Consider the following 54,204-nt stretch of genomic DNA (forward strand, 5'->3'; position numbering starts at 1 on the left):
GGCCTCGCGGGCGCCACCGGCGGCGCGGCCGGAGCGAGGAAGATGCAGGGGCTGCTCGACACCACGAAGCCCGTGGCCTCGGAAGCCGAGGCGGGCCTCGTGATCCGCGCCATGGTGATGGCGGCCAAGGCCGACGGCGAGATCGACGCGAACGAGCGCGAGGCGCTGTTCGAGGTGCTGGACGAGACCGACCCTTCCGACCGCGCCTTCCTGGAGCAGGCCATGGCCGCGCCCGTGGACGTGGAGGCGCTGGCCCGCGACGTGCCCGGCGGCATGGAGGTCGAGATCTACGCCGCCGCCCTGATGGCGATCGACCCCGACAACCGCGCGGAGGCCGAGTTCCTGGACCGCCTCGCCCAGCGGCTGAACGTGTCCCGCGCCCATGTGAACGACATCCACGAGGCCCAGGGCAAGCCGCCGCTCTACACGCTGTAGGGCGGAACGGGTACCGTCCGGCAGATCGGCGTTGCATCCGGCTGCGCGGTCGGGTCTGAGTGTCTCCGGCAGGGAACAGACAGGACTTGCCGACGGAAGCCGCGACCGCAAAGGACCGGACAGGATGACCGATTACCGCGTCTACGACGTGTTCACCTCCGAAGCCTTCGGCGGCAACCCGCTCGCGGTCATCACCGACGCGCGGGGGCTGGCGGAGGATCAGCTTCAGAGGATCGCGCGGGAGTTCAATTTCTCCGAGACGACCTTCGTCTTTCCGCCGGAAGACCCCGCGCACACCGCGCGGGTTCGGATCTTCACCCCGACCACGGAGATCCCCTTTGCCGGCCATCCCCTGATCGGCACCGCAACCGCGCTGCACGACCTCGGGCGCGGAAGCGAGCTGGTGCTGGAGGTCGGCGTCGGGCCGATCCCCTGCGCGATCGAGGAGGGCGAGGCGCGCTTCACCACCAGCCGCCCCCTGGTGGTCGATGCCCACCCGGACCTCGCGGATGTCGCGGCCTGCGGCGGGCTTCTCGCCGGGCAGATCCGCACCGACCGCCACCTGCCGGTGCAGGCCGGGCTTGGCCTGCCCTTCGTGCTGGCGGAACTGACAGATGCCGATGCCCTGGCCGCCATCTCCCCCGATGCCGAGGCGTTCCGGAGGGGCGCCGCGGCCTATCCGGCGGAACTGCATTTCGCCGTGCTCTACTACGTCCGCGACGGCGCGGCGGTGAAGGCGCGGATGTTCGCGCCGCTCGACAACATCATCGAGGATCCCGCCACCGGCAGCGCCGCCGCCGCCCTTGGCGCCTACCTGACGCAGCTCGAGGGGCAGAGCCTGACCCTGCTGATCGACCAGGGGGTCGAGATGGGCCGGCCCAGCCGGATCCGCGTCGACACCGAGGTGGTGGACGGGCTTTGCCGCTCTGTCCGCATCTCGGGGCGGGCGGTGAAGGTGATGGAGGGGCGGCTGACGCTCTGACGGCGGAGCGCGGCGGATGGCCGGGCAGATTTGGGTGGAGCGGGCGCGCCGTATCCGCTAGACCCTTCGGACACGGAACCTCCGCCGGAACGCGCCATGGGCGACACCATCATAGACCGCTGCGAGGGCAAGGGCCTGCGCATGACGGAACAGCGGCGCACCATCGCGTCGGTGCTGGAGGATTCGGCCGACCACCCCGATGTCGAAGTCCTCTACGCCCGCGCGTCCGAGCGGGATCCGCGCATCTCGCTCGCCACGGTCTACCGCACGGTGAAGCTGTTCGAGGAGGCGGGCATCCTCGAGAAGCTGGAGTTCGGCGACGGGCGCGCCCGCTACGAGGATGCCGAGCGCGACCACCACGACCACCTGATCGACCTGACCACCGGCGCGGTGATCGAGTTCGTCGATCCCGAGATCGAGGCCCTGCAGGAGAAGATCGCGGCGAAGCTCGGCTATGACCTCAAGGGCCACCGGATGGAGCTGTTCGGCGTGCCGAAGAAGCGCGGCTAGCCGCCGTTCGCCTGCCAGCCCGCGGGCCCGAGCCGGAAGGCCGCGGCGCGCTGCGGGACATAGTCGCGCCCTTCCGCATCGGCGACGAAGCGTTCGACCCGCACCATGCCGGATTTCAGCGTCAGCAGGTTGAAATCGTTCTCCTCGCCCCTGACCCGCGTCGACAGGCCGGTGCCCGCCTGCACCTGGAGCATCGAGTGGCGGTCCGTCACCTCGGCATAGGGCGCGGCGGACCAGCTGTGCAGGTGGCCCGAGAGCACGATGTCGGTGCCGCAGGAGGCCAGCGCCTCCAGCGCCTCGGCCGAGCCCTTCATCAGCTGCTTGCTTTCCCCGGGCAGGTGTTCCAGCGGATGGTGCACGACGAGGATGCGGATGCGGCTCTTGTCGCCCTCGAAACTGGCGCGCACCCTCCGGATGTCGCTCTTGGTGAACCAGCCCCGCTGCCAGTTGAAGCGGTTCACCGTGTTGATGCCGATGATCATCACCTCGTCGTCGACATGCGCGGGCTCCAGCTCCTGCGCGATCCAGCGGCGATAGCGGCGCCAGGGCGCGACGAGGCGCATGTAGAGGTTGTCGAGCGGCACGTCGTGATTGCCCGGCACCGACAGCACCGGCGGCGCCAGCATGTCGATGAAGGCGCGTGCCGCCTCGAACTGGCTGTTCCGCGCCCGCTGGGTCAGATCGCCCGAGATCGCCACCATGTCGGGGGCGAGGTCGTTGATCCGGTGCGCGAGGGCCTTCACCAGCTCGGGACGGTCGCGCCCGAAGTGGAGGTCGGACAGGTGGACGAGTCGCTTCATCGGATCTCCAGGTCGAGTTCGGGCGGAACCATCACCTGCAACGCGTCGAGATGCGCCTCGATCTTCAGCGGCGAGTCGAGCCGCAGCCGCTCGCCGTCGAGCGCGACCTTCTGGCTGCGGCGGCGGCAGCGGATCTCGAAGGATGTCGCGGTCAGCAGGATGAAATCGCGCTTCTCCTCGGCCATGCCCATGGCGATGGCCAGCGCCTGGCGGATCAGTCCCCAGCGTCCGGCATCGGGCGAGAGGTACATGGCGAGCTTCCCCTCCTTCAGCGCCTCGACACCCTTCAGCCCCTGCTGCTCCATCTGGAAGGCGTTGTTCAGCACGAAGACGAGCGGCGTGCGGAGGGTCGTCCTCTCGCCGTCGGCGTCGATCGTCAGCGACAGCGGGCGGCGCAGGGTCAGCAGCACCTTCAGCACCGACCAGTAGGCGGCGATGCGCGAGCGGCCCCACTTCTTGTAGACGCCCTCGCGCGTCTCCAGGATCTCGGGATAGCGGCCGATGGAGGTGTTGTTCAGGAACAGCCGCCCGTTGATCGTCCCGGTGCGCACCTTCGACGCCCGGCCGTTGACGATCACCTCGACCGCCTGCTCCAGCTCTTCCGGGATATCCAGCGACCGGGCGAAGTAGTTGAAGGTGCCAAGCGGCAGCACGCCCATGGGCACGCCGGTGTCCGCCAGCCCCTCGGCCACGCCGCAGATGGTGCCGTCGCCGCCGCCCGCCACCACGATGGCGGCGCCGTCCTCGACCGCGCTGCGGACCCGGCCCGGAAGGTCGTCGCCCTTGCGCAGCGTGCGGATGTCGGCCTCGACGCCCCGGTCGCGGAACAGCCCGGCGAGTTCCTCGGAGATCGCGCCGCCTCTCTCCTTGCCGGAATTGGGGTTGAGGAGGACCACGATCTTGCCCTCTGCCATGGTCTGTCCTGCCCTCGTTCCTGTCGATCCAAGTCGCCGCCATAACGCCGCAGGCGGGGCAGAAGTTGCATCGCGCCGCGCCGCCATGCCGGTTCCTTCCCGTCGGCCGCCCTGCTATAGAGGCGCCGACGCCCAAACAGCGCTGGAGCAAGACATGAGCACCATTATCGACATCATCGGCCGCGAGATCCTCGACAGCCGGGGCAATCCCACGGTCGAGGTCGACGTGATCCTCGAGGATGGCACCATGGGCCGCGCCGCCGTGCCCTCGGGCGCATCCACCGGCGCCCACGAGGCGGTCGAGCGGCGGGATGGCGACAAGGGCCGCTACATGGGCAAGGGCGTGCTGGGCGCCGTCGCCGCCGTGAACGGCGAGCTGGCCGAAGGCCTCATCGGCATGGACGCGACCGAGCAGGAAGCGATCGACGCCACGATGATCGAGATCGACGGGTCGGACAACAAGGGCCGCCTCGGCGCCAACGCGATCCTCGGCGTCTCGCTCGCCTGCGCCAAGGCGGCGGCCGATTTCACCTCGCAGCCCCTGTTCCGCTACGTCGGCGGCACCGCGGCCCGCACCCTGCCGGTGCCGATGATGAACATCATCAACGGCGGCGAACACGCCGACAACCCGATCGACATCCAGGAATTCATGATCATGCCGGTCGCGGCCGAGGACATCCGCGAGGCGGTGCGCATGGGCTCGGAAGTGTTCCACACCCTGAAGAAGGAGCTGTCGGCGGCGGGCATGTCCACCGGCCTCGGCGACGAGGGCGGCTTCGCGCCGGAACTCCAGAGCACCCGCGACGCGCTCGACTTCATCCTGAAGTCCATCGAGAAGGCGGGCTACACCCCGGGCCAGGACATCTACCTCGCCATGGATTGCGCGGCGACCGAGTACTACCGTGATGGAAAGTACGAGATGAAGGGCGAAGGCGCCTCGCTCTCCTCGGAAGAGAACGTCGCCTATCTCGCGAAGCTCGTCGCGGACTATCCGATCATCAGCATCGAGGACGGCATGTCCGAGGACGACTGGGACGGCTGGAGGATGCTGACCGACGAACTGGGCGCGAAGGTGCAGCTGGTGGGCGACGACCTGTTCGTGACCAACCCGAAGCGGCTGGCCGAGGGGATCAGGGCGGGCTGCGCGAACTCGATGCTGGTGAAGGTCAACCAGATCGGCACGCTGTCGGAGACGCTCAAGGCCGTCGATATGGCGCACCGCGCGCGCTATACCAACGTGATGTCCCACCGCTCGGGCGAGACGGAGGATGCGACCATCGCCGACCTCGCCGTGGCGACGAACTGCGGCCAGATCAAGACCGGCTCGCTGGCCCGCTCCGACCGGCTGGCGAAGTACAACCAGCTGATCCGGATCGAGGAGATGCTGGGCGAGACCGCCGTCTTCGCCGGCACCTCGATCCTGCGTGGCTGAGGACCTCGGGCCGACCCTCGGGCGCCGGGCCGCGACGTAGGATGGGTGATATCACCCATCCTACCCGGCCCTGGCCCAGGATCGTTCGCACGAACCGACATTGAGGATGCAGTGCGGACACGCGCGGACGGCGACGACGGAAGCGACGAGGGAGGAGGATGTGCCGCCTGCCATGCCGTGCCGCCGCTCTGGCGACGCTCCTGCTCCTGGCGGGTTGCGCGGTCGTTACCCTGCCCGTGAAGGTCGTGACGACGGCGACGGGCGCGGCGGTCGGCGCGGTGACGCAGGACGCGTTCCGTCCACGCTGAGGAGTATCCGCGAGAATGCGCAGGGTCGTTTGACTGCCCCAAGAGCGTTTCCGGACGTAGGATGGGTGATATCACCCATCCTACCGGCGGCGGCAACCGTCAGTCTTCCCACATCGTGTCGTCGACCTTCGGCAGCGCCTTCAGCTGGTCCTCGGACATCCGGGTGAGGAAATAGAGCGCGTTGCCGACACGGACCGAGCGCACTTCCTGCGCGGGCACCAGAACCACGGTGCGGCCGATCCCGAGGAAACCGCCGACTTCCACCACCAGCCCTTCCAGCTGGCCGTTCGGGTTCAGCGCCAGGTCCTCGATCTCGCCCACGTCCTTCCACTCGGCCGGGACGTCCAGCAGCGGCTCGCCCACGGTCCAGTCGGTGGCGTTGCCGTCGGCGTCCTGCGAGACGTAGACGTTGCCGTCCAGGAGGCTCGTCGCGCGCACGAGGCCGGAGACCATCGGCGTGTCCGCGCCGGGGCTGGCGGGCGCGGTCGAGGTACCGGCGGCCGGTTCCGTGGTCGCCGCCTGCGAGCCGGTGGAGGGCGTCGCGCTGTCGCTGCCGGATGCGGTCGCGGAGGTGTCGCCGGTCGCGTTCTGGTCGGCGGTGCCGGTCGCGGAGGAGGTGTCGCCGGACGCGCTGCCGCTGTCGCCCGCGCTCGGCGGATCGGCCTGGATGGTGGCGGTGGTCTGGTCGTTGACCTGGTCGCCCGTCGAGCTGTCGGTCGTCTGCTGCGCCCCGGCAGGCAGCGCCACGCAGAGGGCCAGGCCGAGGGCGGCGGGGAAGCGGAATGTCATCGCGGTATCCTTTGCAAAGCGTTCGGTTCTTTGACGTCACAAGCCCGTGACGCGCCCCGCGGTTCCCCGCCCCGCCTTGACTTTTGCCGCCGCGAAACTCCCTTCCGCCCTGTAACGTGCCTGTCCGCGATGCCGTTCCCGAAAGGAATTCCGATGCGCGCCCTGCTCTTCGCCCTTGCCCCCGTCTTTGCCGCTTTCGTCGCCGCCCCTGCCCTCGCGGCCAGTCCGGACCGCGATGCGCCATTCGTCTCGATCGACGGCGGCACGCTGTCGCTCGCGCAATGGAGCGGGCAGCCGGTGCTCGTGGTCAACACCGCCTCGCGTTGCGGCTATACCCCGCAGTACGAGGGGCTGCAGACCCTCTACGACACCTACCGCGACAAGGGACTGGTGGTGCTGGCAGTCCCCTCGGACGACTTCAACCAGGAACTCGCCACCGCCGAGGAGGTGAAGGACTTCTGCGCGATCAACTACGACCTCACCCTGCCGATGACCGACATCACCCCGGTGAAGGGGGCCAAGGCGCATCCCTTCTACCAGTGGGTGCGGCAGAACACCGATTTCCAGCCGCGTTGGAACTTCAACAAGGTGCTGGTCGGCCGCGACGGCCGGGTCCTGGCGACCTTCGGGTCCAACACCGAGCCGATGTCGGCCGAGATGACGCGCCAGGTGGAAGCCGCGCTGAAGGGATGACCGCGGACGAGATCATCACCCTCCTCGACCTCGCCCCCCACCCCGAGGGGGGTTGGTACCGCGAGACCTGGAGCGAGGGCGGCACGCCCCGACCTTCCGGAACCTGCATCTACTTCCTGCTGACCGCCGACCAGACCAGCCACTGGCACCGGGTCGACGCCGCCGAGATCTGGCACTTCCACGCGGGCGACCCGCTTGCCCTGCGCATCGCGGCGGACGAGGCGGGGCCGGCGGAGACGCGTCTTCTCGGCCCCGACCTTGCGCGGGGGGAGCGGCCGCAGGTCGTGGTCCCGGCGCACCACTGGCAATCGGCGAGGACCCGGGGCGCCTGGACCCTCGTCGGGTGCACTGTCTCTCCGGGCTTCCGGTTCGAGGGGTTCGAACTGGCGCCCCGGGGCTTCGACATTCCCGGCTGAGCCCGGTCAGTCCTGCCGGATCGCCTCGAACTCCAGCATGATCTCCACCGCGTCGCCGACGAAGACCGGCAGCGCATAGGTGCTGCCGAAATCGCTGCGGTTGATCGTGGTCCTGGCCGAGGCGCCGATGGTCTCCTTGCCGTGGCAGCAGGGATAGTCGGCCAGCTGGTTCAGCGTCACCTCCAGCGTCACCGGCCGGCTGACCCCGCGGATCGTCAGCTCGCCCTCGACCGTGCCGGTGGTGTCCGAGGTCGGCGTGCCGCCGTCGGCGGTGAAGGTGATGTCGGGATTTGCCCCTGCGTCCAGGAAGTCGGCCGAGCGCACATGCTCGTCCCGCGCGGCATTGAAGGTGTCGACGCTGGCCGCGTCGATCTTCACCGACACGTCGGACAGGGTCTTCGTCTCGGGATCGTAGGTGAAGCCGCCCTCGACGTCCGCGAAGCGCCCCAGCACCTTGGCGTAACCCGCGTGCATCACGGTGAAGGCCACCACCATGTGCTCGGGGTCGAGCGCATAGCGGGCGGGTTCGGCGGCGGCGGGCAGCGGCGCGGCCAGCGCGGCGGCAAGGCACAGCGGTGCGGCGAGGTGTCTCTTCATGGCGTCTCTCCCTCTCAAATGGCGTTCAGGGCGGGCACCGGCGGGGGCGACGCCGGGTGGCGGTCTTCGGGAATGTCGAACAGGCCCCTGTCGATCGACCAGCGGCTGAGGCCCGGTGCCGTGGTCAGCACGGCGATCGGGACCGCGAGGAGCAGCGACAGCAGGATCGGCGCGGCAAAGACCATGGCCCAGGGTGCCATGAGGCCGAGCCACAGGGCAAGCGCGGCGCCCGCCAGCGTCTGCGGCCAGAGCACGCGCGCCGCCTCGCCCCATTCCAGCCGGGCGCGGCTTCGCTGCTGGGCGTCCCAGCCGATGCGCCGCCCGAAGGCGAGGCCGACCAGGAAGCGGGTCAGCGCGAAGGCGACGATCGGCGCCATCAGCATCGAGACCAGGATCTCGGCAAGCCCGCCCCGGATCCCCTGCCCGCGCCCGCCATAGGCCGCGGCGCGCGACCGCTCTGCCAGGATCTGCCCGAGGCCCATGAGCTTCGGCATCAGGTTCAGCACCATCAGCGCCGCGAACAGCCCGAGCGCGGCCCAGAGCGGCGTGCCCTCCACCTGTGCCCCGGACGCTGCCAGCCAGGCGCCGAGGCCGATGAACACCATCCAGGCGGGTGCCGCCAGATACATCTGGACGGCGAGATACAGCTGGATCCGGCTGACCGGCTTCAGCCCCGGCATACCCAGAAGCCTCAGGTACTGCATGTTGCCGTTGCACCAGCGCAGCTCGCGGCGGATGAAGTCGGCCAGGCTCGGCGGGTTCTCCTCGTAGCTCTCGCTCTCTTCGGCCAGCCCCCGCACCTCGTAGCCCGCCCGCCGCATCATCGCCGCCTCGAGCTGGTCGTGGCTCAGGATGTCGCCCGAAAGCGGCCCCCGGCCCGGCAGGACCGGCAGCATGCAATGTTCGCGGAAGGGCGCGGTGCGGATCAGGACGTTGTGCCCCCAGTTCGGCCCGCAATCCGCCTGCCACCAGGCAGAGCCGAGCGTATAGGAGCGCATCCCGTGGCGCATCCCGAACTGGAAGGCGCGGGTGAAGAAGGTCTTCGAGGGCATCCCGGCGACGAGGCTTTGCAGCATCCCGAGCTCCGGCGCCGCCTGCATCACCCGCACCAGCCGCAGCACCGTCGCCGCGCCCATGACGCTGTCGGCGTCGAGCGGCAGTAAGAAGTCGTAGTCGTCGCCGCGCCGCTGCAAGAACTCGGCGATGTTGCCGGCCTTGTAGCCGCGGTTGTCGCTGCGGCGTCGATAGACGATGCGGCTCGCCGCCGGGCCCGCACGCAGGGCGGCGACGGCCGCCTCCTCGGCCGCGGCCACGGCGGGGCGGTCGGTGTCGCTCAGGACGTGGAAATCGAAGCACGCGCCCCAGGGCGTCGCCGCCAGCGCCCGCTCCAGCCCGTGAAGGCGACGGAGCGACTCGGCCGGATCCTCGTTCCGCAGCGGCATGACGATGGCGGTGCGCATCACCACCGGCTCGCTCCCCGCGATCCGCCCCAGCACCGGCGCGACATGGACGGCGGCCCGCGGCCCGTACCGGCGGTCGAGCGCGAAGCCGATCACGCTGTTCCAGAGCCCGATGGAAAGCCAGGGCAGCGTCACGGAATAGGCCAGCAGCATCGCCCATTCCGACGCCATGATCCCCTCGAACGAGAGCAGCCCCAGCATCGCCGCGAACAGGACCGCGCAGGTCGCGACGTTCAGCGCCAGGATCAGGCGACGGCGGCGGGCGATTTCGGAGGGGGCGGTGTCGGAGGGGGCGGTCGCGGGCACGAACCGCGCGTCCTGCGCCCCGACCCCGTCGAAATCCGCCATCGTGTCGCGGACTTGTCCTGAACCGTCCGGCATCGTAACCCTCCCCTGAGTCCGCCCACGATGTGTAGTGCGAAGGCGCCCCGGTCCAATGACATTCCCGTTCTTTTTGTTACCATGCGTCAGCTTGCCCACCCCGGCGCGCGGAGGTGCCCAGGAATGAGGCAGAGCGCCACCTTCGCCATCCCGGGGGACATCGACACCCTGACCGGCGGCTACATCTACGAGAAGCAGCTGCTGCTGGCCCTGCGCCGGATCGGCTGGGACGTGACCCACCTGCCCCTGCCCGCAGGCTTCCCCGAACCATCGCCGCAGGATGTCGCCGCGACCGCCGCCGCCCTCGCCGCCGTGCCTGCGGACCGGCCCCTGATCCTCGACGGCTTCCTGCCCGGCGCCAGCCCGCCCGAGGTTCTGGCGGGGGTGCGCGCGCCGATGATCTCCGTCACACACCATCCCCTCGCCTACGAGACCGGGCTGGCCCCCGACCGCGCGGCCTGGCTGAAGCGGACCGAGCAGGCGAACCTCGCCCGCATGTCCCACGTGATCGTGCCGAGCCGGCACACCGCGCAGATGCTGATCGACGATTTCGCCGTGCCCGGGGAGCGGATCACCGTGGCGAGCCCGGGCATCCTGCGCCCCGCGCGCTCGACCGCGCCGAAGCCGCAGCCGCCGCGGATCCTGTCCGTCGGCCAGCTGGTCCCGCGCAAGGGCCACGACATCCTGCTGCGCGCCCTCGCCACGCTGACCGACCTCGACTGGCAGGCCGAGATCGTCGGCGGCGCCACCGATCCCGCCTGCGCCCGCGACCTCGAGCGGCTTTGCGACGACCTCGGCCTCTCGGACCGCGTCGCCTTCACCGGCAGTCTTTCCCCCGAGACGCTCGCCGCGCGCTATGCCGCTGCCACGCTCTTTGCCCTCGCCACCCGCTACGAGGGCTACGGCATGGTCTTCGCCGAGGCGCTGGCGGCGGGCCTGCCCATCGTCACCTGCGCCGCGGGCGCCGTGCCCGACACCGTGCCGGAGGGCACCGGCCTGCTGGTCCCGCCCGACGACGCCGACGCCTTCGCCGAGGCGCTGCGCCGCCTGCTCAGCGATCGCGAAAGCCGCACCGCCTTCGCCGCCGCGGCCGACGCCGCAGGCCACGCCCTGCCGACATGGGAGGACACCGCCCGCCTCGTCGCGCGCCAGCTCGCCCGCCTCGCCTAGCGGCGCAGCTGCTCGGGCGCGTAGCGGGCGAAGACCGCCCGCTCTGCCAGCGCCACTGCGCCGTGGGCCAGCACCGCGACCAGCGTCAGCACCGCCACCGCGCTCCACAGCATGTTGTAGTCGGAGGTGGAGGAGGACAGCGCCATCAGGTTGCCGATCCCCGTGCCCGTCGCCAGCCACTCCGCCACCGTCGCGGCAAGGATCGCCGCGGGCACCGTCATCCGCGCCGAGGCGAAGAAGGCCGGAAGCGCCGCGGGCAGCCGGGCATGGACCAGCGTCCGCCAGCGCCCCGCGGCATAGGTCTCGAACACGTCGATCACCGGGCGCGGCACCAGCCGCAACCCGTGCAGGCAGGCGATCAGCGTCGGGAAGAAGATCATCACCGCGACGATGGTGACGACTCCCGCCGCCCCCCGCCCGAGCGCCAGCACGATCAGCGGCGCCGTCGTCACGATCGGCACCGCCCGCAGCGTCACCGCCACCGGCAGCACGGCCCCCGCCGCCCGCGGCGCCAGCACGCAGAGCGCGGCCAGCACGGCCCCGGCCGCGAGCCCCGCGACGTAGCCTGGCCCGGCCATGGCCAGCGTCTGCCCGAGCGCCGCAAACAGCACCTCCCGGTGCTCTGCCGCCCCCGCCCCGGTGACGAGGAAGGCCCAGACGTCGCCGGGCCGCTTGGCGAAGAAGGCGTTCAGCCCGAAAAGCTCCATCGTGCCGTGCCAGACCAGCAGCACCGCCGCCGCCAGCGCCAGCCACAGCGCGAAAGTCACCCAAGGCGCCCTCCGCCGCTCGACCACGGGCGCCACCAGCAGCACCGGGGGCGCACCGGGCCAGAGCAGCCGGCCAAGCCGCCCCGCGCCCTCGTAGGCCAGGATCGACACCGCCGCCGCCAGCGCCGCCAGCGCCCAGGTCGCCTCCACGTCGAGGCTGCGCATGGCCCTCAACGCCAGCACCCCCACTCCCCGCTCGGCCCCCGTGAACTCGCCGATCATCGCGCCGAGGAACGCCGCGGGCGCCGCGATCTGGAGCCCCGCCACGAGATAGGGCACCGCCGCCATCCCGCGGACGTGCCGGAGCGCCGCCCATCGGCCCCGCCCGTAGCTGTCGACGAGATCCAGCCAGACCTGCGGCGCGGCGCGCAGCCCCGCCAGCAGGGGTACGAGGGTGGTGTAGAAGACCCCGAGCGCCGACAGCGTGACCTGCGGCCCGATGCCGGGTCCGTAGAGCACCCGCAGGATCGGCCCCGTCGCGATCAGCGGCAGGCAGAAGACGGCAAGCGAGAACAGGCGCACCGCACGCTCGGACACCGGCAGCAGCAGCGCCAGCGCGGCCAGCGCCACGGCGGCGAGGTTGCCGCAGAGATAGCCCAGAAGCGCGCTCTGGAACGTCGCCCACAGCGCCCGGCCCAGGAGCCCGGCATGCCCGGCCATGTACCCGGCGATCCCGACCGGACCGGCGAGGATGTAGCGCCCGTCCAGCGCCAGCGCCGCGAGTTCCCACATCCCAAGGACAGCACAGAGCCAGAGCACCGCCCGCAGCCATCGCCGATCGCGGCGCGCGGGCGTCATTCCGCCGCCAGACCGCCTTCGCGCCGCGCCTCGCCCTCGGCCAAGGCGCCCTCTACCGCGCGCACCGCGGCGCGGAAGGCGTCGGCATCCCGCATCGCGCCCTTGCGCGGCCGCGGCAGGTCCACGGCGACGTCGCGGATGACCCGGGCGGGGCGCGGCGACAGGACCACCACGCGGTCGGCCAGCAGCACCGCCTCGACGACCGAATGCGTGACCAGCAGCACCGTCGCCCGCGCCTCGGCCCAGATCGGCGGCAGCTCCAGGTTCAGCCGCCGCCGCGTCAGCTCGTCCACGGCACCGAAGGGCTCGTCCAGCAGCAGCGCCCGCGGCGCCGTGGCAAGGCAGCGCGCGATCGCCGCCCGCTGCCGCATGCCCCCCGACAGCTCCGCCGGGCGACGCCGCTCGAACCCGGCGAGCCCCACCCGCTCGACCAGCCGGTTCACCAGTTCGGGATCGGACGGCATCCGCGCCAGCACACGCGCCAGCGCGACGTTGCCCGCAAGCGTCCGCCACGGCAGCAGCGCGTCGTCCTGGAAGGCCACGGCCAGCTCGCCCCGCTGCCGCCGCGCCTGCGGGCTCTCGCCGCCGAGCGTCACCTCCCCGGCGTCGGCACGCTCCAGCCCCGCCGCGATCCTGAGCAGCGTGGACTTGCCGCAGCCCGAAGGCCCGACCAGCGCCACGGTGCTGCCGCCCGGCACGTCCAGGTCAACACCGTCGACCACGGCCACCACCTCGCCCCGCGGCCCCGCGAAGCGCTTCGATATCCCCGCCAGCCGGAGATCGACCGTCGCACCGTCAGAAGGGGTGTCAGGCCCCGCCATGGACCTCTTCCAGGATCGACCGGTCCCAGAGGTCCGGGCTCACCTGCCGCCCGAGCAGCGCCAGAGTCTCGACATTGGCCGCCACCGTCTCGTCGGTGAACCAGCCGAAGCCGTTCTGCTCGGTCAGGTCGGTGAACATCAGCGGCAGCTGCCTCTCGGCCTGGAGCTTCTGGGTCGCAAGGTCCAGCCCCGCGTCGGGGAACATCTTCACCGTCAGTTCCGCGGCGGCGTCGGTATCGGCGTGGTAATCGGTCCAGCCCATGACCTCGCCCTTCAGCAGCGCCACGAGGTCGGCCCGCCGGTTGGCGATGGAGTCCTCGGTCGCGATGTAGGTCTGCGAATGGACCGCATAACCGTGGTCGGCCAGCAGCATCACCACGGGATCGGCCCCCTTCATCGCCATCGCCACCGGAAGATCCGTGGCCCAGGACAGGAGGCAATCCACCTGCCCGGCCAGCAGAGGGGCGCCGTCGTACTGCGTCGGCACCACCTCGATCCTGCCGATGTCGACGTCGTTCAGGGTGCACAGCGCCTCCAGCACCGGCGTGTTCGCCGTCGCCATGCCGATCGACTTGCCCTCCAGGTCCTTCGGCACGTTCACCGGATTGTCCGGCAGCGAGGAGATGGCGAAGGGGTTCTTCTGCATCGCCACGGCAAGGATCCTGAACGGCGCGCCGTTCTCGACCGCGGCAGCGGTGTAGTCGGCCGCCGAGATCCCCAACAGGGCGGTGCCCGCCACCACCGGCGGCTCGACCGGCGCGTTCGGCCCGCCAGGCGCCAGCGCCACGTCAAGCCCGAGGTCGGACCAGTAGCCCTTCGACTGCGCGATGTAGCTGCCGCCGAACTGCACCGAGTGCAGCCACGAGAGCTGGAAGGTCACCGGCGTCGCCGCCCGCGCCGCGCGCGGCGCGAAGGGCGAGAGGGCAGCGGCCCCGAGGGCGGCACCCCCCATCTGCAGAAGACGGCGGCGGGGCAGGACGGTCTGCGGCTGGCGTGTCATCGGATCGGCATTCCCTCGGCTCGGACGCTGCAACCCCGGCGCGACCGCGCCGGTTGCTCCGATCATAGGGCGCCCGCGCCCCAAGGCCATAGACACGCGGACCAGCGTCATACTGCCCCGAGCACGCCCTTAAGGTCGGAGCGCGCACGCTCCCCCATCTTTGCTTCACAAATATCCCGGGGTCCGGGGCAGAGCCCCGGTCCCGCACCCTCGACCAACGCAACGCCGCAGTACCGAAGAAAACCTCGGATCCTACCCCGCCCCCACCACCCGCTCAACGGCGGCGACGAAGGCCTCGCCGCGCTTCTCGAAGTTCGGGAACTGGTCGAAACTCGCCGCCGCGGGCGCCAGCAGCACGGTATCCCCCGGCTGCGCCTCTTCCGCCGCGCGCGCCACGGCGGTGTCGATGTCGCCGCAAAGCTCGTGGTCGGTGTCGCCGAGCTGCAGCGCGAAGTCCCGCGCCGAATGGCCGATCAGGTAGGCCTTCCGGACCGACCCGAGGAAGGGCGCCAGCGCCGCGATGCCGCCGTCCTTGCCGAGCCCGCCGGCGATCCAGCGGATGTTGGCGAAGGCTTTCAGCGCCTGCTCGGCACTGTCGACGTTGGTCGCCTTGCTGTCGTTGACGAAGCGCACGCCGTCCTTCTCGGCCACCAGCTGGCTTCTGTGCGGCAGGCCCGCGAAGCTGGCCAGCGCGGCCTCGATCGTGCGCGGCGACAGGCCCAGCGTGCGCGCCACGGCATAGGCGGCGCAGGCGTTCTGGTGGTTGTGGGTGCCGGGCAGGCCCTTGATGTCGCGCAAATCCAGGCTCGCCACCTGCCGCCCCTTGCGCCACTCGGTCAGGAAGCCTTTCCGCGCCTGCACCGACCAGCCGGGCCCCGCCAGCTTCCGCTCGACCGAGATCCGGATCAGCCGGTCGTCCCCCGGCGCCTCGGCCAGCTGGTTCGCGAGGTACTGGCCTTCGGGCTCGTCCACGCCGATCACCGCCCGGTCCGGCCCGCCCTCGGCGAACAGCCGACGCTTGGCCGCGAAATAGCCGCCGAGCCCGCCGTGACGGTCCAGGTGGTCGGGGCTGATGTTGGTCAGCACGGCGATGTCGGGCGTCAGCGCGCGGGCGAGGTCGGTCTGGTAGCTCGACAGCTCCAGCACCACGACGCCCCCCTCCCCCGGCGGCGCGATGTCCAGAACGCCGCGGCCGATGTTGCCGGCCAGCTGGCTCGGCCGGCCGCCCTCGGTCAGGATGTGGTGGATCAGGGCCGAGGTGGTGGACTTGCCGTTGCTCCCCGTGACGGCCACCACCTTCGGCGGCGTGTCGAACTGGTCCCACTCCCCGGCGGCGAGCGAGCGGAAGAACAGGCCGATGTCGTTGTCGACGGGCACCCCCGCCTCCCAGGCGCGGGCGATCACCGGGTTCGGCGCGGGATAGAGATGCGGGATCCCGGGCGAGACGACCAGGGCCGAGACGCCCTCGAAGGCATTGGCCCGGGTCAGGTCGTGCAGCGTCAGCCCCGCAGCCTCCGCCGCCGCGCGCGACTCCGCGCTGTCGTCCCAGCAGAGCGCCTCCGCCCCCCCCGCCGCCAGCGCCCGCGCCGTGGCCAGCCCCGAGCGGCCAAGGCCCAGCACGGCGACCTTCGCACCATCATATCCGCGGACCGGGATCATGGATCAGCTCCTCTGCCAGATGCGACGCCATGGCTAGCGCCCTTCGCGGCAAAGGACCAGAGGAGGCGGGTGTGGGGCGGGGGCGGTTGCCGGAATGGCCGTCGGATAGCCTACCAAGCTGAGGGTCTGCTTGCGGCCCGGAACCGACGTTCAAGCCTAGCGCGATTGCCGCGGCGAAGAAAGTCAATCCGGAGTTTCCGGCATCTGGCCGGAAACCGGAGCTGCTTGCCGGAGGGCCTTGTGGGGAAGTTCCGCCGAAAGCTTCGGAAAACCCTGCAACGGCTTGTCGAAAGACCGGCGGTCAGTATAAATGAAAAGACCTCGGCGACCCAAATCGCCGAGGCATTGCTGCTGAAATACGAGGCACACCACCACTCACGGACCAGTGCCTTGGGGACGCTACCACGGAGCAGCTTGGACGCCAAGACTTTATCATATTGATAATCTGCTCCGTGGCCGTCTTCCGGGGTGCGTTGCGCGGCTTGTGAAAAGGACATAGGGTGTCTCGCATGGGCACGCTCGGATCAATTTTCGAACTCAGGACAATGCTGAGGGAACTCGAGCGGGATATGGGGTTCGACGGTCTGAACCGGACCGAACGGGACGTCATCCTTGCCGCGCACAGCCTCTCCCGCAGGCCGGGTGACATCGTCAGTTCCGATGTCCTGCGCTCCCATACGCTCCTCGAGCCGGTTGCACAGGCCACGTTCTATCGCGCCGTTGGCAAACTCGTCGGGCTCGGTCTGCTGGTCAGAGCCGAGAATACCAAGGCCAAGTCCTATGTCCTGCGCAGAGACCTCTTCGACAGCGGTCAGGCCAACCCCTGAACAGGCAATCCGCCATCCAGATCGCTTCCGGAGACAGTATGGAGCTTCGGGCCGAAAACCGGACTTGTTTTCCGTGAAATGTCTTCAAAGCTTTCTGATGGTCGTCCTGGCTTATGTTCTCGCGCATGGCCTGACTGCACTTCTGGTCACGCCGCTGCAGTCGCGGCTGATCCCGGAGATCACGCCATTCGCCAGTCTGGTCTATCTTCCCCACGGCGTTCGCGTTCTGTCGGCGTGGCTCCTCGGACGGTTTGCATTCTTTCCACTCTTCGCCGGAGCAGTGCTTTCGGAGGCCCTGTTCACGCCCGCCGGCACAATCCATGCGCTGAGCCCGGTGATCCTGATCTCGGTTGCCGTCGGTGCCTCTTCGGCAGTTCTGGCATTCGGGATCGTGAAGCTGTTGGGGCACGACTTTCTGGCAAGCAGAACGCGTCGCGTACGTTGGAACAAGTTGCTCATCGTCGGTGTCCTGGCCTCTTTCATCAATTCGCTGGGCCAGTCCTTCACCTTCTCCGGGGTGATCGTGCCGGATCAATCGCTCGCAGTGCTCGTGACCTACGCCATTGGCGACCTGATCGGGCTTATCGTGACGACACTGGCCCTCATGCTCATTTTCAGATGGATGCGCCTGCGCGCGAAATGATTGGCCTCGTTGCCGCGAACGGCCCATCCTCGACCTCGCCGAACGCCGCAGCCAAGGCCCGCTCCCCCTTCCGTCAAATCGCCCTGCACGCCCACCGCCCCCTCGCCGCCCCCTCCGGCCCTTGCGCGCGCGCGCGGCATCGGAGACAACGGAGGTGGACCAGGAGAGGTGGCGATGGCCCTGCCCGTGCGCGAACAGATGAAGTACTGGGGCATCGCCGCGGCGGTGCTTCTTCTGCTTCTGTGGTGGCTCGGCAACGTCATCCTGCCCTTCCTGCTGGGCGGCGGCATCGCCTACATGCTCGACCCGCTCGCCGACCGGCTGGAGCGGCTCGGGCTCGGGCGCGCGGCGGCGACGACGGTGATCACGGTGGTCGCGCTGCTGCTCTTCGTGGTGCTGGCGCTGCTCGTCATCCCCACCCTCGTCTCGCAGGCGGCGGGGCTGATCGAATCCGCGCCGAAGATCGCCGCCAACCTCCAGCGCTTCCTGACCGAACGCTTCCCCGACCTGGTCGAGGAAGGCTCGACCGTGCGCCGCTCGCTCGCCGGGATCGGCGAGACGATCCAGTCGAAGGGGGGCGAGCTCCTGAACACCGTGCTGGCCTCGGTCAGCGGGCTCGTCAACATCGTCGTGCTGTTCGTCATCGTCCCCGTCGTCGCCTTCTACCTGCTGCTCGACTGGGACAACATGGTGGCCAAGGTCGACGCGCTGCTGCCGCGCGACCACGCGCCGACGATCCGCCGCCTCGCCTCCGAGATCGACGACACCCTCGCCGCCTTCGTGCGCGGCCAGGGCACGGTCTGCCTGATCCTCGGCGTCTACTACGCGGGCGCGCTGATGCTCGCCGGGCTCCAGTTCGGGCTGGTCGTGGGCGCCATCGCGGGCTTCCTGACCTTCATTCCCTACGTCGGCGCGCTGGTGGGCGGCGGGCTTGCCATAGGGCTGGCGCTGTTCCAGTTCTGGGGCGATTGGTGGTGGATCCTGCTGGTCTGGGCGATCTTCCAGTCCGGCCAGTTCATCGAGGGCAACATCCTGACCCCGAAGCTCGTCGGCGATTCCGTCGGCCTGCACCCGGTCTGGCTGCTCTTCGCGCTCTCGGCCTTCGGCACGGTCTTCGGCTTCGTAGGGCTGCTGGTGGCGGTGCCGCTGGCGGCGGCGCTTGGCGTGATCGTGCGCTACGGGCTCCAGCAGTACCGGCACAGCACGCTCTACCGCGGTGCGACCGAGGATCCCGACGATCCCGACGGCGGGACGATCTGAGCGCATGGCACGGCAGCTCGCCTTCGACCTTCCGACCGTCACCGCGCTCGGGCGCGAGGATTTCTTCGTGGCGCCCTCCAACACGCTGGCGCTGGCCGCGCTCGACGGCTGGCGCGACTGGCCGCAGAGCAAGCTGGTGCTCAGCGGCGACGAGGGGTCGGGCAAGACCCACCTCGCCCACGTCTTCGCGGCGGCGACCGGGGCCCGGATCGTCCCGGCCCGCGACCTGGCCGCGGCCGACATCCCCGACCTCGCCCCCCGTGTCCTCGCGGTCGAGGACGTGCCCGCCATCGCCGGCGATCCGGAGGCCGAGCGGGCGCTGTTCCACCTGCACAACCTCTGTCTGGCCGAGGGCGGCACGCTGCTGATGACCGGCGCCGGGGCGCCCATGCGCTGGCGCATCGCCCTGCCCGACCTCGCGAGCCGCCTGCAGGGCACGCCCATGGTGACGCTGAACGCGCCGGACGACACGCTGCTGGCCGCGGTGATCGCCAAGCTGTTCGCCGACCGCCAGCTTGCGGTCGAGCCGCACGTCATCTCCTATCTGGTGCTGCGCATCGACCGCTCCTTCGCCGCCGCCCGCGAGGTGGTCACGCAGATCGACGCGCTGTCGCTGGCGGAGAAGCGGCAGATCACCCGGCCCTTCGCCGCGCGCGTCCTTGACTTGATCGAGCAGGGTACGCTGTGACTGTCATCATACCGTCATCCGGAGCGCCCAGAAGGCAGCCATGAACCTGACCGATTTCCTCGAAGCGCCCTTCCCCGACCCCGTTCCCCTCGACGGGGAGGACCTGAGCGGCCCCGCACGCTTCTTCAACCGCGAGCTCAGCTGGCTCCAGTTCAACTGGCGCGTCCTGGAAGAGGCGGGCAATCCGCGGGTGCCGCTGCTGGAGCGGCTGCGCTTCCTGTCGATCAGCGCGACCAACCTCGACGAGTTCTACACCGTGCGTGTCGCGGGCCTGCGCGAGCTGGCGCAGGCGGGCAACACCACCCCCGCCGCCGACGGCCGCACCCCGGCCGAGCAGCTGGCGCTGATCAACGTCGACGCCCGCCGCCTGATGGAGCGCCAGCAGGCCGCCTATGTCGAGCTGAAGGCGATGCTGGAGCAGGAGAACATCCACCTGCTGACCCGCCACGGACTCGACAGGGCCGACCGGGAGTTCCTCGAGGAGGTGTTCCTGGACCAGGTGTTCCCGATCCTGTCGCCGCTGGCCATCGACCCGGCGCACCCGTTCCCGTTCATCCCGAACACCGGCTATTCGCTGGCGCTCCAGCTCGAACGCACCGCCGACAAGCGCAAGCTGCGCGCGCTCCTGCCGATCCCGCAGCAGATCGACCGCTTCATCCGCCTCCCCGCCCCGCCGGGCGCGCAACGCTTCCTGCCGCTGGAAGAGCTGCTGCTCCTCAGGATCTCCTCGCTCTATCCGGGCTATGCCGAGAAGGACAGCTGCACCTTCCGCGTCCTGCGCGACAGCGATCTCGAGGTCGAGGACGAGGCCGAGGACCTGGTGCGCGAGTTCGAGGTGGCGCTGAAACGGCGTCGGCGGGGCGAGGTGGTGCGCCTGACGATCTCGGCCGGGGCGCCCGCCGCGCTGCGCCGGATCATCATGGACGAACTGCCCGTGCGCGAGGACGAGGTGGTCGAGATCGACGGCATGATCGGCATGTCGGACCTGAAGGAGCTGGTGCTGGACGAACGCCCCGACCTGCTCTGGCCCTCCTTCACGCCACGGGTGCCCGAGCGGGTGCAGGACCACGACGGCGACATGTTCGCGGCGATCCGCCAGAAGGACATGCTGCTGCACCACCCCTACGAGACCTTCGACATGGTGATCCGCTTCCTCGCGCAGGCGGCGAACGATCCCGATGTCGTCGCGATCAAGCAGACCCTCTATCGCACCTCGCGCAACTCGCCCATCGTGCAGGCGCTGTGCGACGCGGCCGAGCAGGGCAAGTCGGTCACCGCGCTGGTGGAGCTGAAGGCCCGCTTCGACGAGGCCGCCAACATCGCCCAGTCGCGGCGGCTGGAGCGGGCGGGCGCCCATGTCGTCTACGGCTTCCTGAACTACAAGACCCATGCCAAGATCTCGACCGTGGTGCGGCGCGAGGGCTCGAAGCTCGTCACCTATACCCACTACGGCACCGGCAACTATCACCCGATCACCGCCCGCATCTACACCGACCTGTCGCTGTTCACCTGCGACCCCGCCCTCGGGCGCGACGCGACGCGGGTGTTCAACTATCTCTCGGGCTATGCCCAGCCCGACACGCTGGAAAACCTCGCGATCTCGCCCCTGACGCTGAAGTCTTCGCTGATCGAGCGCATCGGCCAGGAGGCGGAGCACGCCAGGAACGGCAAGCCCGCGGCGATCTGGGCGAAGATGAACTCGCTGGTGGACGCCGACGTGATCGACGCGCTCTATGCCGCGTCGCAGGCGGGGGTGAAGATCAGCCTCGTGGTGCGCGGCATCTGCGGGCTGCGTCCCGGGGTGAAGGGCCTGTCCGAGAACATCCGCGTCAAGTCCATCGTCGGCCGGTTCCTCGAACACTCGCGCATCGTCTGCTTCGGCAACGGCCATGCGCTGCCCTCGAAGAAGGCGCGGGTCTTCATCTCGTCCGCCGACTGGATGGGACGGAACCTGGTGCGCCGGGTCGAGACGCTGGTGGAATGCACCAATCCCACCGTGAAGGCGCAGATCGTGAGCCAGATCATGGCGGCGAACATGGCCGACACGGCGCAGAGCTGGCTGATCGCCGCCGACGGCACCGCCGCCCGCCTTCCCTTCGAGGGCGAGGGCACGCCGTTCAGCTGCCACCGCTTCTTCATGGAGAACCCCTCGCTCTCGGGCCGCGGCTCGGCCGGGGCGAGCGACGTGCCGGCCCTGACCCACTCCGAGGACTGAACCGGCATCCCCCGACCTTGACCCCGCCCGCCCGGACCGGGATGCTCGGATGCAAACGGGGGAGAGGGCGATGAAGGCCGTCAGGCTGTTCGGCACCGGGAATCTCGGGTGCGTGGAGGTGGAGCCGCCCGTTCCGGGGCCAGGCGAGGTGCTGGTCAGGGTCGAGGCCGCGGGCATCTGCGGCACCGACCGTCACCTTTTCAGGGGAGAGTTTCCCTGCACCCCGCCCGTCACCCTCGGCCACGAGTTCTGCGGCACCGTCACCGCGCTCGGCCCCGGCGCGGGCGGCATCGCGGTCGGCGACCGGATCACCTGCGACCCGAACATCGCCTGCGGCACCTGCGAACAGTGCGCCCGGGGGCGCGTCAACCTGTGCGAGCGCCTCGTCGCCATCGGCATCCACCGCGACGGCGGTTTCGCCGAGCGGGTGGCGATCCCCGCCCACCGCGCCTTCGTCCTGCCCGCGGACCTCGATCCCACTCACGGCGCCATGGCCGAACCGCTGGCCTGCTGCCTGCACGGCATCGACCGCGGCGCGCCCCGGGCGGGCGAGAGGGTGCTGGTGATGGGTGGCGGGGTGATCGGTCTTCTGTGCCAGCAACTCGCCCGGCTTGCGGGCGCCGACGTCACCGTGCTTACCCGCAGCGCCGAGAAGCAGACGCTGGCGGAGGCCCTCGGCGGCAGGGTCGCCGGAACGCCCGAGGCGGCGCTGGCGGCCGCGCCGAAGGGTTATGACCTGGTGCTGGAATGCGCGGGCGTGCCCGACACCGTCGCCGCCGCGCCGGCGCTGACCCGGAACGGCGGGCGGATCGTGATCCTCGGCGTGCTGCCGCAGGGCGCGAGGGTGCAACTCGAACCCTTCGACCTCCTGTTCCGCGAGATCGACGTGATGACGAGCTTCCTGAACCCCTTCACCCAGGGCCGGGCCGCCGCGCTGATCGCCTCGGGCCGCCTCAACCTCGCGCCGCTGGTCAGCCGGACGATCACGCTGGAGGACGCCCCGGCCGCCATCACGAACCCGCCCGCGCGCGGCGAGATCCGCACGATGATCGTCCCCGCCTGACCCTCAGGCCGCCGGGAACCCGGTGTCGAGCCCGTCGATGCTCCGGCCGTTCTTCTCGGCCCAGTAGGCGCGCAGGCCCTCCTCGCCCTTGTTCTCGTGCCAGTTCTCCAGCGACGGCCGCTCGCCTGCGTATTCGAACAGCGGCACGCCGTAGCCGCAGGAGGTCTGCACCAGGTCGATGTCGAGCCGCACGATCTGCCGCGTGCCCAGCGGCGCCTCGCCGTAATGCGCCGTGATCATCGCGTCGAAGGCATCGGTCCCGACGAACAGCGAGGTTCCGCGCCCGTACATGCGCAGGATCAGCGGCGGCCCCTCCACGGCGCAAAGCATCAGCGTCAGCCGCCCGTCCGCCCTCAGGTGCGCCGCCGTCTCCATCCCGCTGCCGGTGCGGTCGAGGTAGATCGCCGTCTTCCCGTCCACGATCCGGAGCGCCGCGCCCTCGCGCGGCGAGATGTTGACCCGCGTGCCGGGCGCCGCGGAGGCGGCGAAGAAGATCTTCTGCTGCGCGATGAAGGCGCGATGCGCCTCGGTCAGGGCATCGAATTGCTTGGCCACGGCTTTCTCCTGTCGGACTCTCTGCGCGCCCACCATGGCAAGGATCGCCGCCCGCCGGAAGGCCCCGGCCACCCCCATGCCGACCCGCTGCATTGACCTCGCCCCCCTCCCGAGTCAGTGTCCGGGGTGCAATCCGCGACCGCCAGGGGGAATGTCGATGGACGACGGCATGCAGGAACCGGCCGAGGACTGGGGGCCGTTCGGTCGGCCGCTGTTCAATGACGAGACCCGCCGCGCCCTCAGCCGGGTCGGAGTCGTCGACGTCGGCTCGAACTCCGTCCGCATGGTGGTGTTCGACGGCGCCGCCCGCTCCCCCGCCTATTTCTTCAACGAGAAGGTGATGGCCGGCCTTGGTGCGGGCTTCACCGAAACCGGCAAGCTGAACCCCGAGGGCCGCCGCCGCGCCATGGCCGCGCTGAAACGCTTCCGCCGCCTTGCCGAAGACATGGGCGCCATGCCGCTGACCGTCGTCGCCACCGCGGCGATGCGCGAGGCGGCGGACGGCCCCGCCTTCCGGGCCGAGGTCGAGGCGGAAACCGGCCTCAAGATGTGGGTGGTCGACGGGCGCGAGGAGGCGCGGCTCTCGGCCCAGGGCGTGCTTCTCGGCTGGCCCGGCGCCTACGGCATGGTCTGCGACATCGGCGGATCATCGATGGAGCTGGCCCAGATCGCCGAGGGCCGCGTCGGCAAGCGCTTCACCTCCGCCCTCGGGCCACTGCGCCTGCAGGGCATCGAAGGCGGCAAGAAGGCGGTGAAGGCCGAGATCGCGGACACCATCGACCGCCTCGCCACCGAGATGGGGGTGGACCACAAGCGGATGTTCCTCGTCGGCGGCTCATGGCGCGCCATCGGGCGGCTCGACATGGAGCGGCGGAAGTACCCGCTGCACGTCCAGCACGAATACCGCATGACCCCGCAGGGCATCGCCGACACGCTGAAGTACATCGAGGAAACGCCGCTCGACTCCCTACGCGCCATGACCGGCATCGGCGAGGCGCGGATGTCCCTCGTCCCCCTCGCCGCCATGGTGCTGAAGCAGATGGTGCGCCGCTTCAAGCCGCGCGACATCGCCATCTCCAGCTACGGCATCCGCGAGGGAATGCTCTACGAACAGATGCCCCGCGCCCTTCGTGAACGCGACCCGCTGATCGAGGCCTGCCGCTTCGCCGAGCAGAAGGACGCCCGTTTCCCGGGCTTCGGCCGCTCGCTCTACAAGTTCCTGCTGCCGCTGTTCAAGTCCGAGCCGGAAAGCCGTCTCCGGATCATCCGCGCCGCCTGCCTGCTGCACGACGTCAGCTGGCGCGCCCACCCCGACTACCGCCACGAGGCCTGCTTCGACAACGCCACCCGCGCCAACCTCGGCGGCCTCACCCATTCCGAGCGGGTGTTCCTCGGCCTCGCGCTGCTCCACCGCTACAAGTCCTCGCGCAGCGGCTCGCGCTTCGAGCCGATGATCGAGCTGCTGGACCCGAAGGAGATCGCACAGGCCGAGGTCCTGGGGCGCGCCATGCGCTTCGGCGCCATGTTCTCGGCCGATCAGCCCGGCTCGCTCGGGGAACTGCGCTGGTTCCCGAAGAAGAAGGTGCTGGAACTCTGGCTGAACGACCACGCCCACGACCTGTTCGGCGAAGTCGCCCGCGCCCGGTTCAACAGCCTCGTCAGCGCGCTCGGCGCCCAGAGCGAGATCAAGCGCCAGCGCTTCCGCGCCGCCTGAGAGCGGGCTGAGACTGGCCTGAGCCTGGCCTCGGATTGGCCCGAGCCTCAGAGGTCGATCTCGGGGTTCTCGTCCGGGCTGACGGTGACCTTCGGTTCCTTCCGCCGCAGCAGGATGTCGCCGTTCTCCAGCACCTCGGGCGCCTCGTAGTTGCTGAGATCGCCGATCGAGACGCCGTTCCACTCGAGGTCGCGAAGCTGCTGCGCCAGCTCGCGCATCGACGGTCCGAACTCCTCCATCAGCCCCCGAAGGAAGGTCTTCGCCCCCTCGCCCAGCAGGTCCAGCCCCTCGCCCATGCCGCCCTGGGGCGCATCGTCCTGCGCCGGGGCGGCCAGGGGGGACAGCGCCAGCAGCGCGGCGAGAAGAGGGATCGAAAGGCGTTTCATCGCCCGGAGGCTAGCACCCGGCCCGACGAGTCGGAAGCTCATATGTCGATGTCGAGCGTCACGGGGAAGTGATCCGAAGCGGTCAGCAACGCCTCGCGCAGGGCGCTGTCGCGGAAACAGGCCGCGTCCTCGAACGGGTGCCAGATCCGCCAGCGCGGATCGTGCGCCATGAGGTCCGGCGAGACCATGACGTAATCGAGCAGCGCCTGCAGCCACCGCTCCTCCTCGCGGATCCAGAAGCGCGCCGAGGTCGGCGCCGCCCCGCCGCGCCGCGCGAGGATCGCATGGGCGTGCGGATCGAACAGCCGCGCCGCGCCGTTCTCCCCCAGCACGATCTCGACCCCTGAGCGGCCGAACAGCTTCTCGTATTCGTCAAGCCCGGGACCGTCGTTGAAATCCCCGAGCACGATCAGCGGCTCGCCCGCCGCCAGGTGCCGGTCCACCCGCGCGCGAAGCCAGATGCACTGCGCCAGCCCCTTCCTGCGGTTGGCGATCGCGTCGCGCAGCGCCGCCTCGGGGGTCGGGGCGTCGCGGGGCGCCTTGCTCTTGGCATGGACCCCGATCAGCCGCAGCTCCTTCCCCGCCGCAGAGCGCAGCGCCACCTCCAGCGGCGGCTTCGACCAGACCACCGCCTCGGGCCGAGCATCGGTGTCGAGGTCCAGCAGGAAGCTCGTGTCGAACCGCGGCACGTCGGGCGCGGCCTGCGGATCGTGCCGCGCCTCCAGCACGTCGGGATCGTACATCAGCGCGATCTCCTGCTGGGTGTCGTTCGGGAAGCCGATCAGCGCCTTCCTCGCCCGGAGGCGGAAGCGCGCCGCGAACCGCTCCAGCGCCCGGACGGTCGAGCGGCGCCGCCCGTGGTCCGGCGCCTCGATCACCATCACCGCGTCGGCGTCGAGCGTGGCGAAGACCACGCCCAGCGCCATCGCCTGCGCCCGCCGGGTCACGTTCCAGCGCGCCGACCAAGCGTTGTCCTCGATCAGCCGGTCATGCCGGTCGAACAGGCTGTCGAACCACTCGACGTTGTAGGTCGCGATCCGCACTCAGCCGGGGTGTCCGCTGCTGATCTCCTCCCAGGCGCGGTTGACCGCGATCAGCCGCTTCTCGGCCAGGCGCACCGCCTCCTCCGGCACGCCGCGGGCCAGCATCCGGTCCGGGTGGCTCTCGCGCACCAGCTGCCGCCAGGCCGCCTTCACCTCGTCGAGCGGCGCATCGGGCGCAACCCCCAGCACGTCCCAGGGATCGGGCCGCGCATCCGGGACGAAACGCGCCCGGACGGCGCGGAACTCCCGCTCGCCCAGCCCGAAGATCCCCGCCACCCGCTGCAGGAACTCGTCCTCGGCCGGGTGATAGCGGCCATCGGCCACGGCGATGTGGAACAGCCCCTCGATCAGGTCTGTCAGCGCCGCCCGCCCCGCGGGATCGCGGAACATCCGGCTGATCCGGCGCGCGTATTCCTCGAACCCTGCCACGTCCTGCCGGGCCAGGTTGAACACCCGCGCGGCGTTCGCCTCCTCCGCCTCGGGGATGTGGAACACCTCGCGGAAGGCCGTCACCTCGCTGCGCGTCACGGTGCCGTCGGCCTTGGCCATCTTCGCGCCGAGCGCGATCACCGCGATGGTGAAGACCACCGAGCGTTCGGGGGGCGCCCGCAGCCTCTCGAACACGGAACTGAGGCCCTCGCCGCTGGCAAGGGCCGAAACCGCGTCCGCTATCCTGCGCCAGATCGACATGGCCGCCACCCTATCCCGCCCGTCCCCGGCTGTCAGGAGAAAACCGTGCCATGACAACAATCTGTGCGAAGAGTCGCAGCCCGCCGGACCGGCCCGCCCCCGGCCCGGCACGACCATGCCGCCCGAGGCCCCGGCCACCCGCCTCAGTCCAGCACGACGCGCCCCTTCGGCGTGGCGAACCGCGCGCGAAGCCCCGCCGGTCCGTCGGTGAAGGACACGCCCGCCACATCCCCGAAGACCTCCGCCAGGGCGGAGGCCCGCGGATGGCGCACCTCCAGCCCTTCCAGCCGACAGCCCGCCTCGGGCAGCCGGGCCGCGGGATGGGCGGCGCCCTCCCACTGGATCAGCGCGGGAGCAAGGTCGTCGAAGGGCAGCACGCCGCGCGCTGGCACCGCCATGCGCCAGGCCAGGTCGCCCCGCCTCAGCGCCATGATCTCCCCGGTCCCTCGGGGGGCCCGCGCCAGCCCCGCCGCGAGGTCGTCGCAGCGCAGGATCCAGTTCGTCAGCCGCGGCGGGCCCTCGAACCGGTCGAGGTCGAACCACCGCGGCCGCCCGGGATCCCGCCCGGCGGGATCGACGGCGATCACTTCCAGGTAAAGCCCCGGCCCCAGCGACAGCAGCCGGTTGTGCGTGCCCATCGCCTCGTGCACCCCGCCCGGCGCGAGCGTCACGCCGAGGGCCGCCTCCACGAAGGCCACCCCATCCGCCAGGCTCGCCGCCGACACCGCCAGGTGATCCAGTTCGAACATCCGCATCCTCTCTCCGCTCCGCCGGTCCGGAAGGCACGACAAGTCCCCCCGCCCCCCATCTTTGCTTTCCAAATATCCTCGGGGGGAATTGCCGAAGGCAAGGGGGGCGGAAGCCCCCTGCGGCGCTTCAGCCCCGCGCCGCCCGGATCAGGTCCAGAACCTCGCGCGCCGCCGCGGGGATGTTGGTGCCGGGCCCGAAGATCGCCTTAACCCCCGCCTCCTTCAGGAAGGCATAGTCCTGCTGCGGGATCACCCCGCCGCAGACGACCAGGATCTCGCCTGCCCCCGCCGCCTCCAGCGCCTGCACCAGCTTCGGCGCCAGCGTCCGGTGCCCCGCCGCCTGGGACGAGATGCCGATCACGTGCACGTCGTTGTCCACAGCGTCCTGCGCCGCCTCTTCAGGCGTCTGGAACAGCGGCCCCACGTCGACGTCGAAGCCGATGTCGGCGAAGGCGGTGGCGATCACCTTCGCCCCCCGGTCGTGGCCGTCCTGGCCCATCTTGACGACCAGCATCCGCGGCCGCCGTCCCTCTTCCTCGGCGAAGGCTTCCACGTCCTTCTGGATCGCCGCGAATCCCTCGTCGCCCTCGTAGGCCGAGCCGTAGACGCCTGCCAATGTCTTCACCTCCGCCCGGTGCCGCCCAAAAGCCCGCTCCATCGCCTCCGAGATCTCGCCGACCGTCGCCCGCGCCCGCGCGGCCTCCACCGCCAGCGCCAGCAGGTTGCCGGTGCCCGACCGCGCGCCCTCCTCCAGCGCCTTCAGCGCCGCGTCGCAGGCGGCGGCGTCGCGGGTCGCGCGGATCTTCTCCAGCCGCGCCACCTGGGAGGCCCGCACGCCCGCGTTGTCGATCACGCGGACGTCGAGGTCGTCCTCCTTCTCCAGCCGGAACCGGTTCACGCCGACGATCACCTCGTCGCCGCGGTCGATCGCCGCCTGCTTGCGCGCCGCCGCCTCCTCGATCCGGAGCTTCGGCATGCCCGAGGCCACCGCCTTCGTCATCCCGCCCATCTCGTCCACCTCCGCGATCAGCTTCTCGGCCTCGGCGATCAGGTCCGCCGTCAGCTTCTCGACGTAATACGAGCCTGCCAGCGGATCGACGACCTTGGTCACCCCCGTCTCGTGCTGCAGGATCAGCTGCGTGTTCCGGGCAATCCGGGCCGAGAAATCCGTCGGCAGGGCAATGGCTTCGTCGAAGGAGTTCGTGTGCAGCGACTGGGTACCGCCCAATACCGCGCTCATCGCCTCGTAGGCCGTGCGCACGATGTTGTTGTAGGGATCCTGTTCGGCGAGGCTCACCCCCGACGTCTGGCAATGGGTGCGCAGCACCGACGAGCCCGGCTTCTTCGGCGAAAACTCCTGCATGATCTTGTGCCACAGGAACCGTGCCGCACGAAGCTTCGCCGCCTCCATGAAGAAGTTCATGCCGATGGCGAAGAAGAACGACAGCCGCCCGGCGAAGTCGTCCACGTCCATGCCGCGCTCCACCGCCGCCTTCACGTATTCCTTGCCGTCTGCGAGGGTGAAGGCCAGCTCCTGCACGAGGTTCGCGCCGGCCTCCTGCATGTGGTAGCCCGAGATCGAGATCGAGTTGAACCGCGGCATCTCCTTCGCGGTGAATTCAATGATGTCGGCGACGATCCGCATGCTCGGCTCGGGCGGATAGATATAGGTGTTCCGGACCATGAACTCCTTCAGGATGTCGTTCTGGATCGTCCCCGACAGGGCCGAGCGGTCCACCCCCTGCTCCTCACCGGCGACGATGAAGGAGGCCAGCACCGGGATCACCGCGCCGTTCATGGTCATCGACACGGAGATTTCACCCAGCGGGATGCCGTCGAACAGGATCTTCATGTCCTCGACCGAGTCGATGGCGACCCCCGCCTTGCCCACGTCCCCTTCGACCCGGGGGTGATCGCTGTCGTAGCCGCGGTGCGTCGCCAGATCGAAGGCGACGGAAACCCCCTGCTGCCCCGCGGCGAGGTTCCGGCGGTAGAAGGCGTTGCTCTCCTCGGCGGTGGAGAAGCCTGCATACTGGCGGATCGTCCAGGGCCGCCCGGCATACATCGTCGCCTTCGGACCGCGGGTGTAGGGCGGCAGGCCGGGCATGGAGCCGGTGTGCGCGAGCCCTTCCAGCGCCTCGGGGCCGTGGACCGGCGCCACGGCGATGCCTTCCGCCGTGTGCCAGGTCAGATCCTCCAGCGGCCGCCCCCTGAGCTCCTTCTCCGCCGTCTTCTTCCAGTCGCTCATGCCACTCCCCTTTTCTCGCCGAAGGTCGCCGCGGCGCGGGAACGCAGGCGCGCCCCGCTGCCGCAGAACCCTGTGTTTTCGTGTCCGTCCGTCCTATATTCTCCGCGAAGAGGAGAGACGATGCGCCCGAAGCTGTTCCCCATGGTCCTTGCGGCCCTCGCCGCCCTGCCCGGCCTTCCCGCCGTCGCCCAGACCGTGCCCGCGTCCCAGACCCAGGAGAGTGCCGTGGAGGATCCCGTCGCCCGCTGGCAAGCCGACCCGACCACCGAGTTCAGCGGCGCCGAGGTCGACCTTGCCGCCTTCCAGTGGGTCGCCCGACCGGTGATCGTCTTCGCCAATTCCGACGCCGACCCGGCCTTCCAGGACCAGATGACGCTGCTGCGCGCCCGCCCCGAGGCGCTGGTCGAGCGCGATATCGTCGTCATAACCGACACCGATCCGGCCAACCCGTCCGAGGTGCGCAGGAAGCTGCGTCCGCGCGGCTTCATGCTGGCGCTGCTCGGCAAGGACGGCGATATCAAGCTCAGGAAACCGCTGCCCTGGGACGTGCGCGAGCTGACGCGGGTGATCGACAAGATGCCCATGCGCCAACGCGAGATGAACCAGCGTCCGTTGCACGACTGAGCGCGGCCGCGCTTGATTCCGCGCCCCCGCGCGCCTATCTTCAGGGCACGCAAGGAAGGGGTTTTCCATGTCCGACACGCGCCAGAAACCCGTCCCGATCGCCGGTCAGACAGGCCCGCGCCCGGGATACTGATCTGGATACCGAACCGCGACAGGTCAGCCATCGGCCGGCCCCAGCGACGCCTCTATGCTCTCCACCGCCGCACGGCCCAGCTTCAGGGCCTGGATCTTCATGCTGATGTAGTCGGCATAGATCGCCTCCCGCCGCTCCGCAGACAGGGCCCGGAACGCCTCCGAGCGCAGGTCGCCGATGATCGCCTCGATGGCGAACAGCTGCGAATAGTACCGCACGACCGGCCGGATCACCGGTTCTGGCAGGATGTGGATGTCCGGCAGGATTGCGCGGAACACGGTGTCGTTGCGCTCGGTCGGGACCAGCGGCACGAAGCCTTCGTCGGCGCGCATCCGGTCCACCGTGCGGCTCAGGTGATCCGTCAGGTCGAACAGCTCCAGCGCGTCCATGTAGGGCAGGATTTCCGCCGCCAGCGCGCTTTGGACGTCGCGCATCCGCTCGCGCCTCAGCCGCGACTCCCGCGCCCGCTCCCGCTGGCTGTTGACGAACCAGCCGCCGACGCTGACCGCGGCCCCGATGAAGGCCGCGATGATGGCAGGCCCGATCCAGCCCTGCCCGCCCACGGGCTCACTCGAATTCCATGATGACATCGTCGACCGCCAGGTTGTCGCCCTCCGCCGCGTTGATCTTGCTGACGCGGCCCTTCCGCTCGGCCCTGAGGATGTTCTCCATCTTCATCGCCTCGACGGTGCAAAGCGCCTGCCCCTCCTGCACCTCGTCGCCCTCGGCCACGTTGACCTTCACGATCAGCCCCGGCATCGGGCAGAGCAGCAGCTTCGACGTGTCCGCCTCGGCCTTCACCGGCATCAGCGCGGCCAGCTCGGCCTGGCGCGGGCTCATCACCCGCACATCCAGGTCGGCGCCGCGCGTCCGCAGCCGGAATCCCCCGGTGATCTTGCCGACCTTCATCACCAGCGGCGTCCCGTCCACGTCGAGCCGCGCCAGCTGGTCCCCCGGCGTCCAGTCCGAGGCGACGCGATGCTCGGCCCCGTCGGCAAAGGCGATCGTCGCCCCCGCCCGGTCCGCCTTCACCGTCACCGGGAACTGCACGCCCTGAAGGTCCACCACCCAGTCGCTGCCCACCTTCCGCTCGTGGTTGTCGAGCCGCCCCGAGACCCGCGTGCGCCGGATCTCGGCCACCCGGTACATCGCCGCCGCCGCCGCCGCGACGCGCCGCAGCTGGGCCTCCGGCAACTCGACCCCGTTGAACCCCTCCGGGTACTCCTCGGCGATGAAGGCCGTGGTGATGTCGCCCGAGGTGAACTTCGGATGGTCCATCACCGCCGACAGGAACGGCAGGTTGTGCCCGATCCCCTCGACCTCGAAACTGTCCAGCGCCACGCGCATCGCCTCGATGGCCGCCGCCCGGTCCGGCCCCCAGGTGCAGAGCTTGGCGATCATCGGGTCGTAGTACATCGAGATCTCGCCGCCCTCGAACACGCCCGTGTCGTTCCGGACCGCATGATCCGCCTCCGCCACCTCCTCCGGGGGCCGATACCGCGTCAGCCGTCCGATGGAGGGCAGGAACCCGCGGTACGGATCCTCGGCATAGAGCCTGCTCTCCATCGCCCAGCCGTTGATCCCGATGTCGCCTTGCGTGATCGACAGCGTCTCGCCGTTCGCCACCCGGATCATCTGCTCGACCAGGTCGATGCCGGTGATCAGTTCCGTCACCGGATGCTCAACCTGAAGCCGCGTGTTCATCTCCAGAAAGTAGAAGTTGCGCTCCCCGTCGACAATGAACTCCACCGTCCCGGCCGAGGTGTATCCCACGGCGGAGGCCAGCGCGCAGGCCTGCTCTCCCATCGCCTTGCGCGTCGCCTCGTCGAGGAACGGCGACGGCGCCTCCTCGATCACCTTCTGGTTCCGCCGCTGGATCGAGCACTCCCGCTCGTTCAGGTAGACCGTGTTGCCATGGGCATCGGCCAGCACCTGGATCTCGATGTGCCGGGGCTGGGTCACGAACTTCTCGATGAAGATCCGGTCGTCGCCGAAACTGCTCGCCGCCTCGTTCTTCGAGGACTGGAAGCCGTCGCGCACCTCGTCTTCCTTCCAGGCGATGCGCATCCCCTTGCCGCCGCCCCCGGCGCTGGCCTTGATCATCACCGGATAGCCGATCTCGCCCGAGATCCGCACCGCCTCGTCCGCGTCCGCGATCAGCCCCATGTAGCCGGGCACGGTCGACACCCCGGCCTCCGCCGCCAGCCTCTTCGAGGTGATCTTGTCGCCCATCGCCTCGATCGCCTTCGCGGGCGGCCCGATGAACGCAACGTCAGCCTCCGCCAGCGCCTCGGCGAACTTCGGGTTCTCCGACAGGAACCCGTATCCCGGATGCACCGCCTCGGCCCCCGTCTCGCGGATCGCCGCCATGATCCTGTCGATCACGATGTAGGACCGGTTGGCGGGCGCCGGGCCGATGTGCACCGCCTCGTCCGCCATCCGCACGTGCAGCGCGTTGCGGTCGGCGTCGGAATAGACGGCCACCGTGGCGATCCCCATGCGCCGCGCGGTCTTGATGACCCGGCAGGCGATCTCGCCCCGGTTGGCGATCAGGATCTTCTTGAACATCGGCAGGTCCTTTCCGGCGCCCTTTCGCGGGCGCTCTCGACGGGGGGGCGGAAACGAAGAACGCCACCCGGGCACGCGGCCCGGATGGCGTTCGAAACGACTGCGGTCCGCGGCGCGATGGCCGCGAGGGTCGCGTCAGCGGGGGCAGAGCTCCGGCACGACATCGTCGCACAGCGCGCCGCCCGCGGCGCCGATGGCGACAGCGGTGCCGACGTTGTTGTTGGTGAGCGCCGCCGCGGCACCCAGACCGGCACCACCGATCGCGGCGCGGTTGAGGTCGGCGTTATTCGTGCAACCGGCAAGACCGAGGGCTGCCGCAAAGGCAAGGAAGGCGAGTTTCTGCATGGGGATGTGCCTGCGTGATTGTTATGGGTCGTCGTGACAGCACATAACGGCGCCGCGGGTTCCCCCGCAACGGCAGAATTCTGCCGCGCCGACCCACCGGCGACTCCTTGCCCAAGCCGCAACCTCCCGTTGAAACGGCAGGAAAAAAGCGGCCCGGTCCCGAAGGATCCGAACCGCCAAGGGGAAGGGTAACGGTATTGACAATGCGAAGCGGCGCCCGTGCTGCAAGCGCCGCCCCCGCGGGCCACACTGCCCGCACCCGCGGCCCCGGCAAAGCGGGATCTCGACCGGCCCCCATGCCCGGCCGGATCCTGCCGAACGGGCGCGGCGGGCGGCTGAAAGGCGCCGATCCTCACTCGAAGATCTCGGGAAAGCTCGCCGCGGCACGGGCGAAATCCACCCGCAGCAGCGCGTCGTAATCCTCGGGATCGAAGGGATCCTCGGCCGCCACGACCTCGCGGCCGAACAGCCAGGACAGCCGCCCCGCGTCGAGGTTGCCGCGGGCGAAGGGCTCTTCCCCGAACTGCTGGCAAAGCGCCAGAAGGAAGCCCGCATCGGCCCGCCGGTCGGCCGCGCGCCGGTCCGGAAACCGCTCGCGCGCGACGAGGGGCGTCGCGCCCTTCGGGTTTGCGCGGCGGATCGTGAACTGGAAATCGGTGCCCGGAAGGCGGCCGGGAAAGCCGCGGTGCTTGATCATGGCAATGGCCTCCGGAGGGCCGCGCCGCGCGGCGGCGGGACGGGCCCGAAGGCCCGCCCCGGGCGTCGATTACTTGTACTTGCCGGTATAGGTCGGCTCGACCGTGAGCGGCGCGGGATCGGCATAGACGACCTCTTCCTGCTTCTTGGCGCAGGCCGAGGCGACGGCGACGAGACCGAGGCACATGACGATCTTGACGATGTTGGACATCTGTAGCTCCTGAATGAATTCTGGGCGACAAGGGCTCTGCCTGCCGTCCCGGGGTACGAGGTTCGGGTCTCCGGGGGGAAACCTCGGAAGACATTACCGCAGCCCTTGTTGGATTGATACGGGGCGCCACGCAAGCAGGTGCGCTGTGGCGCGGCTGCATCATAGGCGGAAAACCGTCCAGCCGAGGGGAGAAAGCCGCATCCCGCCATCAGAAGGCCTCCCAGATGCAGGCGCCGTCCCCGGGCTCGTAGGCCTCGAAGAACTGCACCGCCTCGGGGGTGATCTCGCCGAAGACGACGGGCCGGTCCGAGACCGAGACGATGACGCGCGCGGGCCGCGGCCCGATCTCCGCCAGCCGCGGCAGCACGTAGCTCTCGCAGAGGAAGGCCATGTCCTTCTCCGCCACCTCGAAGGGCACACCGGCCGCGATCTCGGGCGCGATGAAGCGGAACCGGTAGGTCAGCCCGGTGCCCGGCGCGCCGCGCACGATGTCGTGGAACGTCACCGCCATGCCCGAAGGCACGGGCACCGCCGGAACCACCTCGCCCGCCGCGCCCTGCGCCGCGAGGCACAGCGCAAGCGTCGCGATCAGCCGTTGCGCAAGGCCGCGATCAGCTCGTCCTTGTCCATGTCCGAGCGCCCCTCGATGTCGAGCTCCTGCGCCCGCTCGTAGAGCTCGTCCTTCGTCCACTCCTCGTAAGCCGGCGCCTTGCCGCCCTTCTTCGAGGGATGCTGCCGATCCGAGGCCTGGGCGTTGGCGATCGCCGCAGCCTTCTGCTTGCTCGCCCCCTCGTCGCGCAGCGCCTCGTAGGTGTCGTCGTCCTTGACGCTCGGTCCGTGATCCTTGGTCATCGCAATCTCCTTCGCGCCCAAAACCGCCACCGGAACCGAAGGTTCCCCCGGCCAGGGAGAGGACGGCGCGCAGGATCCCCCCACACCCCCCATCTTTGCTTTCCAAATATCCTCGGGAGCGCGAGGGCAGACAGCCCTCGCATCGCGCTTGCGCGATACCGGCGCGGAACCGTTCCGCAGGCGCCACGTCAGAGCGGGATGTTGTCATGCTTCTTCCACGGGTTGCTCAGCCGCTTGCCCCGGAGCGACGCGAAGGCCCGGCAGAGCCGCTTCCGCGTCGAATGCGGCAGGATCACCTCGTCGATGAACCCCCGCTCTGCCGCCTTGAACGGGTTGGCGAAGTTCCTCTCGTATTCCGCCGTGCGCGCCGCGATCTTCTCGGGCTCGCCCAGCTCGCTGCGGTACAGGATCTCGGTCGCCCCCTTGGCCCCCATCACCGCGATCTCCGCCGTCGGCCAGGCGTAGTTCAGATCGCCGCGCAGATGCTTCGAGCTCATCACGTCATAGGCCCCGCCATAGGCCTTGCGGGTGATCACCGTCACCTTCGGCACCGTCGCCTCGCCGTAGGCGAACAGCAGCTTCGCGCCGTGCTTGATGACGCCGCCCAGCTCCTGCCCGGTCCCGGGCAGGAAGCCCGGCACGTCTACCAGCGTCAGAAGGGGAATCTCGAACGCGTCGCAGAACCGCACGAACCGCGCCGCCTTGCGGGAGGAATCGATGTCGAGGCACCCCGCCAGCACCATCGGCTGGTTCGCCACCACCCCGACGGTGGACCCCTCCAGCCGGATGAAGCCGGTCAGGATGTTCTTCGCGAACTCCGCCTGGATCTCGTAGAAGTCCCCCTCGTCGGCGAGCTTAACGATCAGCTCCTTCATGTCGTAGGGCGTGTTCGCGTTGTCGGGGATCAGCGTGTCGAGGCTCGGCTCGATCCGCCCCGGATCGTCGAAGAAGGGCCGCACCGGCGGCTTCGCGCGGTTGTTCGCGGGCAGGAAATCGACCAGCCGCCGGACCTCGGTCAGGGCCACCACGTCGTTCTCGAAGGCCCCGTCGGCGACCGAGCTCTTGCGGGTGTGGGTCGCGGCGCCCCCCAGCTCCTCGGCCGTCACGACCTCGTTGGTCACGGTCTTCACCACGTCGGGGCCGGTGACGAACATGTAGCTCGACTCGCGGACCATGAAGATGAAGTCGGTCATCGCCGGAGAATACACCGCGCCCCCCGCGCAGGGCCCCATGATGACGCTGATCTGCGGCACCACGCCCGACGCCAGCACGTTCCTCTGGAACACCTCGGCATAACCGGCAAGCGAGGCGACGCCTTCCTGGATCCGCGCGCCGCCGGAATCGTTCAGCCCGATCACCGGCGCGCCGTTCTGCATCGCCATGTCCATGACCTTGCAGATCTTCTGCGCATGGGTCTCGGACAGCGAGCCGCCGAGCACCGTGAAGTCCTGGCTGAACACATAGACCTGCCGCCCGTTGATCGTGCCCCAGCCGGTCACCACGCCGTCGCCCGCGACCTTGTTCTCGGCCATGCCGAAATCCGTCGCCCGGTGGGTGACGAACATGTCGAACTCCTCGAAGCTGTCGGCGTCGAGCAGCAGCTCGATCCGCTCGCGTGCCGTCAGCTTGCCCTTGGCGTGCTGCGCGTCGATCCGCTTCTGCCCGCCGCCAAGCCGCGCCTCGGCGCGCCGCCCCTCGAGCTGCTCCAGAATGTCCTTCATCGCCCGGGCCCCTTTCGCTGTGCCTGACCCTTCATAAGCCAAGGCGCCACAACCGGAAAGCGGCATCGGGAATATTTGCAAATCGCTTTGCAGCGCGTCGTTTCAAATTGCAAAACCAACACCCCTCGCCTTCCCTGCCGCCCTTCGCTAGCACGGGGAGGCAAGCCCTTCCCACATCCGGTGCGCCCCATGCAGATCCCCGCCCCCGTCGCCACCATCGGCCTTTTGCTGATGTCCAATGTCTTCATGACCTTCGCCTGGTACGGCCACCTCAAGTTCAAGGCCGCGCCCCTTGCCCTGGTCGTCGTCGTCAGCTGGGGGATCGCCTTCTTCGAATACGCCCTCCAGGTGCCCGCCAACCGCATCGGCTAAGGCCACTTCACCGCGACCCAGCTGAAGACGATCCAGGAGGTCATCACCCTGACCGTCTTCGTCGCCTTCTCCACGCTATACCTTGGGGAATCCCTGCGCTGGACCCACCTCGTCGGCTTCGCGCTGATCGCCCTCGGCGCGTGGTTCATCTTCGCGGAATAGCCGCGCGCAAAGGACAGGCTGGACGAGTCGCGGGCGGCAGTCTAATTCCGCTCCATGACCGACAAGATTGCCGTACGATTTCTCGACCGTACCACGCCCCCGCACATCTCGACCCTGATCCTGCTCGCGGGCATCTCGGCGCTGGCGATGAACATGTTCCTGCCCTCGCTGCCGGGGATGACCGCCTATTTCGGCACCGACTACGCCACCATGCAGCTGTCGGTCGCCTTCTACCTTGCCGGCAACGCGGTGCTGCAACTGTTCATCGGTCCCGTCTCCGACCGCTACGGCCGCCGCCCGGTGATCCTGTTCGGCGGCGCCGTCTTCATCGCCGCCTCGCTCGCCTGCATCTTCGCCCCCACCGTCGAGATCTTCCTCGCGCTGCGGGTCGTGCAGGCCATCGTCATCTCGGGCCTCGTCCTCAGCCGCGCGGTGGTGCGCGACATGTTCCCCCAGGACCAGGCCGCCTCGATGATCGGCTACGTCACCATGGGCATGGCCGTCGCGCCGATGATCGCCCCCGCCGTCGGCGGCGCGCTCGACGCGCTCTACGGCTGGAAGGCGACCTTCCTGGTCCTCGCCCTGCTCGGCATCCTTGTGCAGGTCATCGTCTGGCGGGACCTCGGCGAGACCGCCGTCAGCCGCGCGGGCAGCTTCGCCGACCAGCTGCGCGAATACCCCGAGCTCCTTGGCTCGCGTCGCTTCTGGGGCTACTGCCTGTCGGCCGCCTTCACCTCGGGCGCCTTCTTCGCCTACCTCGGCGGCGCGCCCTATGTCGGAACCGAGGTCTACGGCATGTCGCCCTCCACCCTCGGGCTGTTCTTCGGCGCGCCCGCCATCGGCTACATGGCCGGGAACTTCATCACCGGCCGCTACTCGGTGCGTTTCGGGATCAACGCGATGATCGTCTGGGGCTCGTCGCTTTCGGCCTTCGGGCTGATGACCTCGCTGCTGATCGCGCTTCTCGGCCTCAGCGGGCCCTTCACCTTCTTCGGCTTCATGATCTTCGTCGGTCTCGGCAACGGCATGGTGCTGCCGAACGCCACCTCCGGCATGCTCTCCGTCCGCCCGCGCCTCGCCGGTTCGGCCTCGGGCCTCGGCGGCGCGATCATGATCGGCGGCGGGGCCGCGCTGTCGGTGCTGGCGGGCCACCTGCTGACCGCGGGGACCGGCGCCGCGCCGCTCCTGTGGCTGATGTCGATCACCTCGGCCCTCTCCATGGTCAGCGCGCTTTACACCGTGCGCCGCGACCGGGCGATGACCGCCGCCTGAGCCTGCGCGGACTTGCGCGGCGAAGTTTGCAAAGCTAGCCTCGCGCCTGCAAACCGGGGGGCATCGTGGCGCAGCAGAAACTCTACGCGGGCCAGAAGCTGCGCGAGATCCGCACCCGCCTCGCCCTGACCCAGAAGGCCTTTGCCGAGAAGCTGCAGGTCTCCCTGCCCTACCTGAACCAGATGGAGAACAACCACCGTCCGGTCTCGACCGGCGTCGTGCTCTCGCTGGCGTCCGAATTCGGCTACGATGTCACCGAGCTGTCGAGCGGCGACAGCGAACGGCTGGTCTCGGACATGCGCGAGGCGCTGGCCGATTCGCTCTTCGGCGACGAGGCGCCGCCGCTCGCCGACCTGCGCCTCGCCGCGTCCAACGCCCCGGGCCTCGTCCGCGCCTTCCTCGAACTCCACCGCAGCTACCGCCAGAGCCACGAACGCCTCGCGATCCTGGACGAAGCCCTCGGGCGCGACGGCGGCACCGTGCAGCCCAGCCCATGGGAGGAGGTGCGGGACTTCTTTCACTACAGCGACAATTACATCGACACCGTCGATCGTGACGCCGAGAAACTTGCACGAACCGCGCAATCGAACCCTGTCGCGCTGCTCGAATCCCATGGCGTCGCCGTGACGCTCGAGGACACCGACCTGATCCGCCGGTTCGATCCCGCGGCGCGACGGCTGATCCTCTCGCGCCGTGCCCCGCCCGAAACGCGGGCGTTCCAGATGCTGCACCAGCTGGCGCTGCTGACCCGCAACGACCTGTTCGAGGAGATCCTCGCCCGCGCCCGCTTCCACTCGCCCGAAAGCCACGCCATCGCCAAGCTCGGCCTCGCCAACTACTTCGCCGGCGCGGCGCTCATGCCCTACACGGCGTTCCTCGAAAGGGCGGCCGAGATGCGCCACGACCTCGAACGCCTGGCCGACCGCTTCGGCGCCAGCATCGAGCAGGTGGCCCACCGCCTTTCGACCCTGCAACGGCCCGGCGCCAAGGGCATCCCCTTCTTCTTCGTCCGCGTCGATCCCGCGGGCACGATCACCAAGCGGCACTCGGCCACGCAGCTCCAGTTCGCGCGCTTCGGCGGGGCCTGCCCGCTCTGGAACGTCCACCGCGCCTTCGAGACGCCGGGACGCTTCCTGCGCCAGCTGGCCGAGACGCCGGACGGCCTGCGCTACCTCTCCCTCGCCCGCGACGTCAGCAAGTCCGGCGGCGCCTTCGACGCCCCCACCCGCCGCTTCGCCATCGCACTCGGCTGCGAGGTGAAGCATGCAGGCCAGCTGGTCTACGGCGACGGGCTCGACCTCGGCAATCCCGCGGCGTTCGAGCCCATCGGGATCTCCTGCCGCATCTGCGAACGCCGCCACTGCCACCAGCGCGCCGTGCCGCCGCTGGAGCGCCGCCTCTCCATCGACCCGAACCGCCGCGGCGCGCTGCCCTACACGGTCGAGGGCTGAGCGCGGGCACCTATACCGAAGTCGGAAACCGCGGCGCTTTACCGCACGGCACATCGGCGCTACTCCTTCGCCAGAAGCAGGGAGAAAGCCCATGGAACTCAGCGGCAACCGCATCATCAAGGCCGACCGTCAGACGGTCTGGCAGCACCTGAACGATCCCGAGACGCTGAAGGCCTGCATCCCGGGCTGCGAAGAGCTGACCGGCTCGCCCGAGGAAGGCTTCGAGGCCACGGTGAAGCAGAAGATCGGCCCCGTGAAGGCGACCTTCAGGGGCGTGGTGCAACTGGTGAACGTCAACGCCCCCGAAAGCTACCGGATCGAGGGCGAGGGCAAGGGCGGCGTCGCGGGCTTCGCCAAGGGCGGCGCGAACGTGGCGCTGGCCGAGGTCGAGGAAGGCACCGAGCTGTCCTATGTCGCCGACGTCGCCGTGGGCGGCAAGCTGGCCCAGCTCGGCAACCGCCTGATCGACGGCGTGGCGCGGCGGCTCTCGGACGAGTTCTTCACCCGGTTCAAGGACAGGGTCGAGGCGGGCTGAGGGCGCACGGGCTTCAGCCATCCCCAGCTCAGACCGCGGGGCAGACCCGGCGAGACATTTCGGGAGAAGTACCAGGATTTTCCCAAACTCCGCGGTCTGCTGCCAACGAACACCACCGCCTCGCCCCCGGGGCGTTCGGGGGCTGCCCGGCGTTGCCGCCGGGCGCGACATCTCCGCGGGTGGGCGCGGAGTTTCCCAAACTCCGCTTGGTGTCGCGCATCCTGATGACAACCGCTCCGCTCCGCACATAGGGCAGCCCCCGACCGCGGGCGGGGGAGAAGCCCCCGCCCGTCGTGCCGGAGGCACGCCTTCGGCGTGACGGGGCGGTCGGGGGCTGCCCGGCGTTGCCGCCGGGCGCGACGTCTCCGCGGGTGCGCGCGGAGTTTCCCAAACTCCGCTTTCCTCAAACATCTGACGGCAGCCGCCCAAGTCCGCCCATGGGGCGGCCCGCGGCCCGGGCCCCGGCTTCGGCCGATCGACGCGACTAGGTTTCGTCCGGGTCCTTCGGATCGAAAACCACGAAGAACTGGTGCACCAGCCACAGCCCCGTGCCGCCGAACAGCGCCGCCCAGAGCCAGGCACCCTGGCTGACCTCCACCAGCGCCCAGAGCAGGCAGACGGCCACCGTGACGACCCGCCGCCAGAGCGGGATGAAGAACGGCAGCTGCACGTCGAAGAACTTCATCACCCGAGCCCGTGCTTCAGGATCACCGGCACGATCAGGTCCTCCTCGTCCTCCAGATGCCGGTCGAGGAAGGCCGAGAAGCCCGCAAGCTGCGCCCGCAGCGCCCCCGCCGGATCCTGCCCCTTGCCCTCGGGCAGGGCGCGCAGCACCGCCTCCGTCCCGCGCGCGAGGTCGTGGATATGCCCGTCGAGCGCGTGGTGATCGGCATCGAGGATCTCGAACCCGCGCTCCAGCCGCGGCTCGATCAGCCGCATCTGCGGGAAATAGTGGTGGTCCTCGATGTGGTGATGCTCGTGCAGCTGGTTCAGAAGGAAGGCGGCGTAGCGCTGTGTCTCGCGACCATAGGCCATCGCCTCGGCCTCGCCCGAGAGGAACCCCTCGGTCCCCGCCTGAAGACGGCCCAGCAGCTCGCGGAACATCAGGTGCCGCTCCATCCAGAAGCGCGTCAGCCCGTCGAACTTCGGATGCGACTCCCAGGTCGCGCGCGGCATGCTGTCGGCCAGCACGCGCAGCGCGTCCGGCAACCCCTTGCGCTGCTCCAGCGCGATGTCGGTGTTCTCTGTCATGCCCTGTCAGCTAGGCGTTCCGGGGCGCCGCGTCCAGCCTCAGCGCTGCGCCGTGGCCCAGGCGGGGTTGATCCAGGGCTGCACGTTCTCGGCCGGCAGCGGCGTTTTCCCGAGGATGTGGTCCGAGGCCTTCTCGCCCACCATGATCGACGGCGCGTTGAGGTTGCCGTTGGTGATCCGCGGAAAGACCGAGCTGTCGGCCAGGCGCAGGCCGTCGACCCCGATCACCCGGCACTCGGGGTCGACCACCGTGCCCGGATCGTCGCGCCGCCCCATCCGCGCCGTGCCGCAGGGGTGATAGGCGCTCTCGGCGTGCTCGGCGATGAAGGCATCGATCTCCGCGTCGCTCTGCACCTGCGGCCCCGGCTGGATCTCGCCGTCGGCATAGGGCGCGAAGGCCGCCTGCGAAAAGATCTCGCGCGTCAGGCGGATGCAGGTGCGGAACTCCTCCCAGTCGCGGTCCTCGCTCATGTAGTTGAAGCGGATCTCCGGCGCCGCCTTCGCGTCGCCCGAGCGCAGCCGCACCGTCCCCCGCGAGGTCGATCGCATGGGCCCCACATGGGCCTGGAACCCATGCCCCTGCGCGGCGGCGCGCCCGTCGTAGCGCACGGCGATCGGCAGGAAGTGGTACTGGATGTCCGGGTACTCGATCCCCGCGGCCGAGCGGACGAAGGCCGCGCTCTCGAACTGGTTGCTCGCCCCCGGCCCGGTGCCGAGAGTCAGCCACCGCGCGCCCACATAGGCCTTGCCGACGAGGTTCCAGTAGCGGAACAGCGACACCGGCAGCTTCGACTTCATCTGGACATAGACTTCGAGGTGGTCCTGGAGGTTGCCGCCCACGCCAGGGCGGTCGGCGACCACGTCGATCCCGTGCTCGGCCAGATGCTTTGCGGGCCCGATGCCCGAAAGCATCAAGAGCTTCGGCGAGTTGATCGAGGAGGCGGCGACGATCACCTCGCGCCGCGCGCCGATGACCTCCGGGCGTCCGCGCCGCAGGACGCGCACGCCCGTCGCGCGCCCCTCGGAAATCTCGATCCGCTCCGCCAGCCCGTTGACCAGCGTGCAGTTCGGACGCTTCAGCGCGGGGCGCAGATAGGCGTTGGCGGCCGACCACCGCCGCCCCCGCCAGATCGTCGCGTCCATCGGCCCGAAGCCTTCCTGCTTCTCGCCGTTGTAATCCCCCGTCGCCTCGTATCCCGCCTGCACCCCGGCGGCGACGAAGGCCCGCACCAGCGGATTGTCCCTCAGCCCTCGCGACACGTGCAGCGGCCCGTCGGTGCCCCGCCAGGTCGGATCGCCGCCGTGCCCGCCGTCGTGCCAGTGCTCCATCCGCTTGAAGTAGGGCAGCACGTCGGCGAACCCCCAGCCCGACGCCCCCATATCGGCCCAGGTGTCGTAGTCGCGCGCGTGGCCGCGGACATAGACCATGCCGTTGATCGAGGACGACCCCCCCACCACCTTGCCGCGCGGCGTCGCGAGGCGGCGGTTGTTGAGCCGCGGTTCGGGTTCGCTGCGGTAGCCCCAGTCGTAGCGCGGCATGTTCATCGGGAAGGACAGCGCGCCGGGCATCTGGATGAACGGCCCGAAGTCGCTGCCCCCGTGCTCGATCACGATGACCGAGGCGCCCGCCTCCGACAGGCGATAGGCCATGGCGCAGCCCGCGCTGCCCGCGCCGACGATGACGAAATCGGCCTCCATCTCAGAACGGCGCCTCCACCGGGCCCATCCCGACATAGACGGACTTCATCTGGCTGTAGTGGTTGATGGCGAGCTTCGAGTTCTCGCGCCCCACGCCCGACAGCTTCATGCCCCCGAACGGCGCCTCCACGGGCGCAAGATTGTAGCTGTTGATGTAGCAGGTCCCGGCCTCGAACCCCTTCACCATCCGGTGGGCGCGGGCGAGGTCCTTCGTGAACACTCCCGCCGCCAGCCCGAAGGGCGTGTCGTTCGCACGCGCCAGCACCTCGTCCTCGGTGTCGAAGTCCAGCACCGACAGGACGGGGCCGAAGATCTCGTCGGTCGCGATGGTCATGCTGTCGGTCACAGCTGTGAACACCGTCGGCTCAAGGAAGAACCCAGGACGGTCCACGCGCTTGCCGCCATGGGCCAGCGTCGCGCCCTCCTCGATGCCCTTGGCGATGAAGCCCTCGACGATCTTCAGCTGCCGCTCGCTGACCATCGGCCCGTAGGTCGTGGCCGGGTCCAGCGGATCGCCCATGACGACGCCCTTCAACCGCTCGACCAGCCGCGCGACGAAGGCCTCGCGGATCGTCCGCTCCACGAACACCCGTGTGCCGTTCGAACAGACCTGCCCCGTGGAATAGAAGTTGCCGAGGATCGCGCCCGACACCGCATCCTCGATGTCGGCGTCGGCGAAGATCACCAGCGGCGACTTGCCGCCCAGCTCCATCGTGACGTGCTTCATGTCCGCCGCCGCCGCCGCGTAGATCTTGCGCCCCGTCGGCACCGACCCCGTCAGCGACACCTTCGCGACCCGCGGGTCCGACACCAGCGCCGCCCCCACGTCGCCCATCCCCTGCACCACGTTGTAGACGCCCGACGGCGCCCCCGCCTCGGTCAGGATCTCGGCCACCTTCAGCGCCGAGAGCGGCGTCGTCTCGGACGGCTTGAACACCATCGTGTTGCCGCAGGCGAGCGCCGGGGCGCCCTTCCAGCAGGCGATCTGCGTCGGGTAGTTCCAGGCGCCGATGCCCACGCACAGGCCCAGCGGCTCGCGGATCGTATAGACCCAGTCATCCCCGAGCTGGATGTGCTCGCCGGTCAGCGAGCCCGCGAGGCCGCCGAAATACTCCAGCGCATCGGCGCCCGAGGTCGCGTCGGCCACCGACGTCTCGGAATAGGGCTTGCCGGTGTCCAGCGTCTCCAGCACCGACAGGTCGTGGTTCCGCTCCCGCAGGATGTCCGCCGCGCGGCGCAGGATGCGGCCCCTCTGGGTGCCGGTCATCGCCGCCCATTCCGCCTTCGCGCGGGTGGCCGAGGCAAGCGCCTGCTCGACGATGGCGGGGGTGGCGGCGTGAAGCCGGGCGATCACCTCGCCGGTCGCGGCATAGGTGCAGTCGATCGGCGCGCCGGCGGTGTCCTCGACATATCGTCCGTCGATGAAATGGCTGGCTGGGGGTTGGGCGTTGGGCATTTTCGGGTATTTCTGCAAGGAAGGGGGTCAGTCACCGCGGGGCACGCGGGCCACGGCTTCGACGGTGTTCAGGTCCATGTGGTTCCGCATGTACCGCTCGGAGGCCTTCTGGAGCGGCTGGAAGTCCCAAGGGTAATATCCGCCTTGGCGCAGCGCCTCGTAGACGACCCAGCGGCGGGCCTGGCTGGCGCGCACCTCGGCGTCGAAGGCTTCCAGATCCCAGCGGGCGGCGGCGGTGACGCGGAAGCGCTCCAGCACCTCCGCGGCGGCCGGATCCTCCCAGAGGTTGTTCAGCTCGTGGGGGTCGGCCTCGAGGTCGAACAGCTGTTCGGGGTCGAGCGCGCAGTTGGTGTATTTCCACCGGCCCTGCCGCAAGGCGACCAGCGGCGAATAGGACGCCTCGGCCGCATACTCCATCGCCACGGGTTGCGTCCGCTCGGCCCCCTTCGCCACCGGCACCAGCGACTGGCCGTCGGTCCAGTCCATCACCTCGGCCATGTCGACGCCCGCAAGCTCGCAGAGCGTCGGGCAGACGTCGAGCGTCGACACGGGCGCGTCGATCCGCTGCGCAGAAAGCCCCGGCGCGGCGATCATCAGCGGCACCCGGGCGGAGCCTTCGAAGAAGTTCATCTTGAACCAGAGGCCCCGCTCGCCCAGCATGTCGCCGTGGTCGGAGACGAACAGCACGATCGCCTCCTGCCCTGTACCAGCCAGCGCCTCCATCATCTGCCCGATCTTGTCGTCAAGGTACGAGATGTTGGCGAAATAGGCGCGGCGCGCGGTGCGGATGTGCTCCTCGCGGATGTCGTAGCTCTTCCAGTCGTTGGCGTCGAAGATGCGCTGGGCGTGGGGGTCGTGTTCTTCGTAGGGGAAGGCGGACACCTCGGGCAGCAGGTGTTCGCAGTCCTCGTAGAGATCCCAGTACTTCTTCCGCGCCACGTAGGGATCGTGGGGATGGGTGAAGCTCGCACATAGCAGCCAGGGCCGCGGATCCTTGCCGCGCCCGAGGTCGTAGATCCGCTGCACCGCGAAATGCGCCACCTCGTCGTCGTATTCCATCTGGTTGGTGATCTCGGCCACGCCCGCCCCGGTGACCGAGGCCATGTTGTGATACCACCAGTCGATCCGCTCGCCGGGCTTCCTGTAATCCGGGGTCCAGCCGAAATCCGCCGGGTAGATGTCGGTCGTCAGCCGCTCTTCGAAGCCGTGAAGCTGGTCGGGGCCGACGAAATGCATCTTGCCGGAGAGGCAGGTGAGATAGCCCGCGCGGCGCAGGTGGTGCGCGAAGGTCGGGATGTCCGAGCGGAACTCGGCCGCGTTGTCGTAGACACCGGTGCGCGAGGGCAGCTGCCCCGACATGAAGCTCGCCCGCCCCGGCGCGCAGAGCGGCGAGGCGGTGTAGCTGTTGGCGAAGCGGACCGAGCGGGCGGCGAGCGCCTTCAGGTTCGGCGCGTGCAGCCAGTCGGCGGGACCGTCGGGAAACAGCGTCCCGTTCAGCTGGTCCACCATCACGATCAGGATGTTCGGCTTGGTCATTCGTTCGCCTCCAGCAACCGGTCCATGACGTCGAGCACCTGCGCTGCCGCCTCGGCCCCCGACAGCCCGCCGCCAAGCGCCGCGCGAATGTAGAGCCCGTCAATCAGCGCGCCCAAGAGGTCCGCGACGCGCACCGGCTCCGCGGCGAGCGGGCGCAGCGCATGGGTCAGGTTCGAGCGCAGCCGCCGCTGGTAGACCGACAGCAGCCGCCCCGCCTCGGGCACCGTCTGGGCCTGGACGTAGAAGGTCAGCCAGGCGTTCACCACCTCGCCGCGGAAGTTGCCCGCCTCGAAGCTGGCCCGCACGATCCGCTCCAGCCGGTCGCGCGGGTGCTTGGCCCCGGTCAGGGCGGCGCGCACCGCGCGTCCGTAGTCGCGCAGGATGTGGCGCATGGCGGCGAGGAAGATCTGGTCCTTGCCGCCGAAGTAATGGTGTGCCAGCGCGCTCGACATGCCCGCACGGCGCGCGATCTGGCCCACGGTCACGTCGAGCGAGCCGGTGCGCCCGATCTCGGCGATCGTGGCTTTGACCAGGGCGTCCCGCCTGATAGGTTCCATCCCGAGTTTGGGCATGTGCGTCCTCCGTGCGTGCCAAGGCTTTCCTAGCCGGTCCTGAATTGACCGGTCAATCAAGAAAAGGACACCCGCCCATGCTGATGAAGACCACCCTCTCCGCCCTGGCCGTCGCAGCGACCGCCACGGCCGCCTTCGCCGAATGCGACAGCGTCACCTTCGCCGACGTCGGCTGGACCGACATCACGGCGACCACCGCCGCCACCACCGTGGTGCTGGAGGCGCTTGGCTATTCCACCGACGTGAAGGTGCTGTCGGTGCCCGTGACCTATACCTCGATGGCGGCCGGAGACATCGACGTGTTCCTCGGCAACTGGATGCCGACCATGGAGGCCGACCTCGCCCCCTACCGCGAGGCGGGCACGGTCGAGACGGTGCGCGCGAACCTCGAGGGCGCGAAATACACCCTGGCCGTGAACGAGGCCGGCGCGAAGGCGGGGATCGACAGCTTCGACGACATCGCGGCGCAGAAGGAGGCGCTCGACGGCAAGATCTACGGCATCGAGCCCGGCAACGACGGCAACCGCCTGATCCTCGACATGATCGACCAGGACGCCTTCGGGCTCAAGGGCTTCGAGGTGGTCGAATCCTCCGAGCAGGGGATGCTGGCCCAGGTCGCCCGCGCCAACCGCAAGGACGAGCCGGTGGTCTTCCTCGGCTGGGAACCGCACCCGATGAACGCCGCCTTCAAGATGCAGTACCTGACCGGCGGCGACGACTTCTTCGGCCCGAACCTCGGCGGCGCGACCGTCTATACCAACGTGCGTGCGGGCTTCACCAAGGAATGCCCGAACGTCGGGCAGCTGCTGAAGAACCTCGCCTTCTCGCTGGAGATGGAGAACGAGATCATGGGCGGCATCCTGAACGACGGCAAGGCGCCCCGCGTCGCCGCGATGGACTGGCTGAAGGGCCATCCGGGCGTGCTGGGCGGCTGGCTGCAGGGCGTGACGACGAAGGACGGCAAGCCCGCCGAGGCCGCGGTGCGCGGCGAACTGGGGCTCTGAGGCCCGAGCGATGCGGGCGTTCCTGGCCCTCGACCTGCCCGACGACCCGGCGGATCAGGCGGAACGCCTGCAATCGCGGCTGACCGTCGGCCGGCATGTTCCGGCCGACGACCTGCACCTGACGATGGTGTTCCTCGGGGATGCCACGGCCGAGCAACTGGAAGAGCTGCACCAGCGCGTCGAGATGATGGCCTGGCCGCCGCTGTCGCTCAGGATCGCCGGCGCCGACGTGTTCGGCGGTGCGCAGCCGCGGGCGCTGTTCCTGCGGGTCGACCCCGACCCGGTGCTGACCGGCTTCCAGAAGAAGCTCGAAACCTTCGCGCGGCAGGCGGGCATCGCCCTGCCCCATCGCCGGTTCGTGCCGCACGTGACGCTGGCGCGGTTCAACCCGCCCCTGGGCGAGGTCGAGGCGGCGAAGATCGGCCGCTTCCTGCAGGCGCACGGCGACTGGACGCTGCCGCCCTTCGCGCCCGAGGCGCTGACCCTCTACCGTTCGCACCTGAGGCCCGAGGGCCCGCTCTACGAGGTCCTGTCGCGATATGGGCCGCTGCCGATGGCGTACTAGGACCGTCGGGGTTCGGTGCGCATCGCCTTGGGTGTCTGGCCCGGCGGCACCGCCGGGCCGCGCCCGTCCGCGGCTCCGCACAGAGCGGGAAGCCCGCCCCGCGCAGCCCTCACGCAGGCGCCGTGTCCCCGTACCACGCGCCGAACTTCACCTCGGTCTCCGCGTCCGTCTCGCCCAGCAGCCGGGCGAACTCCTCGGGATCGCTGTCGCGGTAGTGGTAGGGATAGACGAAGGTCGGCGCGAACTCGGCCACCGCGTCGGCCGCCTGGGTCACGTCCATGGTGTAGGGCAGGTTCATCGGCACGAAGGCGAGGTCGATGTCGGTCAGCGCCCGCATCTCCGGCGTGCCCTCGGTGTCGCCCGCGATATAGACCCGCATCCCGTCGATGGTCAGGATATAGCCGTTGTCGCGCCCCTCGGGGTGATACTTCTGCCGGTCCTCGGTGATGTTGTAGGCGGGGATCGCCTCGATGGAATATCCCAAGGCCTCGGTCGACTCGCCGTTGGCCAGCTTCTCGGCCTTCGCCTGCAGCGCCTCGGGCAGCATGTCGTAGACGGCGGGGTTCGTCACCAGCCGCGTCTCGGCCGCCATGATCCCCTCCAGCGTCGGGACGTCGTAGTGATCGCCGTGCTCGTGGGTGATGAGGATCAGGTCGGGCTTCGGCAGGTCGGCATAGGCCTCGGCCCCGCCCACCGGATCGTTGTAGATCACGCCGTTCGGCGTCTCCATCACGAACGAGGCGTGGTCCACGGGATGCACGGCGATCTCGCCGCTGGCGGTCTTGAACATGTCGCCTCCGGAATGGGCCGCGGCATGGGCGGCGTAGGGCAGGACGGTGATGGCGGCGGTGCCGGTGGCCAGGAAGCTGCGTCGCGTGTACATCGTGTCTCCTCGGGTTGTGGCGTTGCGGCAGACCTAGCGCCGCTTCCCCCAACGTCACCCCGCCACGACGCACAAGGCTTCACATCCCCGTCAGACGGGGCCATGGTGCAGCCGAAGCAGCAGGAAGGCCCCAAGCCCATGAGCGCCCGATGAACTGGCTGACCGAACACAAGATCCCCGTGGGCGCGACAGCGCGCACCGTCTTCGACTGGCTCCAGGTGAATGCCGCCTTCTTCTTCGACACCCTGTCCGACTGGCTGGAACGGGTGATCGACGGGATGCTCTGGGCCTTCCAGGGTCCGCCGCCGCTGGTCGTGGTGGCGCTGTTCGTCGGCCTCACCTGGCTTCTGCAGCGCGACTGGAAGACCTGCCTGCTGGTCGCGCTCGGCTTCCTGTTCATCCTGAACCAGGGCTACTGGGAGGAGACGACGGAAAGCCTGACGCTGGTGCTGTCGGCCTGCATCGTCTGCATGGGCATCGGCGTGCCCGTCGGCATCGCCGCCGCCCACCGCCCGAAGCTCTATGCCGCGATGCGCCCCGTCCTCGACCTGATGCAGACGCTCCCGACCTTCGTCTACCTGATCCCGGCCATCGTCTTCTTCGGCATCGGCATGGTTCCGGGCCTGATCGCCACCGTGATCTTCGTGCTGCCCGCGCCGATCCGCCTGACCCACCTCGGCGTCTCCTCGACGCCCACGCCGCTTCTCGAGGCGGCCGAGGCGTTCGGGGCCACCGGGCGCCAGCTGCTCTGGAAGGTGGAACTGCCCTACGCCGTGCCGCAGATCATGGCGGGGCTGAACCAGACGATCATGCTCTCGCTCTCCATGGTGGTCATCGCGGCGCTGGTCGGGGCGGACGGCCTGGGCGTGCCGGTGGTGCGGGCGCTGAACCAGGTGAACACGGCGCTCGGATTCGAGTCGGGCTTCGTGATCGTCGTCGTCGCCATCATGCTCGACCGGATGCTGCGGGTGAGGCGGAAATGAAGGACACCACCGCCACCCCCGCCGTCGTCTTCGACAACGTCAGCATCGTCTTCGGCGACAGCCCCGAAGAGGCGCTGCCGCTGATGGACGAGGGGCGGAAGCGTCCCGAGATCCAGGAGCGGACAGGACAGGTCCTCGGCGTCCACGACTGCACCCTCTCGGTGGCCGAGGGCGAGATCCTCGTCCTCATGGGCCTCTCCGGCTCGGGCAAGTCCACGCTGCTCCGGGCCGTGAACGGGCTGAACCCCGTCTGCCGGGGCGAGGTGCGGGTGAACTACAAGGGCGAGATGACCTCCGTCACCCACGCCGACGCGAAGACGCTGAGGAAGCTGCGCCTCACCCAGATCGGCATGGTGTTTCAGCAGTTCGGCCTCCTGCCCTGGCGGACGGTGCGCGAGAACGTGGCGCTCGGGCTTGAACTCGGCGGGATGGGCAAGGCCGAGCGACGCGCCCAGGCGGACGAGCAGCTGGCCCTCGTCGGCCTTTCCGACTGGGCCGACCGCAAGGTGTCGGACCTTTCGGGGGGCATGCAGCAGCGCGTGGGCCTTGCCCGCGCCTTCGCCACCAAGGCCCCGGTCCTGCTGATGGACGAGCCCTTCTCGGCCCTCGACCCGCTGATCCGCACGCGCCTGCAGGACGAGCTTCTAGACCTCCAGCAGAAGCTGAACCGCACCATCGTCTTCGTCTCCCACGACCTCGACGAGGCGTTCAAGATCGGCAACCGCATCGCGATCATGGAAGGTGGCAGGATCGTCCAGTGCGGCACCCCCCGCGACATCTTCCAGAACCCCGCGAACGACTACGTGGCCGAGTTCGTAGCCCACATGAACCCCCTCGGCGTCCTGACCGCCCGCGACGTGATGGAGACGGGCAGCGCCGACACCCACCGCACCACCACGGCGGAAACCCCCATCGCCGAGATCCTGCCGCTCTTCCGCTCGGACCAGTCGCCCATCGCGGTCACGGACGGCGGCCGCACCATCGGCCGCATCACCCCCGCCTCGCTGTTCACCCGGCTTTCGGACCCCGCCGACTGAACGGACGACGGGGTCAAGGGCCCCTTCCCGGCCAAGCAGCCGTCGGGACCGACCCAGGCTTTCCGCGCCACGAAACGGCCGCGCTTGACACGTGGATATCGTATCGATACTTCCCGATATATGGATAACAGACTAGCCCTCGAGGCCTTCGCCGCCCTCAGCCAGTCGACCCGGCTCGATGTGTTCCGCCTGCTCATCAAGGCGGGCGACAATGGCATGTCGGCCGGCGAGATCGGCGAGACCCTGGGCGTGCGCCAGAACACGATGTCGGCGAACCTGGCCGTCCTCGTTCGCGCTGGCCTGATCCGCAACCTGCGGGAAGGCCGCAGCATCCGTTATTTCGCCGACATGGACGGCGTGCGCGGCCTGCTGGCCTTCCTGATGGAGGATTGCTGCGCCGGCCGGCCCGAGCTGTGCCAGCCCGTCCTCGACCAGATCGCCTGCTGCGAACACGGGACATCGCAATGACCGACACCTCCCTTCCCCCCGCGGCGGGTCTCGGCACCTTCGAGCGCTGGCTCTCCGTCTGGGTGGCGCTTGCCATCGGCGCGGGACTTCTGCTGGGCAACCTGTTCCCCGGCTTCTTCGGCACCCTCGCGGCGCTCGAGATCGCCTCCGTCAACCTGCCCGTGGCGGTCCTGATCTGGGCGATGGTCTATCCGATGATGGTCGGCGTCGATTTCGGCGCGCTGTCCCGTGTCGGGGACAAGCCGAAGGGCCTCGTGGTGACCCTGGTGGTGAACTGGCTCGTCAAGCCCTTCACGATGGCGGCCCTGGGCGTTCTGTTCTTCAACCACGTCTTCGCCGGGCTGATCCCGCCAAAGGATGCGCAGGCCTACCTGGCGGGGGTGATCCTGCTGGGCGCGGCGCCCTGCACGGCGATGGTGTTCGTCTGGTCGAACCTGACGCGCGGAGATCCGACCTACACGCTGGTGCAGGTCAGCGTGAACGACGTGGTCATGGTCTTCGCCTTCGCACCGATCGTCGCCTTCCTTCTTGGCGTGACGGATATCGTGGTGCCCTGGGACACGCTGCTGCTGTCGGTCGGCCTCTATGTCATGCTCCCGCTGCTCGCCGGCTACCTGACACGCCGAAGCCTTGTCGCCAGGGACGGCCCAGCCGGGGTGGACGCCTTCAAGAGCCGCGTGCAGCCGTTCTCGATCCTCGGACTGCTCGTGACGGTCGTGCTGCTCTTCGGGTTCCAGGGCGAGGTCATCCTCGACCGGCCGCTCGTCATCGCGCTGATCGCGGTGCCGCTGCTGATCCAGTCCTACGGCATCTTCTTCCTGGCCTACGGCGCGGCGCGGGCCTGGCGCATCCCGTTCAACGTCGCCGCCCCCTGCGCCCTGATCGGTACGTCGAACTTCTTCGAACTCGCCGTGGCCGTCGCCATCAGCCTGTTCGGGCTCGGCTCGGGCGCGGCGTTGGCGACGGTCGTCGGCGTCCTCGTCGAGGTGCCGGTGATGCTGTCCCTCGTCGCCTTCGCCAACCGGACCAGGCACTGGTTCCCGGCAGAGGACGCCGTTCGATGAGCATCGTCATCCACCACAACCCGGACTGCGGCACCTCGCGCAACGTGCTCGCCATCATCGAGGCGGCGGGCGAGACGCCGGTGGTCATCGAGTACCTGCGGACGGGCTGGACCCGGCCGCAGCTCCTCGCCCTGTTCGCCGCCGCCGGCCTGACGCCCCGCACGGCGCTGCGCACGACGAAATCCCCGGCACGGGACTTGGGCCTGCTCGATTCCTCCGTCAGCGACGAGACGATCCTCGCCGCGATGCTGGAGCATCCGGTCCTGGTCAACCGTCCGATCGTCTGCTCTCCGAAAGGCGTGCGCCTCTGCCGCCCGAGCGAGACGGTGCTCGACCTTCTCGACACCCTGCCGCCGGGCCCCCTGGCGAAGGAGGATGGCACGCCGCTCATCGACGCGGAAGGAAACCGCGTTGGCTGATACCCCGAACCTCGACGAACGCCACTTCCAGCCGATCGACCCGCAGCGGCTCCTGCCGGCGGAGCGGGCGACCCACGCCCCCCGCATCCTGCTGCTCTACGGCTCGCTGCGCGAACGCTCCTTCAGCCGGCTGATGACCGAGGAAGCCGCCCGCATCCTGACCCGTTTCGGAGCCGAGACCCGGACCTTCCGTCCCTCGGGCCTGCCCCTGCCCGACGACGTGGGTGCCGATCACCCGAAGGTGCAGGAACTGCGCGATCTCGTCACCTGGTCCGAAGGCATGGTCTGGTGCTCGCCCGAGCGGCACGGCGCG

At 69.5% G+C, this 54,204-nt stretch carries 57 protein-coding genes and 1 pseudogene (1 of these 58 only partly in view); 28 read left to right on the forward strand and 30 right to left on the reverse strand.

The features are described 5' to 3' along the window. The 3 genes from A7B20_RS11620 to A7B20_RS11630 all read left to right on the forward strand — a co-directional run. The coding region (locus tag A7B20_RS11620) for a tellurite resistance TerB family protein (RefSeq protein ID WP_102108751.1) at positions 1-435 on the forward strand (435 nt) is incomplete at its 5' end. A gap of 124 nt (positions 436-559) precedes the next feature. Beyond that, on the forward strand, positions 560-1,417 hold the full coding sequence (locus tag A7B20_RS11625) for a PhzF family phenazine biosynthesis protein (RefSeq protein ID WP_102108752.1): 858 nt from the start codon (positions 560-562) through the stop codon (positions 1,415-1,417). Between the two features lie 96 nt (positions 1,418-1,513). Beyond that, positions 1,514-1,927, forward strand: coding sequence for a Fur family transcriptional regulator (locus tag A7B20_RS11630; RefSeq protein ID WP_102108753.1), 414 nt, complete (start codon positions 1,514-1,516; stop codon positions 1,925-1,927). Here the strand turns inward: A7B20_RS11630 and A7B20_RS11635 are convergent. After that, positions 1,924-2,727 carry a metallophosphoesterase family protein gene (locus A7B20_RS11635; protein ID WP_102108754.1) on the reverse strand — a complete coding sequence of 268 codons (804 nt, stop codon included), beginning with the start codon at positions 2,725-2,727 and terminating at the stop codon, positions 1,924-1,926. The two genes, A7B20_RS11630 and A7B20_RS11635, sit on opposite strands and share 4 nt — an antisense overlap. Then, the gene (locus tag A7B20_RS11640) at positions 2,724-3,641 is read right to left on the reverse strand and encodes a diacylglycerol/lipid kinase family protein (RefSeq protein WP_157937666.1); all 918 of its coding nucleotides are present in this window, start codon (positions 3,639-3,641) and stop codon (positions 2,724-2,726) included. Before A7B20_RS11640 ends, A7B20_RS11635 begins: the two co-directional genes overlap by 4 nt. A 154-nt stretch (positions 3,642-3,795) precedes the next feature. On the opposite strand from A7B20_RS11640, the gene eno reads away from it, so the two are divergent. Together eno and A7B20_RS21275 are read left to right on the forward strand one after the other, a co-directional pair. Further along, positions 3,796-5,073, forward strand: a complete 1,278-nt coding sequence (gene eno / locus A7B20_RS11645; protein ID WP_102108756.1) for a phosphopyruvate hydratase — start codon at positions 3,796-3,798, stop codon at positions 5,071-5,073. Positions 5,074-5,231: 158 nt separating this feature from the next. Continuing rightward, a complete protein-coding gene (locus A7B20_RS21275) occupies positions 5,232-5,381 on the forward strand; it encodes a hypothetical protein (protein ID WP_157937667.1) in 150 nt (49 codons plus the stop codon). A gap of 99 nt (positions 5,382-5,480) precedes the next feature. Here A7B20_RS21275 and A7B20_RS11650 read toward each other — a convergent pair whose 3' ends face one another. Then, positions 5,481-6,170, reverse strand: a complete 690-nt coding sequence (locus A7B20_RS11650) for a PRC-barrel domain-containing protein (RefSeq protein ID WP_102108757.1) — start codon at positions 6,168-6,170, stop codon at positions 5,481-5,483. A 153-nt stretch (positions 6,171-6,323) separates the two neighbouring features. Between A7B20_RS11650 and A7B20_RS11655 the strand changes: the two genes are divergently transcribed. Then, positions 6,324-6,863: a glutathione peroxidase gene (locus A7B20_RS11655; RefSeq protein WP_102108758.1), complete on the forward strand. Its 540-nt coding sequence runs from the start codon at positions 6,324-6,326 to the stop codon at positions 6,861-6,863. Next, positions 6,860-7,279: a cupin domain-containing protein gene (locus A7B20_RS11660; protein ID WP_102108759.1), complete on the forward strand. Its 420-nt coding sequence runs from the start codon at positions 6,860-6,862 to the stop codon at positions 7,277-7,279. The genes A7B20_RS11655 and A7B20_RS11660 overlap by 4 nt, the downstream gene beginning before the upstream one ends. A 6-nt stretch (positions 7,280-7,285) precedes the next feature. Here A7B20_RS11660 and A7B20_RS11665 read toward each other — a convergent pair whose 3' ends face one another. After that, positions 7,286-7,876 (reverse strand): YceI family protein, encoded by a 591-nt coding sequence (locus tag A7B20_RS11665; RefSeq protein ID WP_102108760.1) that lies wholly within the window; start codon positions 7,874-7,876, stop codon positions 7,286-7,288. A gap of 14 nt (positions 7,877-7,890) precedes the next feature. Continuing rightward, positions 7,891-9,717: a glucans biosynthesis glucosyltransferase MdoH gene (gene mdoH / locus A7B20_RS11670; RefSeq protein WP_245866842.1), complete on the reverse strand. Its 1,827-nt coding sequence runs from the start codon at positions 9,715-9,717 to the stop codon at positions 7,891-7,893. Positions 9,718-9,840: 123 nt separating this feature from the next. Between mdoH and A7B20_RS11675 the strand changes: the two genes are divergently transcribed. Further along, positions 9,841-10,887, forward strand: coding sequence for a glycosyltransferase family 4 protein (locus A7B20_RS11675; RefSeq protein WP_102108762.1), 1,047 nt, complete (start codon positions 9,841-9,843; stop codon positions 10,885-10,887). On the opposite strand, the gene A7B20_RS11680 is transcribed toward A7B20_RS11675, so the two are convergent. The 4 genes from A7B20_RS11680 to murD all read right to left on the reverse strand — a co-directional run bounded on the left by A7B20_RS11680 (position 10,884) and on the right by murD (position 15,932). Further along, entirely contained in the window at positions 10,884-12,386 is a 1,503-nt protein-coding gene (locus tag A7B20_RS11680; RefSeq protein WP_245866843.1) for an ABC transporter permease, read from the reverse strand. The two genes, A7B20_RS11675 and A7B20_RS11680, sit on opposite strands and share 4 nt — an antisense overlap. Before the next feature lie 62 nt (positions 12,387-12,448). Next, entirely contained in the window at positions 12,449-13,273 is an 825-nt protein-coding gene (locus tag A7B20_RS11685) for an ABC transporter ATP-binding protein (RefSeq protein ID WP_102108764.1), read from the reverse strand. Continuing rightward, positions 13,260-14,273 carry an ABC transporter substrate-binding protein gene (locus A7B20_RS11690; protein WP_102108765.1) on the reverse strand — a complete coding sequence of 338 codons (1,014 nt, stop codon included), beginning with the start codon at positions 14,271-14,273 and terminating at the stop codon, positions 13,260-13,262. The genes A7B20_RS11685 and A7B20_RS11690 overlap by 14 nt, the downstream gene beginning before the upstream one ends. A gap of 252 nt (positions 14,274-14,525) precedes the next feature. After that, positions 14,526-15,932, reverse strand: coding sequence for a UDP-N-acetylmuramoyl-L-alanine--D-glutamate ligase (murD, locus tag A7B20_RS11695; protein ID WP_102108766.1), 1,407 nt, complete (start codon positions 15,930-15,932; stop codon positions 14,526-14,528). A 509-nt stretch (positions 15,933-16,441) separates the two neighbouring features. On the opposite strand from murD, the gene A7B20_RS11700 reads away from it, so the two are divergent. From A7B20_RS11700 to A7B20_RS11725, 6 genes are all read left to right on the forward strand, one after another. Next, positions 16,442-16,759, forward strand: a complete 318-nt coding sequence (locus tag A7B20_RS11700) for a hypothetical protein (protein ID WP_102108767.1) — start codon at positions 16,442-16,444, stop codon at positions 16,757-16,759. Positions 16,760-16,856: 97 nt separating this feature from the next. Further along, a complete protein-coding gene (locus tag A7B20_RS11705) occupies positions 16,857-17,402 on the forward strand; it encodes a hypothetical protein (protein ID WP_102108768.1) in 546 nt (181 codons plus the stop codon). Positions 17,403-17,576: 174 nt separating this feature from the next. Then, on the forward strand, positions 17,577-18,662 hold the full coding sequence (locus tag A7B20_RS11710; protein ID WP_102108769.1) for an AI-2E family transporter: 1,086 nt from the start codon (positions 17,577-17,579) through the stop codon (positions 18,660-18,662). A 4-nt stretch (positions 18,663-18,666) separates the two neighbouring features. Beyond that, the gene (locus A7B20_RS11715; protein ID WP_102108770.1) at positions 18,667-19,350 is read left to right on the forward strand and encodes an HdaA/DnaA family protein; all 684 of its coding nucleotides are present in this window, start codon (positions 18,667-18,669) and stop codon (positions 19,348-19,350) included. Between the two features lie 40 nt (positions 19,351-19,390). After that, the gene (locus tag A7B20_RS11720; protein WP_102108771.1) at positions 19,391-21,565 is read left to right on the forward strand and encodes an RNA degradosome polyphosphate kinase; all 2,175 of its coding nucleotides are present in this window, start codon (positions 19,391-19,393) and stop codon (positions 21,563-21,565) included. Positions 21,566-21,635: 70 nt separating this feature from the next. Continuing rightward, positions 21,636-22,628 (forward strand): zinc-dependent alcohol dehydrogenase family protein, encoded by a 993-nt coding sequence (locus A7B20_RS11725; RefSeq protein WP_102108772.1) that lies wholly within the window; start codon positions 21,636-21,638, stop codon positions 22,626-22,628. Positions 22,629-22,631: 3 nt separating this feature from the next. Here the strand turns inward: A7B20_RS11725 and A7B20_RS11730 are convergent, their stop codons facing one another. Next, positions 22,632-23,183 (reverse strand): pyridoxamine 5'-phosphate oxidase family protein, encoded by a 552-nt coding sequence (locus A7B20_RS11730; protein WP_102108820.1) that lies wholly within the window; start codon positions 23,181-23,183, stop codon positions 22,632-22,634. A gap of 157 nt (positions 23,184-23,340) precedes the next feature. Between A7B20_RS11730 and A7B20_RS11735 the strand changes: the two genes are divergently transcribed. Continuing rightward, positions 23,341-24,897 (forward strand): Ppx/GppA family phosphatase, encoded by a 1,557-nt coding sequence (locus tag A7B20_RS11735; protein WP_245866846.1) that lies wholly within the window; start codon positions 23,341-23,343, stop codon positions 24,895-24,897. 47 nt (positions 24,898-24,944) lie between these two features. On the opposite strand, the gene A7B20_RS11740 is transcribed toward A7B20_RS11735, so the two are convergent. The 5 genes from A7B20_RS11740 to scpA all read right to left on the reverse strand — a co-directional run bounded on the left by A7B20_RS11740 (position 24,945) and on the right by scpA (position 30,013). After that, a complete protein-coding gene (locus A7B20_RS11740) occupies positions 24,945-25,283 on the reverse strand; it encodes an AAA+ family ATPase (protein WP_102108773.1) in 339 nt (112 codons plus the stop codon). Positions 25,284-25,321: 38 nt separating this feature from the next. Beyond that, positions 25,322-26,326, reverse strand: a complete 1,005-nt coding sequence (locus A7B20_RS11745; protein WP_102108774.1) for an endonuclease/exonuclease/phosphatase family protein — start codon at positions 26,324-26,326, stop codon at positions 25,322-25,324. Then, the gene (locus tag A7B20_RS11750) at positions 26,327-27,016 is read right to left on the reverse strand and encodes a molecular chaperone DjiA (RefSeq protein WP_102108775.1); all 690 of its coding nucleotides are present in this window, start codon (positions 27,014-27,016) and stop codon (positions 26,327-26,329) included. 143 nt (positions 27,017-27,159) lie between these two features. After that, on the reverse strand, positions 27,160-27,765 hold the full coding sequence (locus tag A7B20_RS11755) for a VOC family protein (protein ID WP_102108822.1): 606 nt from the start codon (positions 27,763-27,765) through the stop codon (positions 27,160-27,162). 127 nt (positions 27,766-27,892) lie between these two features. Then, a complete protein-coding gene (scpA, locus tag A7B20_RS11760; protein ID WP_102108776.1) occupies positions 27,893-30,013 on the reverse strand; it encodes a methylmalonyl-CoA mutase in 2,121 nt (706 codons plus the stop codon). 120 nt (positions 30,014-30,133) lie between these two features. Between scpA and A7B20_RS11765 the strand changes: the two genes are divergently transcribed. After that, a complete protein-coding gene (locus tag A7B20_RS11765) occupies positions 30,134-30,637 on the forward strand; it encodes a DUF4174 domain-containing protein (protein ID WP_102108777.1) in 504 nt (167 codons plus the stop codon). Positions 30,638-30,793: 156 nt separating this feature from the next. Here the strand turns inward: A7B20_RS11765 and A7B20_RS11770 are convergent, their stop codons facing one another. The 8 genes from A7B20_RS11770 to A7B20_RS11800 all read right to left on the reverse strand — a co-directional run bounded on the left by A7B20_RS11770 (position 30,794) and on the right by A7B20_RS11800 (position 37,163). Further along, positions 30,794-31,360, reverse strand: a complete 567-nt coding sequence (locus A7B20_RS11770) for a hypothetical protein (protein ID WP_157937669.1) — start codon at positions 31,358-31,360, stop codon at positions 30,794-30,796. Further along, positions 31,338-33,338 carry an acetyl-CoA carboxylase biotin carboxylase subunit gene (locus A7B20_RS11775; protein ID WP_102108779.1) on the reverse strand — a complete coding sequence of 667 codons (2,001 nt, stop codon included), beginning with the start codon at positions 33,336-33,338 and terminating at the stop codon, positions 31,338-31,340. Before A7B20_RS11775 ends, A7B20_RS11770 begins: the two co-directional genes overlap by 23 nt. A gap of 135 nt (positions 33,339-33,473) precedes the next feature. Further along, positions 33,474-33,683: a hypothetical protein gene (locus tag A7B20_RS11780; protein ID WP_102108780.1), complete on the reverse strand. Its 210-nt coding sequence runs from the start codon at positions 33,681-33,683 to the stop codon at positions 33,474-33,476. Between the two features lie 352 nt (positions 33,684-34,035). Further along, positions 34,036-34,380 carry a hypothetical protein gene (locus A7B20_RS11785; protein WP_102108781.1) on the reverse strand — a complete coding sequence of 115 codons (345 nt, stop codon included), beginning with the start codon at positions 34,378-34,380 and terminating at the stop codon, positions 34,036-34,038. A gap of 69 nt (positions 34,381-34,449) precedes the next feature. Next, positions 34,450-34,590: a hypothetical protein gene (locus A7B20_RS21420; protein ID WP_172961003.1), complete on the reverse strand. Its 141-nt coding sequence runs from the start codon at positions 34,588-34,590 to the stop codon at positions 34,450-34,452. Between the two features lie 208 nt (positions 34,591-34,798). Then, complete coding sequence (locus tag A7B20_RS11790) at positions 34,799-35,131, reverse strand: DUF6497 family protein (protein ID WP_281260099.1); 333 nt, start codon at positions 35,129-35,131, stop codon at positions 34,799-34,801. A gap of 47 nt (positions 35,132-35,178) precedes the next feature. Continuing rightward, positions 35,179-35,442 carry a DUF7218 family protein gene (locus A7B20_RS11795; protein WP_102108783.1) on the reverse strand — a complete coding sequence of 88 codons (264 nt, stop codon included), beginning with the start codon at positions 35,440-35,442 and terminating at the stop codon, positions 35,179-35,181. 188 nt (positions 35,443-35,630) lie between these two features. Next, positions 35,631-37,163, reverse strand: coding sequence for an acyl-CoA carboxylase subunit beta (locus tag A7B20_RS11800; RefSeq protein ID WP_102108784.1), 1,533 nt, complete (start codon positions 37,161-37,163; stop codon positions 35,631-35,633). A gap of 189 nt (positions 37,164-37,352) precedes the next feature. Here A7B20_RS11800 and A7B20_RS11805 point away from each other — a divergent pair. The 4 genes and pseudogenes from A7B20_RS11805 (at position 37,353) to A7B20_RS11820 (ending at position 40,955) form a co-directional block, all read left to right on the forward strand. After that, positions 37,353-37,697, forward strand: a pseudogene (locus A7B20_RS11805) (DMT family protein). A 54-nt stretch (positions 37,698-37,751) separates the two neighbouring features. Next, positions 37,752-38,969, forward strand: coding sequence for a multidrug effflux MFS transporter (locus tag A7B20_RS11810; protein WP_102108785.1), 1,218 nt, complete (start codon positions 37,752-37,754; stop codon positions 38,967-38,969). A 65-nt stretch (positions 38,970-39,034) separates the two neighbouring features. Then, a complete protein-coding gene (locus A7B20_RS11815; protein ID WP_102108786.1) occupies positions 39,035-40,420 on the forward strand; it encodes a helix-turn-helix domain-containing protein in 1,386 nt (461 codons plus the stop codon). Between the two features lie 91 nt (positions 40,421-40,511). Continuing rightward, positions 40,512-40,955 (forward strand): SRPBCC family protein, encoded by a 444-nt coding sequence (locus A7B20_RS11820; protein WP_102108787.1) that lies wholly within the window; start codon positions 40,512-40,514, stop codon positions 40,953-40,955. Between the two features lie 484 nt (positions 40,956-41,439). Here the strand turns inward: A7B20_RS11820 and A7B20_RS11830 are convergent, their stop codons facing one another. Genes A7B20_RS11830 through betI form a run of 6 tightly spaced genes read right to left on the reverse strand, consistent with a single transcriptional unit; the run spans position 41,440 to position 47,468 of the window. Continuing rightward, the gene (locus A7B20_RS11830; RefSeq protein WP_342747258.1) at positions 41,440-41,640 is read right to left on the reverse strand and encodes a hypothetical protein; all 201 of its coding nucleotides are present in this window, start codon (positions 41,638-41,640) and stop codon (positions 41,440-41,442) included. Continuing rightward, positions 41,640-42,206 carry a hemerythrin domain-containing protein gene (locus A7B20_RS11835; protein WP_102108789.1) on the reverse strand — a complete coding sequence of 189 codons (567 nt, stop codon included), beginning with the start codon at positions 42,204-42,206 and terminating at the stop codon, positions 41,640-41,642. Before A7B20_RS11835 ends, A7B20_RS11830 begins: the two co-directional genes overlap by 1 nt. 39 nt (positions 42,207-42,245) lie before the next feature. Further along, entirely contained in the window at positions 42,246-43,904 is a 1,659-nt protein-coding gene (gene betA, locus A7B20_RS11840; protein ID WP_102108790.1) for a choline dehydrogenase, read from the reverse strand. A 1-nt stretch (position 43,905) separates the two neighbouring features. Continuing rightward, entirely contained in the window at positions 43,906-45,360 is a 1,455-nt protein-coding gene (gene betB / locus A7B20_RS11845) for a betaine-aldehyde dehydrogenase (RefSeq protein WP_102108791.1), read from the reverse strand. A 27-nt stretch (positions 45,361-45,387) separates the two neighbouring features. Beyond that, the gene (gene betC / locus A7B20_RS11850) at positions 45,388-46,896 is read right to left on the reverse strand and encodes a choline-sulfatase (protein ID WP_102108792.1); all 1,509 of its coding nucleotides are present in this window, start codon (positions 46,894-46,896) and stop codon (positions 45,388-45,390) included. Next, complete coding sequence (betI, locus tag A7B20_RS11855; RefSeq protein WP_102108793.1) at positions 46,893-47,468, reverse strand: choline-binding transcriptional repressor BetI; 576 nt, start codon at positions 47,466-47,468, stop codon at positions 46,893-46,895. The genes betC and betI overlap by 4 nt, the downstream gene beginning before the upstream one ends. A 77-nt stretch (positions 47,469-47,545) precedes the next feature. Between betI and A7B20_RS11860 the strand changes: the two genes are divergently transcribed. Further along, positions 47,546-48,472, forward strand: a complete 927-nt coding sequence (locus A7B20_RS11860; protein WP_102108794.1) for a choline ABC transporter substrate-binding protein — start codon at positions 47,546-47,548, stop codon at positions 48,470-48,472. A 10-nt stretch (positions 48,473-48,482) separates the two neighbouring features. Continuing rightward, the gene (gene thpR / locus A7B20_RS11865; RefSeq protein ID WP_102108795.1) at positions 48,483-49,037 is read left to right on the forward strand and encodes an RNA 2',3'-cyclic phosphodiesterase; all 555 of its coding nucleotides are present in this window, start codon (positions 48,483-48,485) and stop codon (positions 49,035-49,037) included. Positions 49,038-49,146: 109 nt separating this feature from the next. Here the strand turns inward: thpR and A7B20_RS11870 are convergent, their stop codons facing one another. Further along, on the reverse strand, positions 49,147-49,920 hold the full coding sequence (locus A7B20_RS11870; RefSeq protein ID WP_102108796.1) for an MBL fold metallo-hydrolase: 774 nt from the start codon (positions 49,918-49,920) through the stop codon (positions 49,147-49,149). A gap of 149 nt (positions 49,921-50,069) precedes the next feature. Between A7B20_RS11870 and choW the strand changes: the two genes are divergently transcribed. The 6 genes from choW to arsH all read left to right on the forward strand — a co-directional run. After that, positions 50,070-50,903: a choline ABC transporter permease subunit gene (gene choW / locus A7B20_RS11875; protein ID WP_102108797.1), complete on the forward strand. Its 834-nt coding sequence runs from the start codon at positions 50,070-50,072 to the stop codon at positions 50,901-50,903. Further along, complete coding sequence (gene choV / locus A7B20_RS11880) at positions 50,900-51,940, forward strand: choline ABC transporter ATP-binding protein (RefSeq protein WP_102108798.1); 1,041 nt, start codon at positions 50,900-50,902, stop codon at positions 51,938-51,940. Before choW ends, choV begins: the two co-directional genes overlap by 4 nt. A 120-nt stretch (positions 51,941-52,060) precedes the next feature. Then, positions 52,061-52,408 (forward strand): ArsR/SmtB family transcription factor, encoded by a 348-nt coding sequence (locus A7B20_RS11885; protein WP_102108799.1) that lies wholly within the window; start codon positions 52,061-52,063, stop codon positions 52,406-52,408. Next, entirely contained in the window at positions 52,405-53,472 is a 1,068-nt protein-coding gene (arsB, locus tag A7B20_RS11890; protein ID WP_102108800.1) for an ACR3 family arsenite efflux transporter, read from the forward strand. The genes A7B20_RS11885 and arsB overlap by 4 nt, the downstream gene beginning before the upstream one ends. Then, positions 53,469-53,891 (forward strand): arsenate reductase (glutaredoxin), encoded by a 423-nt coding sequence (arsC, locus tag A7B20_RS11895; RefSeq protein ID WP_102108801.1) that lies wholly within the window; start codon positions 53,469-53,471, stop codon positions 53,889-53,891. Before arsB ends, arsC begins: the two co-directional genes overlap by 4 nt. After that, positions 53,884-54,204, forward strand: the 5' end (the start) of a protein-coding gene (arsH, locus tag A7B20_RS11900) for an arsenical resistance protein ArsH (protein ID WP_102108802.1). It continues 390 nt past the right edge of the window; only the first 321 of its 711 coding nucleotides appear in the window; it begins with the start codon at positions 53,884-53,886; its stop codon lies beyond the right edge, outside the window. Before arsC ends, arsH begins: the two co-directional genes overlap by 8 nt.

It is taken from the genome of Oceaniglobus roseus, from assembly GCF_002869745.1.
In the GTDB taxonomy this organism is placed as follows: domain Bacteria; phylum Pseudomonadota; class Alphaproteobacteria; order Rhodobacterales; family Rhodobacteraceae; genus Oceaniglobus; species Oceaniglobus roseus.

Bases quoted from the DNA above. Each gene is read 5' to 3' on its own strand.
- A7B20_RS11740 (WP_102108773.1), bottom strand. From the start codon at position 25,283: ATGAAACGCCTTTCGATCCCTCTTCTCGCCGCGCTGCTGGCGCTGTCC.
- A7B20_RS11830 (WP_342747258.1), bottom strand. From the start codon at position 41,640: ATGAAGTTCTTCGACGTGCAGCTGCCGTTCTTCATCCCGCTCTGGCGG.
- A7B20_RS11650 (WP_102108757.1), bottom strand. From the start codon at position 6,170: ATGACATTCCGCTTCCCCGCCGCCCTCGGCCTGGCCCTCTGCGTGGCG.
- A7B20_RS11660 (WP_102108759.1), top strand. From the start codon at position 6,860: ATGACCGCGGACGAGATCATCACCCTCCTCGACCTCGCCCCCCACCCC.
- thpR (WP_102108795.1), top strand. From the start codon at position 48,483: ATGCGGGCGTTCCTGGCCCTCGACCTGCCCGACGACCCGGCGGATCAG.
- A7B20_RS11750 (WP_102108775.1), bottom strand. From the start codon at position 27,016: ATGTCGATCTGGCGCAGGATAGCGGACGCGGTTTCGGCCCTTGCCAGC.
- arsC (WP_102108801.1), top strand. From the start codon at position 53,469: ATGAGCATCGTCATCCACCACAACCCGGACTGCGGCACCTCGCGCAAC.
- A7B20_RS11735 (WP_245866846.1), top strand. From the start codon at position 23,341: ATGGACGACGGCATGCAGGAACCGGCCGAGGACTGGGGGCCGTTCGGT.
- A7B20_RS11700 (WP_102108767.1), top strand. From the start codon at position 16,442: ATGGGCACGCTCGGATCAATTTTCGAACTCAGGACAATGCTGAGGGAA.
- A7B20_RS11770 (WP_157937669.1), bottom strand. From the start codon at position 31,360: ATGTCATCATGGAATTCGAGTGAGCCCGTGGGCGGGCAGGGCTGGATC.
- A7B20_RS11690 (WP_102108765.1), bottom strand. From the start codon at position 14,273: ATGACACGCCAGCCGCAGACCGTCCTGCCCCGCCGCCGTCTTCTGCAG.
- A7B20_RS11755 (WP_102108822.1), bottom strand. From the start codon at position 27,765: ATGTTCGAACTGGATCACCTGGCGGTGTCGGCGGCGAGCCTGGCGGAT.
- A7B20_RS11800 (WP_102108784.1), bottom strand. From the start codon at position 37,163: ATGAAGGACATTCTGGAGCAGCTCGAGGGGCGGCGCGCCGAGGCGCGG.
- A7B20_RS11765 (WP_102108777.1), top strand. From the start codon at position 30,134: ATGCGCCCGAAGCTGTTCCCCATGGTCCTTGCGGCCCTCGCCGCCCTG.
- A7B20_RS11820 (WP_102108787.1), top strand. From the start codon at position 40,512: ATGGAACTCAGCGGCAACCGCATCATCAAGGCCGACCGTCAGACGGTC.
- betC (WP_102108792.1), bottom strand. From the start codon at position 46,896: ATGACCAAGCCGAACATCCTGATCGTGATGGTGGACCAGCTGAACGGG.
- A7B20_RS11665 (WP_102108760.1), bottom strand. From the start codon at position 7,876: ATGAAGAGACACCTCGCCGCACCGCTGTGCCTTGCCGCCGCGCTGGCC.
- betB (WP_102108791.1), bottom strand. From the start codon at position 45,360: ATGCCCAACGCCCAACCCCCAGCCAGCCATTTCATCGACGGACGATAT.
- A7B20_RS11725 (WP_102108772.1), top strand. From the start codon at position 21,636: ATGAAGGCCGTCAGGCTGTTCGGCACCGGGAATCTCGGGTGCGTGGAG.
- A7B20_RS11715 (WP_102108770.1), top strand. From the start codon at position 18,667: ATGGCACGGCAGCTCGCCTTCGACCTTCCGACCGTCACCGCGCTCGGG.
- A7B20_RS11860 (WP_102108794.1), top strand. From the start codon at position 47,546: ATGCTGATGAAGACCACCCTCTCCGCCCTGGCCGTCGCAGCGACCGCC.
- A7B20_RS11655 (WP_102108758.1), top strand. From the start codon at position 6,324: ATGCGCGCCCTGCTCTTCGCCCTTGCCCCCGTCTTTGCCGCTTTCGTC.
- choW (WP_102108797.1), top strand. From the start codon at position 50,070: ATGAACTGGCTGACCGAACACAAGATCCCCGTGGGCGCGACAGCGCGC.
- A7B20_RS21420 (WP_172961003.1), bottom strand. From the start codon at position 34,590: ATGTCCAACATCGTCAAGATCGTCATGTGCCTCGGTCTCGTCGCCGTC.
- A7B20_RS11705 (WP_102108768.1), top strand. From the start codon at position 16,857: ATGGTCGTCCTGGCTTATGTTCTCGCGCATGGCCTGACTGCACTTCTG.
- murD (WP_102108766.1), bottom strand. From the start codon at position 15,932: ATGATCCCGGTCCGCGGATATGATGGTGCGAAGGTCGCCGTGCTGGGC.
- betA (WP_102108790.1), bottom strand. From the start codon at position 43,904: ATGGAGGCCGATTTCGTCATCGTCGGCGCGGGCAGCGCGGGCTGCGCC.
- arsB (WP_102108800.1), top strand. From the start codon at position 52,405: ATGACCGACACCTCCCTTCCCCCCGCGGCGGGTCTCGGCACCTTCGAG.
- A7B20_RS11775 (WP_102108779.1), bottom strand. From the start codon at position 33,338: ATGTTCAAGAAGATCCTGATCGCCAACCGGGGCGAGATCGCCTGCCGG.
- A7B20_RS11835 (WP_102108789.1), bottom strand. From the start codon at position 42,206: ATGACAGAGAACACCGACATCGCGCTGGAGCAGCGCAAGGGGTTGCCG.
- mdoH (WP_245866842.1), bottom strand. From the start codon at position 9,717: ATGCCGGACGGTTCAGGACAAGTCCGCGACACGATGGCGGATTTCGAC.
- A7B20_RS11885 (WP_102108799.1), top strand. From the start codon at position 52,061: ATGGATAACAGACTAGCCCTCGAGGCCTTCGCCGCCCTCAGCCAGTCG.
- A7B20_RS11720 (WP_102108771.1), top strand. From the start codon at position 19,391: ATGAACCTGACCGATTTCCTCGAAGCGCCCTTCCCCGACCCCGTTCCC.
- A7B20_RS11625 (WP_102108752.1), top strand. From the start codon at position 560: ATGACCGATTACCGCGTCTACGACGTGTTCACCTCCGAAGCCTTCGGC.
- A7B20_RS11780 (WP_102108780.1), bottom strand. From the start codon at position 33,683: ATGCAGAAACTCGCCTTCCTTGCCTTTGCGGCAGCCCTCGGTCTTGCC.
- A7B20_RS11630 (WP_102108753.1), top strand. From the start codon at position 1,514: ATGGGCGACACCATCATAGACCGCTGCGAGGGCAAGGGCCTGCGCATG.
- choV (WP_102108798.1), top strand. From the start codon at position 50,900: ATGAAGGACACCACCGCCACCCCCGCCGTCGTCTTCGACAACGTCAGC.
- A7B20_RS11675 (WP_102108762.1), top strand. From the start codon at position 9,841: ATGAGGCAGAGCGCCACCTTCGCCATCCCGGGGGACATCGACACCCTG.
- A7B20_RS11685 (WP_102108764.1), bottom strand. From the start codon at position 13,273: ATGGCGGGGCCTGACACCCCTTCTGACGGTGCGACGGTCGATCTCCGG.
- A7B20_RS11795 (WP_102108783.1), bottom strand. From the start codon at position 35,442: ATGACCAAGGATCACGGACCGAGCGTCAAGGACGACGACACCTACGAG.
- scpA (WP_102108776.1), bottom strand. From the start codon at position 30,013: ATGAGCGACTGGAAGAAGACGGCGGAGAAGGAGCTCAGGGGGCGGCCG.
- betI (WP_102108793.1), bottom strand. From the start codon at position 47,468: ATGCCCAAACTCGGGATGGAACCTATCAGGCGGGACGCCCTGGTCAAA.
- A7B20_RS11785 (WP_102108781.1), bottom strand. From the start codon at position 34,380: ATGATCAAGCACCGCGGCTTTCCCGGCCGCCTTCCGGGCACCGATTTC.
- eno (WP_102108756.1), top strand. From the start codon at position 3,796: ATGAGCACCATTATCGACATCATCGGCCGCGAGATCCTCGACAGCCGG.
- A7B20_RS11870 (WP_102108796.1), bottom strand. From the start codon at position 49,920: ATGTACACGCGACGCAGCTTCCTGGCCACCGGCACCGCCGCCATCACC.
- A7B20_RS21275 (WP_157937667.1), top strand. From the start codon at position 5,232: ATGTGCCGCCTGCCATGCCGTGCCGCCGCTCTGGCGACGCTCCTGCTC.
- A7B20_RS11640 (WP_157937666.1), bottom strand. From the start codon at position 3,641: ATGGCAGAGGGCAAGATCGTGGTCCTCCTCAACCCCAATTCCGGCAAG.
- A7B20_RS11635 (WP_102108754.1), bottom strand. From the start codon at position 2,727: ATGAAGCGACTCGTCCACCTGTCCGACCTCCACTTCGGGCGCGACCGT.
- A7B20_RS11710 (WP_102108769.1), top strand. From the start codon at position 17,577: ATGGCCCTGCCCGTGCGCGAACAGATGAAGTACTGGGGCATCGCCGCG.
- A7B20_RS11810 (WP_102108785.1), top strand. From the start codon at position 37,752: ATGACCGACAAGATTGCCGTACGATTTCTCGACCGTACCACGCCCCCG.
- A7B20_RS11680 (WP_245866843.1), bottom strand. From the start codon at position 12,386: ATGTGGGAACTCGCGGCGCTGGCGCTGGACGGGCGCTACATCCTCGCC.